At 58.7% G+C, this 57,671-nt stretch carries 49 protein-coding genes (2 of these 49 only partly in view); 19 read left to right on the top strand and 30 right to left on the bottom strand.

All coding sequences use genetic code 11. From position 1 onward, the window contains the following. The 11 genes from SFY93_RS14595 to SFY93_RS14545 all read right to left on the bottom strand — a co-directional run. Positions 1-53, bottom strand: the 5' end (the start) of a protein-coding gene (locus SFY93_RS14595) for a nucleotidyltransferase family protein (protein WP_320447630.1). It extends 655 nt beyond the left edge of the window; only the first 53 of its 708 coding nucleotides appear in the window; it begins with the start codon at positions 51-53; the stop codon falls past the left edge of the window. Then, on the bottom strand, positions 50-1,030 hold the full coding sequence (locus SFY93_RS14590) for a GHMP family kinase ATP-binding protein (RefSeq protein WP_320447629.1): 981 nt from the start codon (positions 1,028-1,030) through the stop codon (positions 50-52). The genes SFY93_RS14595 and SFY93_RS14590 overlap by 4 nt, the downstream gene beginning before the upstream one ends. Beyond that, complete coding sequence (locus SFY93_RS14585) at positions 1,014-2,024, bottom strand: Gfo/Idh/MocA family protein (protein ID WP_320447628.1); 1,011 nt, start codon at positions 2,022-2,024, stop codon at positions 1,014-1,016. Before SFY93_RS14585 ends, SFY93_RS14590 begins: the two co-directional genes overlap by 17 nt. Further along, positions 2,021-2,890 carry an SDR family NAD(P)-dependent oxidoreductase gene (locus SFY93_RS14580; protein ID WP_320447627.1) on the bottom strand — a complete coding sequence of 290 codons (870 nt, stop codon included), beginning with the start codon at positions 2,888-2,890 and terminating at the stop codon, positions 2,021-2,023. The genes SFY93_RS14585 and SFY93_RS14580 overlap by 4 nt, the downstream gene beginning before the upstream one ends. Next, positions 2,887-4,182: a nucleotide sugar dehydrogenase gene (locus SFY93_RS14575; RefSeq protein WP_320447626.1), complete on the bottom strand. Its 1,296-nt coding sequence runs from the start codon at positions 4,180-4,182 to the stop codon at positions 2,887-2,889. Before SFY93_RS14575 ends, SFY93_RS14580 begins: the two co-directional genes overlap by 4 nt. Next, positions 4,179-5,135 (bottom strand): NAD-dependent epimerase/dehydratase family protein, encoded by a 957-nt coding sequence (locus SFY93_RS14570; RefSeq protein ID WP_320447625.1) that lies wholly within the window; start codon positions 5,133-5,135, stop codon positions 4,179-4,181. Before SFY93_RS14570 ends, SFY93_RS14575 begins: the two co-directional genes overlap by 4 nt. A 1-nt stretch (position 5,136) precedes the next feature. After that, positions 5,137-5,559: a GtrA family protein gene (locus SFY93_RS14565; protein ID WP_320447624.1), complete on the bottom strand. Its 423-nt coding sequence runs from the start codon at positions 5,557-5,559 to the stop codon at positions 5,137-5,139. Next, entirely contained in the window at positions 5,525-6,259 is a 735-nt protein-coding gene (locus SFY93_RS14560) for a class I SAM-dependent methyltransferase (protein ID WP_320447623.1), read from the bottom strand. The genes SFY93_RS14565 and SFY93_RS14560 overlap by 35 nt, the downstream gene beginning before the upstream one ends. A 186-nt stretch (positions 6,260-6,445) precedes the next feature. Continuing rightward, positions 6,446-7,333 (bottom strand): class I SAM-dependent methyltransferase, encoded by an 888-nt coding sequence (locus SFY93_RS14555; protein WP_320447622.1) that lies wholly within the window; start codon positions 7,331-7,333, stop codon positions 6,446-6,448. 2 nt (positions 7,334-7,335) lie between these two features. Further along, positions 7,336-8,361 (bottom strand): glycosyltransferase family 2 protein, encoded by a 1,026-nt coding sequence (locus SFY93_RS14550; RefSeq protein WP_320447621.1) that lies wholly within the window; start codon positions 8,359-8,361, stop codon positions 7,336-7,338. 188 nt (positions 8,362-8,549) lie between these two features. Continuing rightward, entirely contained in the window at positions 8,550-10,886 is a 2,337-nt protein-coding gene (locus tag SFY93_RS14545) for a putative glycosyltransferase family protein (RefSeq protein WP_320447620.1), read from the bottom strand. 264 nt (positions 10,887-11,150) lie between these two features. On the opposite strand from SFY93_RS14545, the gene SFY93_RS14540 reads away from it, so the two are divergent. The 7 genes from SFY93_RS14540 (at position 11,151) to SFY93_RS14510 (ending at position 20,170) form a co-directional block, all read left to right on the top strand. After that, positions 11,151-13,391: a hypothetical protein gene (locus SFY93_RS14540; RefSeq protein WP_320447619.1), complete on the top strand. Its 2,241-nt coding sequence runs from the start codon at positions 11,151-11,153 to the stop codon at positions 13,389-13,391. Positions 13,392-13,549: 158 nt separating this feature from the next. Next, on the top strand, positions 13,550-14,392 hold the full coding sequence (locus tag SFY93_RS14535) for an FkbM family methyltransferase (protein ID WP_320447618.1): 843 nt from the start codon (positions 13,550-13,552) through the stop codon (positions 14,390-14,392). 8 nt (positions 14,393-14,400) lie between these two features. After that, a complete protein-coding gene (locus tag SFY93_RS14530; protein ID WP_320447617.1) occupies positions 14,401-16,089 on the top strand; it encodes a glycosyltransferase family 4 protein in 1,689 nt (562 codons plus the stop codon). Next, entirely contained in the window at positions 16,086-16,955 is an 870-nt protein-coding gene (locus SFY93_RS14525; protein WP_320447616.1) for a glycosyltransferase family 2 protein, read from the top strand. The genes SFY93_RS14530 and SFY93_RS14525 overlap by 4 nt, the downstream gene beginning before the upstream one ends. Positions 16,956-17,092: 137 nt before the next feature. Continuing rightward, positions 17,093-18,184: a GDP-mannose 4,6-dehydratase gene (gmd, locus tag SFY93_RS14520; RefSeq protein WP_320447615.1), complete on the top strand. Its 1,092-nt coding sequence runs from the start codon at positions 17,093-17,095 to the stop codon at positions 18,182-18,184. 109 nt (positions 18,185-18,293) lie between these two features. Then, positions 18,294-19,427, top strand: a complete 1,134-nt coding sequence (locus SFY93_RS14515) for a glycosyltransferase (protein WP_320447614.1) — start codon at positions 18,294-18,296, stop codon at positions 19,425-19,427. A 41-nt stretch (positions 19,428-19,468) separates the two neighbouring features. Then, complete coding sequence (locus tag SFY93_RS14510; protein ID WP_320447613.1) at positions 19,469-20,170, top strand: NUDIX hydrolase; 702 nt, start codon at positions 19,469-19,471, stop codon at positions 20,168-20,170. Here the strand turns inward: SFY93_RS14510 and SFY93_RS14505 are convergent. From SFY93_RS14505 to SFY93_RS14495, 3 genes are all read right to left on the bottom strand, one after another. Further along, the gene (locus SFY93_RS14505) at positions 20,167-22,905 is read right to left on the bottom strand and encodes a hypothetical protein (RefSeq protein ID WP_320447612.1); all 2,739 of its coding nucleotides are present in this window, start codon (positions 22,903-22,905) and stop codon (positions 20,167-20,169) included. The two genes, SFY93_RS14510 and SFY93_RS14505, sit on opposite strands and share 4 nt — an antisense overlap. A 194-nt stretch (positions 22,906-23,099) precedes the next feature. After that, on the bottom strand, positions 23,100-24,134 hold the full coding sequence (locus tag SFY93_RS14500; RefSeq protein ID WP_320447611.1) for an alpha-ketoacid dehydrogenase subunit beta: 1,035 nt from the start codon (positions 24,132-24,134) through the stop codon (positions 23,100-23,102). 28 nt (positions 24,135-24,162) lie between these two features. Further along, entirely contained in the window at positions 24,163-25,185 is a 1,023-nt protein-coding gene (locus SFY93_RS14495) for a thiamine pyrophosphate-dependent dehydrogenase E1 component subunit alpha (protein ID WP_320447610.1), read from the bottom strand. Between the two features lie 325 nt (positions 25,186-25,510). Between SFY93_RS14495 and SFY93_RS14490 the strand changes: the two genes are divergently transcribed. Both SFY93_RS14490 and SFY93_RS14485 read left to right on the top strand, forming a co-directional pair. Continuing rightward, on the top strand, positions 25,511-26,482 hold the full coding sequence (locus tag SFY93_RS14490) for a lysylphosphatidylglycerol synthase transmembrane domain-containing protein (RefSeq protein WP_320447609.1): 972 nt from the start codon (positions 25,511-25,513) through the stop codon (positions 26,480-26,482). A 190-nt stretch (positions 26,483-26,672) separates the two neighbouring features. Beyond that, positions 26,673-27,530 (top strand): glycosyltransferase family 2 protein, encoded by an 858-nt coding sequence (locus SFY93_RS14485; protein WP_320447608.1) that lies wholly within the window; start codon positions 26,673-26,675, stop codon positions 27,528-27,530. 53 nt (positions 27,531-27,583) lie between these two features. Here SFY93_RS14485 and SFY93_RS14480 read toward each other — a convergent pair whose 3' ends face one another. The 11 genes from SFY93_RS14480 to SFY93_RS14430 form a co-directional block, all read right to left on the bottom strand. Then, positions 27,584-29,317 carry a hypothetical protein gene (locus tag SFY93_RS14480; protein WP_320447607.1) on the bottom strand — a complete coding sequence of 578 codons (1,734 nt, stop codon included), beginning with the start codon at positions 29,315-29,317 and terminating at the stop codon, positions 27,584-27,586. Positions 29,318-29,521: 204 nt separating this feature from the next. Then, a complete protein-coding gene (locus SFY93_RS14475; protein WP_320447606.1) occupies positions 29,522-30,280 on the bottom strand; it encodes an FkbM family methyltransferase in 759 nt (252 codons plus the stop codon). Positions 30,281-30,304: 24 nt separating this feature from the next. Beyond that, positions 30,305-31,009 (bottom strand): class I SAM-dependent methyltransferase, encoded by a 705-nt coding sequence (locus tag SFY93_RS14470; protein ID WP_320447605.1) that lies wholly within the window; start codon positions 31,007-31,009, stop codon positions 30,305-30,307. Positions 31,010-31,171: 162 nt separating this feature from the next. Continuing rightward, positions 31,172-34,450 (bottom strand): hypothetical protein, encoded by a 3,279-nt coding sequence (locus SFY93_RS14465; protein WP_320447604.1) that lies wholly within the window; start codon positions 34,448-34,450, stop codon positions 31,172-31,174. Between the two features lie 66 nt (positions 34,451-34,516). Next, entirely contained in the window at positions 34,517-35,170 is a 654-nt protein-coding gene (locus SFY93_RS14460) for a class I SAM-dependent methyltransferase (RefSeq protein ID WP_320447603.1), read from the bottom strand. Then, positions 35,163-36,056, bottom strand: a complete 894-nt coding sequence (locus SFY93_RS14455) for an NAD-dependent epimerase/dehydratase family protein (RefSeq protein WP_320447602.1) — start codon at positions 36,054-36,056, stop codon at positions 35,163-35,165. The genes SFY93_RS14460 and SFY93_RS14455 overlap by 8 nt, the downstream gene beginning before the upstream one ends. Before the next feature lie 38 nt (positions 36,057-36,094). Continuing rightward, the gene (locus SFY93_RS14450) at positions 36,095-37,363 is read right to left on the bottom strand and encodes a nucleotide sugar dehydrogenase (RefSeq protein WP_320447601.1); all 1,269 of its coding nucleotides are present in this window, start codon (positions 37,361-37,363) and stop codon (positions 36,095-36,097) included. After that, positions 37,360-38,286: a Gfo/Idh/MocA family protein gene (locus SFY93_RS14445; protein WP_320447600.1), complete on the bottom strand. Its 927-nt coding sequence runs from the start codon at positions 38,284-38,286 to the stop codon at positions 37,360-37,362. Before SFY93_RS14445 ends, SFY93_RS14450 begins: the two co-directional genes overlap by 4 nt. 74 nt (positions 38,287-38,360) lie before the next feature. Next, entirely contained in the window at positions 38,361-39,917 is a 1,557-nt protein-coding gene (locus SFY93_RS14440; protein WP_320447599.1) for a PfkB family carbohydrate kinase, read from the bottom strand. Continuing rightward, on the bottom strand, positions 39,910-40,920 hold the full coding sequence (locus SFY93_RS14435; RefSeq protein ID WP_320447598.1) for an NAD-dependent epimerase/dehydratase family protein: 1,011 nt from the start codon (positions 40,918-40,920) through the stop codon (positions 39,910-39,912). Before SFY93_RS14435 ends, SFY93_RS14440 begins: the two co-directional genes overlap by 8 nt. Beyond that, entirely contained in the window at positions 40,917-41,918 is a 1,002-nt protein-coding gene (locus SFY93_RS14430; RefSeq protein WP_244499890.1) for an NAD-dependent epimerase/dehydratase family protein, read from the bottom strand. The genes SFY93_RS14435 and SFY93_RS14430 overlap by 4 nt, the downstream gene beginning before the upstream one ends. A 318-nt stretch (positions 41,919-42,236) precedes the next feature. Here SFY93_RS14430 and SFY93_RS14425 point away from each other — a divergent pair, with 318 nt between their 5' ends. From SFY93_RS14425 to SFY93_RS14410, 4 genes are all read left to right on the top strand, one after another. Beyond that, positions 42,237-43,112 carry an NAD-dependent epimerase/dehydratase family protein gene (locus SFY93_RS14425; protein ID WP_320447597.1) on the top strand — a complete coding sequence of 292 codons (876 nt, stop codon included), beginning with the start codon at positions 42,237-42,239 and terminating at the stop codon, positions 43,110-43,112. A 41-nt stretch (positions 43,113-43,153) separates the two neighbouring features. Beyond that, positions 43,154-43,990, top strand: coding sequence for an EamA family transporter (locus SFY93_RS14420; RefSeq protein ID WP_320447596.1), 837 nt, complete (start codon positions 43,154-43,156; stop codon positions 43,988-43,990). A gap of 156 nt (positions 43,991-44,146) precedes the next feature. Next, positions 44,147-45,004 carry an ABC transporter permease gene (locus tag SFY93_RS14415; RefSeq protein ID WP_320447595.1) on the top strand — a complete coding sequence of 286 codons (858 nt, stop codon included), beginning with the start codon at positions 44,147-44,149 and terminating at the stop codon, positions 45,002-45,004. 5 nt (positions 45,005-45,009) lie between these two features. Beyond that, complete coding sequence (locus SFY93_RS14410; protein WP_320447594.1) at positions 45,010-45,792, top strand: ABC transporter ATP-binding protein; 783 nt, start codon at positions 45,010-45,012, stop codon at positions 45,790-45,792. A gap of 20 nt (positions 45,793-45,812) precedes the next feature. On the opposite strand, the gene SFY93_RS14405 is transcribed toward SFY93_RS14410, so the two are convergent. Beyond that, a complete protein-coding gene (locus tag SFY93_RS14405; RefSeq protein ID WP_320447593.1) occupies positions 45,813-46,361 on the bottom strand; it encodes an NUDIX hydrolase in 549 nt (182 codons plus the stop codon). Between the two features lie 25 nt (positions 46,362-46,386). Then, complete coding sequence (locus SFY93_RS14400; protein WP_320447592.1) at positions 46,387-47,226, bottom strand: SDR family oxidoreductase; 840 nt, start codon at positions 47,224-47,226, stop codon at positions 46,387-46,389. A gap of 127 nt (positions 47,227-47,353) precedes the next feature. Between SFY93_RS14400 and SFY93_RS14395 the strand changes: the two genes are divergently transcribed. The 5 genes from SFY93_RS14395 to SFY93_RS14375 all read left to right on the top strand — a co-directional run bounded on the left by SFY93_RS14395 (position 47,354) and on the right by SFY93_RS14375 (position 53,176). Then, entirely contained in the window at positions 47,354-48,277 is a 924-nt protein-coding gene (locus SFY93_RS14395; RefSeq protein ID WP_320447591.1) for a glycosyltransferase family 2 protein, read from the top strand. 112 nt (positions 48,278-48,389) lie between these two features. Continuing rightward, on the top strand, positions 48,390-50,117 hold the full coding sequence (locus tag SFY93_RS14390; RefSeq protein ID WP_320447590.1) for a hypothetical protein: 1,728 nt from the start codon (positions 48,390-48,392) through the stop codon (positions 50,115-50,117). 96 nt (positions 50,118-50,213) lie between these two features. Then, positions 50,214-50,453 carry a hypothetical protein gene (locus SFY93_RS14385; protein WP_139069959.1) on the top strand — a complete coding sequence of 80 codons (240 nt, stop codon included), beginning with the start codon at positions 50,214-50,216 and terminating at the stop codon, positions 50,451-50,453. A 477-nt stretch (positions 50,454-50,930) separates the two neighbouring features. Next, a complete protein-coding gene (locus SFY93_RS14380) occupies positions 50,931-52,124 on the top strand; it encodes a CaiB/BaiF CoA transferase family protein (protein WP_320447589.1) in 1,194 nt (397 codons plus the stop codon). Positions 52,125-52,246: 122 nt separating this feature from the next. After that, positions 52,247-53,176 (top strand): glycosyltransferase family 2 protein, encoded by a 930-nt coding sequence (locus tag SFY93_RS14375; protein WP_320447588.1) that lies wholly within the window; start codon positions 52,247-52,249, stop codon positions 53,174-53,176. A 29-nt stretch (positions 53,177-53,205) separates the two neighbouring features. Here the strand turns inward: SFY93_RS14375 and SFY93_RS14370 are convergent, their stop codons facing one another. The 3 genes from SFY93_RS14370 to SFY93_RS14360 form a co-directional block, all read right to left on the bottom strand. Beyond that, positions 53,206-54,723, bottom strand: a complete 1,518-nt coding sequence (locus SFY93_RS14370) for a tripartite tricarboxylate transporter permease (protein WP_089267956.1) — start codon at positions 54,721-54,723, stop codon at positions 53,206-53,208. Between the two features lie 10 nt (positions 54,724-54,733). Next, positions 54,734-55,276 (bottom strand): tripartite tricarboxylate transporter TctB family protein, encoded by a 543-nt coding sequence (locus SFY93_RS14365; RefSeq protein WP_231077510.1) that lies wholly within the window; start codon positions 55,274-55,276, stop codon positions 54,734-54,736. A 163-nt stretch (positions 55,277-55,439) separates the two neighbouring features. Beyond that, a complete protein-coding gene (locus tag SFY93_RS14360; protein ID WP_320447587.1) occupies positions 55,440-56,447 on the bottom strand; it encodes a Bug family tripartite tricarboxylate transporter substrate binding protein in 1,008 nt (335 codons plus the stop codon). A 382-nt stretch (positions 56,448-56,829) separates the two neighbouring features. On the opposite strand from SFY93_RS14360, the gene SFY93_RS14355 reads away from it, so the two are divergent. Continuing rightward, a protein-coding gene (locus SFY93_RS14355) for an MBOAT family O-acyltransferase (protein WP_320447586.1) crosses the window boundary here: on the top strand, positions 56,830-57,671 show its 5' portion. The gene runs 556 nt beyond the window's last position; 842 of the gene's 1,398 nt are visible here — the first part of the coding sequence; its start codon is at positions 56,830-56,832; its stop codon lies off the right edge, out of view.

Raw genomic sequence — 57,671 nt, 5'->3', positions numbered from 1 at the left:
GGCTTCAGCCGCGTCGCCAAGCCCCCGGCGAGGATCGCAACTGGCAGCTTCACGAGAACAGTACTTTCGTGCCTTCAAAGTCGAACGAGAAACGCACTTCTTCCAAGCCGGCTTTCGCCATGGCATGTCGCAGCTTGTTGCGATCGCTGGCGTAGAACAACAGAAAGCCGCCGCCGCCTGCGCCGACCAGCTTGCCGCCCGCGGCGCCGTTCTTCATGCCGATGTCGTACCACTCGTCAATGTGGGAATTGCTCATGCCGCCGGAACGCCGCTTCTTGTGCTCCCAGTGTTCATGCATGAGAGCGCCGAAATCCTCGGTCTTGCCGGCCTCCAGCATCGTCTTGCTCTTCAGGCCCAGTTCCTTGACGAAATGCAGGTTGGCGATCATGTCCTTGTCGCTACTCTTCGTCCTGGTGTTCTGGTCCTTCAGGATCGACCCAGCGCTGCGCGAGAAACCGGTGAAGAACAGCAGCAGATTGTCCTCCAGATCGAACTTCGTATCCATCGAGATGTTCAGCGGGACGACATCAACGCTGTTGTCCGGATTGAACGTGAAGCAGGTCAAGCCGCCACAGGCCGCGATGTATTGATCCTGCTTGCCGATTGGCTCGCCCAGGCGGTCGATCTCGATCTCGCAGGCGAGTTCGGCGAGATCCTTCGGCTCAATCTGACGCATCCGATGGACGTAGAGCGCTTTCAAAAGTGCCGTGGTGAAGCTGCCCGACGATCCCAGCCCGGTGCCCGAGGGAATGTCCGCCAGCGTGGTAATCTCGACCTGCGGGGTTTTGAAGCCGAGCATCTTGATCGCTTCGCGGATGATCGGATGCTGAACTTCGTCCGTCGCCTGCACGTGTTCAAGCTGCGAGTACTTGAGATAGATTCCTTCGGTGAACGGCCGCATCACATTGATGTAGACGTATTTGTTGATCGCTCCTGCGATCAGGAAACCGCCATGCTCGCGATAATACGATGGCAGATCCGTGCCGCCGCCGCCGAGGCTGATTCTCAGTGGGCTACGCGTTGTGATCATAACCGGACATCCTGTAAATCTTTTCAATGATGTGAAGTGCTTCGACGGCGTCGCGGATGCCGGCCGCCGGCTGACGCTTCAGCCGGATATCTTCCAGAAACTCGTCGAATTCAACGTCCCAGGAGTTATCCGCCATCGGATATTCCCAGCTCGTCGTTTCCGGCGGCCCCATTTCCGGCAGCATCTTGTAGAACGTCAGACGTTCGGTGCCATAGCTGCCGCCGAGGCCGTTGATATCGATCTTGCCGTCGCGCCCGTAAATCTCGAACGAAAACGTATTCTTCCATTCAGTGCAGCTGGCATGCAGGAAGGCCACCTTCCGCTCCACCGTCTTGAGGAGCAGGAAGCCGTTGTCGTCGACCGGCATGTCCCAGTAATAGGTCGCTGCAAAACCGTCCACTTCGGCGAAATCGCCGAGAAACCAGCGTGCCAGATCGACCAGATGCGGCCCCTGATCGATCAGCTCGCCGCCGCCGGACTTCTTCGGATCGGAGCGCCATTCGCGATCGTAACCGACACGGCCGCCATGGCCGTAGCGCGCACGCAGGAACATCAGCGGACCAAGCTCGCCCGAGGTGACGAGCTGATACGCCTTCTGCAGCGCGCGGTGATAACGGTGATTGAAGCCGACGCGAACCAGGCAACCCTTGGCGGCCGCTGCCTCGGCGAGCCCTGCGAGCTCTGCGGCATTGCGCGCTGCCGGCTTCTCGATCAGCACATGCTTGCCTGCGGCCACGGCGCCGTGGGCGATCTCCGCCAGCGTGTCGTGCAGGGTCGCGATCATGACGATGGAGACCTCCGGGTCGGCCACCGCCTGCTGCCAGTCGGTCACCGCACGGCAGCCCGGCGCAGTCGCCGCCAGCCGATCGGCGCGGTCCTGTGCGATGTCGGCGCAGACCACCAGACGCGCATTGCCGAGCGCCTTGGCGCGCTTGTGGCCGATCAGCCCGCAGCCGATGATGGCAACGCCCGGTGCACTCGCGATTCCGCTCACTTGTCGCCCCATTCCATCTTGCGGTCACGCCCGGTGATCCGCCGCAGCGTATATGCATCGCTGCTGTTGAGTTCATCGAGATGCTGCGGCCAGTCTTCCCAACGGTCCCACTGCGCGGCGATCAGCTTGCCGGTAATGCCATCGCTGTCAGCCGAGCCGAGGAACACACACAGCGCTGCACCCACATCAAGCGGCGTGCCGCCCTCGCCCGCGATCTTCTTCATCCTATCGTAGAACTGGTGGCCGACCTTTTCCGGGCCAGCCTCGAGTAGTTGCTCCATCATCCGCGTGACCAGCGCACCCGGCGCTATCGCGTTGACGTCAATGTGGTCATCCTTGCATTCCAGCGCCAACGACTCCGTGAACCGCACGACACCGGCTTTCGATGCCGCATAGGCCGTGATCGCCGGCATCGGGTTTGCCGCTCCGCCCCCGGAGATGTTGACGATCTTGCCGTAACGCTGCGCGCGAAACATCGGCATCGCGGCACGCGAGACGTAAACGAGTCCGAGCAGATTGATGCGAATGGCATCGACCCATTCATCCAGGTCGATATCCTCGATATTGCCCATCGGGCCATAGATGCCGGCATTGTTGACGAGAATATCGAGCCGCGGAAATTCGGAACGCACCGTTGCGAACAACGCATCGACGTCAGCGCGTTCGCCGACATCACCAACGACGGCGACGATGCGCGCGCCCGTCGCAAGCAGCGGTTCAAGCGCCTGCCGTTGCGCAGCGAGCTTGTCTGCACTGCGCGCGCACAGCACGACACTGGCGCCGTTGACAACATACTGACGTGCGATTTCGGCGCCGAGCCCCTGGCTGGCGCCGGTGATGACGGCAGTGCGCCCCTGAAGCTTCATTGCACCTTACCTGCAATAATATAATCGAGCCCCGCGAGACCCGACAGCTGCTTCGATGCAAATGCGTTTTGATCAATCAGCAACGAACGTTGCATGGATGGAACGAGCCTTGCGAAATCGAGTTCGCGAAACTCGGGCCACTCGGTGAGCAGCACCACAGCCTCGTTATCGGCGAACACAGCATCCACCGATGGCGCGATGGTAACGGCCGAACCCAACGGCTCGGGCAAGATCGCCACCTTCGGATCGAACACGGTCACCTGGGCGCCGTCGGCTATCAATTCTTGGATCACCTCGATCGCCACGGAGCGCCTGATCGCGTCGGTCCCGGCTTTGTAGGCGAGCCCGAGAACGCCAATTCTCTTGCCCTGGAGCCTTCCGAGTCGGCCGCGCACATGCCTGACAACCCACCCCTTGTGATGATCGTTGCTTTCCAGCACTGCGGTCAACACGGAAACCCGCACGTCGACATCCTTCGCAATGGCCTTCAGAAATTGAACGTCGCGCGCCAGTGTACCGCCGCCGAAAGCAGATCCTGCCCGCACATAGGCTTTCTTGCCGATCCGCGGGTCAAGCCGCAGCGCGCCTTCTACTTCACTCATATCGGCGCCGACGCCCTCGCAGACCGAGGCAATCTCGTTTGTAAAAGTCACGCAGGTCGCGAGATACGCATTGAGCGCGTGCTTGACCATTTCGGCGGACTCGACACGCGTCCATAGCAGTGTATCGCAGAACGGCGTCAGTATCGGTTCGATGACCCGGCGCGCAGCATCGTCGCGAATGCCGATGACGATACGTTCCGACTGCGTAAAAACCCGGATCGCGTCGCCGAGGCGAAGGTTTTCTGGCGAATAGGCGAACGAAACCTGGCGGCCGTTCGCAACCTCCGCGAAATCTTTCTCCAGCAACGCCGTACTGCCGACAGGGACTTGCGACGAGATCAGAACGACGGCGCCGTCCTTCAGATGAACGAATGCGCCGCGAATACGGTCGAGGACATAATCAACATCGGCAACGTCGTCGTCATCAACGGGCGTGTCGAAATTCACCCACAGCAAATCGGCAGACGCGACTGCCGACCCGACATCGCTGGTGAAGCTCAGCTTGCCGTCCTGCAATCCCTGCGACAGCATTGCATCGAGTCCGGGCTCGAACAGAGGTGCCTTGCCGATGCTCAGCTCTGCAGCCGCCTGCGGTGTCTCGGCGAGGCCAATGGTCGCGATCCCGCGCGAGGCGAGGCACGCCGCCGTCACCGAGCCAAGATGCCATAGACCGTAGATGCAAACCGTCATGGTCGCGCCTCGACGACCCACGGATTGGCAATGAGATATTCCAGCGTCATAACGACTCCCTGCCGGATTGAGACCTTGGGAGTCCAGCCCAGCGCGCGCATCCGGCTGCAATCGAGGAAGATAAACGGGTTATCGCCGATCCAGCCTCGTTCACCACCGGTGTATTCAAGTTTCGGCTTCAGTTGCAGACGTTCGGAAATCCAGCCGATCGACTGATTGACCTCGCAATACTCGTCTTGTCCGAGATTGAAGATATTGACGCGATCATTCGCACGTTCGACGGCGATGAGGATCGCGTCGATACAATCCTGGACGTAGAGGTAGGATTTGCGCTGCTTGCCATTGCCAAGCACTTCGAGCTTCGACGGATCGGCCAGCAATTTCTGGTAGAAATCGAACACATGGCCGTGGGTGTAGCGTTCGCCGAGGATGGAAACGAAACGGAAGATGAACCCCTGAAAGCCGAAGCCTTCGCAATACGATGAGATCAACCCCTCTGCCGCAATCTTGGAGTTGCCATAGAGCGATGTTTGCACCGGAAATGGCGCATCTTCCGGCGTCGGGAACACCTTGGCTTCGCCGTAGACCGAGCCTGTCGATGAGAACGCGATCTTCTTGATGCCGTTGGCGCGCATCGCCTCCAGCACGTTGTAGGTCGCGATCAGGTTCTGCTCAATATCCTTGAAAGGGTGATGCGTACCAAAACGAACGTCTGCATTCGCAGCCAGGTGAAACACCATATCACAGCCGGCTATCGCCGATCGCAACGCATCGCTATTCAGCAGATCCGCCTCAACCAATTTGAAGTTGGCAGACTTCAACGCGGCCTCGATAAAGCGCCGCTGACCGGTGACGAAATTGTCGTAGCCCACGACGCTGTGCCCGTCCGCCAGCAGGCGATCCACGAGCGTGCTGCCGATGAAGCCCGCGGCTCCGGTTACGAAACATTTCATGTCATTTTCCCGCAAAAACCCACATTCGCATCGCGATAAAGCTCAGCGCCGAAGATGCCAGGATACCCATAAAGAGTGCGATGGAGACATCCAATGAAAAAAACCGTCGGCAGCAGTAGAAGGCGAGCCAATTGACCGTCGTGGTCGCACAGAGCAGCAACATGAACTTACCGATTTCGACGTACAGATTATCGCGCGACGGAGACGTGAACGCAAAATACTTCGCAATCACGAAGTACAGCACCGCGGCGGTGGTATAGGCAATGACCAGCGCGGAGAGTTCGCCAATGCCGAAAGTCAGCAGATAGAATACGCAGATGTAGACTAGATAGGTCGATCCGCCAGTCGCAACAAATCTCAATCCCTCGGAAATCAGCTTCCGGTCGAGCCTAGGCGTTTGCACGAGGATTCGCTGTGATCCCAATGCACAGGTTCATGGAGATCGATGGAACCCGGAGCGGAAAATAGGTCGCCGAGGTGATCTCGAATTTCCGCAGGATCTCATCCTGAATCTCGGTCGGGAAATTGATGTGCTCGCGCTTGTAGAACCACTCGTAGGATTGCTTGTAGCGCTTCTCGAAAATGCGTTGCGCCGATACTCGGCGCGCAAGAGTGTACGCCATGCCACCCTCGCACGGTATCACGGCGGAGAACGTCCCGGACGTCTTGTTGCAGAGACGATAGATTTCGTCGATCGCCGCCGGAAGATTGGGCAGATGCTCGAGCACGTGGATTGCGAGCACACGATCGAAATAGCCGTCATCGAATGGCATCCGCGCCTGACAATCCGCGCAAATGGTTTGCACATCGGGATGGGCCTGCCGGATACCTTCGGCCATGTTCTCGCGCAGTTCGAGCGCGTAATAGGATGACTTCTGCTCGGGCGTCAGGACTTCGTAGTTGAGATGCTCGCCGAGGCCCGCGCCGATCTCCAGCGTGGTCCGGAATGATTTCGGAGCATTCTTGACAGCGTATTCGTGATTGAAGGCTTCGACGATGCCGTATTTTCGGGGTAGCACTTCATGCCAGTACTTCATGAAGTCGTCGTTGATCCGGACCTGCTCCTCCGTCATCGGTGGAATGACCTTTGGCCACTTGGACGCAGTATTGGAACCGATCGTCATTTTCCCATCCTCAAGCTCGCCAGATGCGGACGGAATGCGTCCGTCGCCCTCGCCGCCAGCAGAAATTCCCCTTCGAAACCAACTCGACAGCCCCATATCCCGTTACTGAGACCAGATCAACTACGGACAAGGTGAGCGAAGCCGAGAGCAATGGCTTGCTCGGGCGTTCGCCGCCAATCCGACCGATCAGAGTGGCTTCCTGGCAGTCATCACGCAACGGATGCCGCGCGGATATTGGACGACTGTGCCCACTGCTCGTTCGAGCGCCATGATGGCATGCCCGACGGGGTTGAGCTTGGACGTCGTGCCGATCGCCTTGGTGACATGCGCCTCGCGTTCCGCGGCCGGCTTCGGATTGCTCTGCGAACGCTTCTTGGCCAAGTAGAAAGCCGGATAGATCAACGCACCAAGATAGTTCCGACGTTCGATCTGAAGACCTGCTGCTTCCACCACTTTGGACAGGCCCGGCAATGTGTAGCGGCGGAAATGCTTCAATTCGCGGTCATAGTCATCAAACAATTCAGGCCCTGCGGGAACCTCGATCACGGCAACGCCATCGGGCTTCAGCATGCGCGCGATATGTTGCACGGCCGCAACATCGTCCTCGATATGCTCGAGAACGTTGAGCAACACCATTGCGTCGTACGTATTCGATGGCAGCGGGCTATCGGCGAGATTGAAACGCACCAGCGGAATGTCCGGCATCTTGGCGCCGAGCTTCACGAGCGTGCCCAGCGTGTAATCGCCACCAGTCAGCCTGGCATTTGGCAATGCCACCCGCATGTCTGCCAGTAGATGGCCCGCCGAACATCCGACTTCCATGACTGACGCCGGCTGCGAACCAAGTGCACGCTTCAGCTCGTTGACGGCATGCCGTCGCGACGCCACGTCAATGAAATGGGTGCCGGATTCGGTAGCACTTTCATGAAGCTCGGTGAGTTCGTCGGACCAGCCGGAATCGCCGACCTCGTAGGCGAGGACGCGCGTCGTCTGACCACCGCACTCGAAGCCGCTTCCACTCCAAACAGGAGATTCTTCACCGGCGGAAACAGGCGGAAACGTGACTTGGTTCATCGTCAATACAGCTGCTCTGTGTGAACATGACGGCCAGGACCCGCCGGATCGGCGAATGGCCCGGAGCCCGAAAAATTGATCTTCTTATCAAGGATATACATCGGCCGGCGCTTGGTTTCATCATAAATGCGGCCGATATACTCGCCGACGAGGCCCAGCGCCAGCAATTGCACACCCGAGAAAAACGACACCACCAGCACGGTCGTCGGCAAACCGGGAGTCAAGTCCACCCCCACGATTTTCTGTAGCAGATACCAGAACCCAATCAGGAAGCTGATCGCGGCAACGACGAAGCCGGCCATCGACATCATCTGCAGCGGCCGACTGCTGAATCCAACCAGGCCATTGATCCCGATTTTGAGCGAACCGACCAAACGATTGTAATTTCCAGTTCCTGTGAGACGAGCATCCCGGCTGTAAAGCACAGCGGCTTGCTTGAACCCGACAAACGCCACCATGCCGCGGAGGAAGCCATGAGTTTCCGATAGCCGGCGAAGCTCCTCGATCACCCGGCGCGACATGATGCGGAAATCGCCAGTATTGCGCGGGATCTGGACGTCGCTCAACCGATTGATGACGGAATAGCCGAAATAAGAGACAGCCTTCTTGACCAGCGTCTCCCCCTCACGCGAGGAACGCATGGCATAGACGACCTCGAAGCCTTCCGCCATTTTGGCGTGAAGCTTTTCGATCATCTCAGGCTGGTCCTGCAGATCGACATCAATCACGACGCACTTCTCGCCAGTACAGTTCAGGATGCCCGCCATGGTCGCCGCCGGCTGGCCGAAACGACGCGAAAACAGAAGCAGCTTGACGGCAGGATTGCGCTCGATCTCGCGCAGGATCACCAACTCAGTGTCGTCTGGCGACGGGTCGAGCGAGAATATGATCTCATAGCTGACACCCATGCGGGCCATCACCGCTTCGGTGCGCTCCAGGAAAGGTTTGATGTTGCCAGCTTCCTTATAGACCGGAACCACGATCGATAGGTCGACGGGAGAAGGTATGTCGGGCTTCAGCGACGGCATCGTCATTAAGCATCCTCTGATTGCGCAACACGCACCGTCAACCGGGCTGTCCCCTGCAATCCTCAAAAAACGGATTTTCGCGCCGCACCCTACGCAGTCACGCCACGTGAGTGAACCCTATAGTGAACAAGGAGACCGCATTAAACGCAAAAATGGACCGGACCAGCGGCCTCGCCCAGACTTAAGTGTCAATTCGGCGACACATCCCGGATTACGCCCGGAAAGCTCTCGGCCAGCGGGTATTTGCCCTCAAGAGACGAAATGCCGGCATTCCAGCCCAAGCGTCCACCTTCCGAATTTCTCAAGCGGGACGAAGGCAACGGGATATCGACCTCCACCACATTGCCGTTGCACGTCAGCCGCAACCGCTTGTCATGCAGCATCAGTTCAAATTTTAGGTTTATCGTCTTGCCCCGGCAGTTACCCTCCGGCTTCAGACGTACCGCCGGGTAGCCCCAGTGGTCATATCGGAATTCATTGAACTCGCCAAACTTCATGGTCAGCAGCGACGCATTGCCGGACTCGCCTGCCACCCAGAGCGGGTACCAGTTGGCGAGATCAATTTCCTTGTCCACCGAGAGTACGAAAGTGCGCGATACGGTGATCCGGGCTTGATCGAGAATATGCTTCATATCCTCTTGCGAGTTCGTCTCGTAAATAAATGCCAGTGAGTTGGCGAAGATCAACCGCTTTTCCATGCCATCGATCTTTTTCCAGCTGACGATGGCAGCCGACGAGATCGGCACGAGATCAGCGTCTGTCAGCTGCTCCTTGTGGCGCGTGCTACCCACTGTGGGGACTAGGGACCGAACGCGATTATCACGCGCAAAGTAATTGAACCAAGACGTCCGGAACTCCCCTCCGCCGACGTCGTCATCGGACCACAGCACCAGCACGTCGCGTCCGTGAAGCGCTTCCAGGTATCGCCTGACGCTCTGAAAATCCGGATCCATCAGGAGATGAGCGCCGCCACGATGCGTAGACGCAACGGTCGATGCTTTGGCGGACGCATTGGTGAGACTGATGACCAGGTACCCGCAGAGCACGACCATCGTCGCACCAAGCGCAGAAGCATTATGCCTCAAACTGGCATGGTACTCGTTGAACAACTTCGTTCCTATCACAAGCCAGAACACGTGTAGAGGCCACACGATGAGCAACAGCTTGTAGAACTGATATGGATATCCCGAACCTTTTCCGAGAATGAAAGGGCCAAGCGGCACGCACATCAACATCGCCAAAGCCAATGTCAGCGCCGAAAACGATCTGAAGCCGTAACTGATGAGCCCGATCGCGTTGCAGGCGATCATCAAAAACATCGCCCACATGATTGTCTGGACAATCCACTTGGATGGCAATGCGACCTGATTGCCGAGCCAAAGCCGGACAAGCCCCTCAGGTTTGTATGCCCATGGATAGATCTCACCGAAGACAGATCCAGATGCAATACGGGTAAAAATGCCCGGCCGAATCAAAAGCTCGAAGTTGACAGTGAAGGCAATCAGAACAGCGGCGGCAATCCAAATGAACAGTATCGCGCGAGACGAGCCGGTTGGGGCCGAGATGAAGTTGGCTGGCAGCCAAGCGCGGATAAATGTGAGGCTGAGAACGCCCTTCACCACGGCGCAGATAATCGCAATCGCAATCGCGATCGACATCAACTCCGTATAAACGGCCGCAATCACCGACAGCAGCGCGCCGGCGATCAGCGCCGATCGCCAGTCCGGCCGCTCGATCAGTCGATCGACCGCGACAGGCCATAGCAATATGAACGGCACGCTCAGCGCCTGCGAAAGGAAGCCTTCAAGATGGATGGTTGCAATGGCGGGGCTGAGCGCACCGGCCAAGGCAGCAAGACAGGAGACGGGAGAGAGCGCGACAAACCGGCTGGCCAACGCGAGAAAGCTGAAGAACATCAGAAATGGCGCCAGCAGGATCGTCGGCCCGAAGCTCTGCTGGGCATCGACACCAGAGGACACCATCAGGAACGCATGCAGAAGCGATTGGCCGATCCTGTCGTTCTTGAAATACTGCGCCACCTGGAGAAATCCCTGGTCGGCGGCGGTCGAATGGAATTGAAAATCGCCGAGAAATTGTGCCAGAGACGTGTAATTGAATTGGTCGACCCAGCCGTAACCGAAATAGCTGCTTGCTCCGAGCTGGACCAACCCGACGCCGTGAGTGAAATAGACAATCAGGCTCAGGCCAAGAGTGACATGTGGCAACGGAAACAGCATAACCCGCATTGTTTTCCGTGACAGCACGTAAATCCAAGCCGCCGCCGCCACCAGCCAGATCAGGACGGCGGAAATGGCAACCGTGACGTCGAGGTACACGAGATTTTGGCTGATTAGAACGATGAGCCCCGCACCAGCCAGTGGCGCGTAAATCCAAACATCCCGAGCACCAGCCTTCAGCCGGAAATACGAAGTCGTCAGGATGACGAATGGTACGCCAACCGCAAAGCAACTGACCAGGGCAACGAAAACGACACGGCCGGTCAGGGCAAATTGCACGATCGACATGCTAGTTCCGCTTAGCTCGATCACCTCAAAATCCGTTTTGGATGGTCCGGCGCAGGCGACTTCGTGTTGAAATTGCCTTGATGCACTGCCTGTCCACTATTCCGGGTCGTTTGTCCAACGCAACTGTCTGAAGCAAAAGGCTATACACAGGCTTCTGATCAGTCGAAAAACAGGCTTGGAAGCATGTAGCGAGACGTCCCGGCCCTTACCAACCGCGGCGATGTGATCTAAGACCGCCTACCCGTAGCCGGACCCCGATACTTCATGCTCAGTGCCGCATTACTAAAACCATTCCCCTCTGCGATCATCGCGTTGACGGCTTTCGTGCTGATGCCCTGGCCCGGCTACGCGCTTCTGCATCTGCTGGGATTCGGTCGGCACCGCTGGTCCGCTGCTGTTTTCGCCGGACCGGCCGTCACGCTTGCGCTGTGGATCATCGCACTATCGGGCGCCGCATGGGCCTCAATTTCGCTGCGGACCATCTTCGGTCCGATCTGGATCGCGACGCTAGTTCTGGCTGCGCTGGGTATGACACTGCGATGGGCCGTCAATAGTAAAATCGCTGCCGCAGGCGAAGCAAAGCGCGACGCGATCCTTCTTTGGATCACCGCAGTTGTCCTGCCCTTCGTTATCATGCCCGCGACCTTGCGTTTCGGCCTCGCCGACTTCGTCAATTCGACCTATGCGGACCCGTGGTCCTACGTCATGGTCTCCGACTATCTATCCACCGTTGCCCGAGGCGCCGAAGGCGGACTGTCGGCGCTGCATCAGTATGCTTCCCATTTGATGAATACCCGCAACGCATCATCCGCCATTCTGGCGCATTTTGCTTATGGCTTCGGAGGCATCAAGGCAGATCAGACAATGACTCTGTTCTGTCTGTTGTTGCTGTTCACCAACGCGACTGCCTTGATCGCCTTTGCCCGCAGCGTTTTCGAACGGACGGAAGCTGCACTGTGCCTCGCCCTGTTGGCAGGCCTGGGCTGGCCTGCCAACATCGTCTTTGCCGGAAACTTCGATCAACTCCTGCTACTGCCGCTGTTGCCAATGATTGCAACCTTCGCGCTCCGCGCAGGTGACAAAATCAACCTGGTCGCGGCGAGCATCATGATCGGGCTGCTCAGTGCCGCGGCCCTGTTTGCTTATGTGGAGCTTGCATTCATCGGCATCGTGGTTGCGATGACGTTTGTCATCTCGCCCCGGCTTCGCCCTGGGCCGGCGATCGGCCGGGCGGTTCTGGTGACATGTATCGCCGTGCCTGTTCTGATCGTTCTGGCGTGGCCCGGACTGAGCGCTTTGATGACAATGCTCAAGGGTCAGTATGCCCTGACCACAGCTGCGACAGCGCGACCGGGGGACGGCTATTTTATCGGTCTGCTGACCGCGTCGCGACTTCCAGACACCCTATGGGCAATGGGCGGCGAATTTCCACAGACCCGCTTGATCGCTCTTCCATGGCTGCTGGGAACCCTGCTCAGCGCCCTGGCGCTGCTCGGCGCCTGGTTGGAACGGCGGCGCTGGGCGGTCATTATCGGGCTCCTGGCCGTGGCCGCGGCGCTGTTTCATTTCAATTTTCGCGAGCATTACAGTTATGCGACCTATAAAATTGTCAGTATCGATGCCTGGATGCTCGGCTTCCTCGCGGTCTCCGGTGGGGTCTGGCTCGCGCGCTGGTTGAAACCCCGCTTACCCCGGCAACTGTCGTTAACCGCTGTTGTCGCGATCCTGACACTAGCCATTGCGATCGATCGCACCGTCGTCCAGGCCAATGTCATCCGGTTCAAGGACAACGCGTTGCAGCAGCAAGCCTATCGTGAGGCCCAGCAGATCAATGCCATCGTTCAGCATGCGCCGACCCTGCTCGCATCCCGCGACGATCTCGCCAATGAATGGGCCGTATTTTATCTGTCGGACCCGCCGGTGCTGATTGCGCCCTATCGCCTCTATATGGCGCAGGCCCACGTTATTCCGTTCATGGAGCGTGCCAAGCCAATCGATATCGCCTCAATCCGCTACATCGTAACGGACCGCAATGACGCGATCCGTGCATCAGTCTGGGGTGCCAAGCGGATCTGGGACGGCAACGCTTACAGCCTGTGGGAGATCAATGACGCCAACTGGGTCGTCCTAGCCGACGTCATCAATCCCAATGGCTTTGAACCCGGTGGAATTTGGCTCGGCGGCGGCAAAACAACAGAGTTGCTGGTCGTGACGGCACAGCCGGGCCCGGCAACTCTCAACGCCAGCTTGCAGCCTGGGTCACGGGCTCCCATAGGCGCGGAACTGTTTCATGCTACCATCAAAGACCACGCAGGTTCCCGCGCCATCGAGGTGACGGCAGGCGAGAATCGGCTTCCGATCAATGTGACCGCCGGCAGGAGCTTCATCAGCATCGGCATCGACGACGCCCCCACTACGCCACCGCCGGGTACCGCGGATTCTCGTCCGATGATCCTGCGGATGGTGGATTACGGAATCCAGCGAAACTCCCAGCCTTTACGCTGACGTCGGCAATCGCTCCAGAACTGCCCGCAAGGACCCCTCCCAGCATCCACAACGACCCATCATCGGTTTCGTGGAGGCTCTATGCTTTTAGAATGGATTTAGGCTAAGACCCACGAATGTGGGCGGTCTCAATCTCACTTTCCACCCGAGGAACGCGCTTGATCTCCTATGCCCAGAATTTTGAAGACGTGATGCTCGCGCGCCTCTTTGCTGGCCGCCAAACCGGCTTCTATGTCGATGTCGGCGCTGCCGATCCGATCAATCTCAGCGTCACCAAGTGGTTCTACGATCTCGGCTGGAGCGGCCTGAATATCGAGCCCAACAAACAGCTGTTCGATCGCTTGGTGGCTAATCGGCCACGTGATATCAATCTGGATTGCGGCGTCGGCGCAATGGCCTCGGAAGCAGAGTTCCTCGAGCTCGATGTTGGCGAGCTGTCCTCGTTCGACCCTCGTGTCCATGAGAACGCGAACAAACAAGGCACGACCGTTGCATCGCGCGTCGTCAAGGTTGTGCCGTTAACCGATCTGCTGGCAGAGCATTGCGATGCGCGGACGATCGATTTTCTCAAGATCGACGTGGAAGGCTGGGAACTTGAAGTCCTCAAGGGCCTCGATCTTCGGCGATTTCGGCCTACTGTTATTCTGGCCGAGGCGACGGTGCCGCAAACCCGCGTGGAATCCCACGCCGAATGGGAGCCACTGCTTCTTTCGGCCGACTATGTGTTTGTGTATTTCGACGGCGTCAACCGCTTCTACCTGGCAAACGAACATGTTGGTTTAAGGCATCATTTTTCGATTCCGCCCAATACGTTTGATGATTTTGAAGTGTTTCCGCTTGTTCGTGCCCAGAATGATGCCGAAGCGCGGCTCAATGCCATGCATGAGTTGGAACGCAATTTAATTGCATGCAAGCGCGACAGCGCCGCCCGGCTGGCAATAATCCAAAAAATGCAACGTCATTGGACTTGGCGTTTGACCCATCCTTCATGGCTTAAGTGACTTGTACGGTGAAGCAGATTTCAAGAACTCAACAGGTAGCTTTGCAGGCTGACAATACCAAACAGCTCCGCACGATCGTGGTCGACCTGACACCGGTTCTTCCCGGCGGCGAGAACGGCGGCGCAAAGGTATTCGTGCTGGAACTCCTACGCCGACTGGCGGAGCGCGCGCCGCAGACGCAGTTTGTCTTGCTGACGCAAGCTGCGGCTCATGAGGAACTCGCCGCGCTTGACCGCGAGAACGTCCGGCGCCTGATGGTTCTCGACCTCAACAATCCACCCGCCCTGCGTTCACTCGCAAACCGCATATCCTCCCGCCTTTTTCGTTACTTGCCGGAACGGCCGAGGCGAATTGCGCAAAGATCTTTCAATCGTCTGAAGCCCATGTTGCGGCGAAACACACAGTCCGCGATCGTTCGCGAGCTGAGCGCTGATCTGCTGTTCTGTCCCTTCACCGCGCCGACTTACTTCGAAATGACCATTCCGACAGTCAGCGTCATCTACGATCTGCAGTACAAGACGTACCCGGAGTTCTTTCCCGCAGCCGACGTTGCGCAGCGCGACCGCACCTTCATCGACGCTGCGCGACGTTCCACCATGCTTGTTTCAATCTCGGAATATTCACGGCAGGTAGCGATCAAATATGGAAAGCTGGATCCCGCCCAAATCCGAACAGTGCATCTCCATATTTCGCAACATAGTCTGCGAAATGCGGCACGAGACGAGGCAGTCCTCGATCGGCTCCAGCTTACGCCCGGACAGTATCTAATCTACCCCGCGAATTTCTGGAAGCACAAGAATCACGAGATGCTGCTGACGGCATTCGGCATCGCGCGCAGCAACGGACTTGATAACAACATCCGCCTGGTGTGTACGGGCGCACCGGGCGCGCGGCAGCAGTGGCTGAAGGAGGCCGCGGAAGGCCTCGGACTGGGCAACCATGTCCTCTTCCCCGGTTATCTCGCCAATGCTGAACTCCTCGCACTGATTACTAACAGCGTCGGTGTGATTTTTCCCTCCCTATATGAAGGCTTTGGCCTGCCCGTTATCGAGGCAATGGCCACCGGCGTGCCTGTCGCCTGCAGCAACGTGACGTCACTGCCGGAAGTCGCCGGTGACGCCGCCATTCTATTCGACCCGCGGATGCCCGACGACATCGCCCGCGCGCTGACTGCACTCGCCCATGACAAGGAGCTCACCTCACGATTGGTGCGTGCCGGCGAGCTGCGCGCGACGCAATTCTCGGATTCTAAACTGATGGCTGAACAGTATTGGGAAGCGTTCCAGCATGCAGCGGGGCTCGAATTCAAACCGAACCTGCTGGTCGGTGTTTATCCGGATGGCTGGGTCGGCCCGAATCCGAAAGTTCAGGTGTCCAGCTCAACTCAGAACAGAACGTTGAATCTCGAAATTCTAGTTCCGGATTGGGCGCCGGTATCAAAAGTAACGATGAGAATTTGTCAGGAGGGTAATATCAAATCGGAAATCACAGTCCCGCGCGGTAAGGATGGAAGGCTATCAGTACCGATGTCGGTGACAGGCGGCTCTTTTGACATCGAACTTGCACCCGCGTTCATTCCGGCGCTTACGGGAGCTGGCGACGATCAGCGCGAACTGGCCGCCATTCTAAAGAAGTGCGAGATCGTTGGCAGCGATGGTTCATTCGTTTCGCTGTTTCCGGAAAGCACTTCCACATGAGAGTTAGCGTTGTTACGCCGTCGTACAATCAGGGGCAATTCATCCAGCGTACGCTGGAGAGTGTCGCATCGCAGGACGGCGCGGATATCGACCATGTGATCTTCGACGGCGGCAGCACCGACGATACTGTCGGAGTGCTTAAACGCTTCGGCGATGACATTAAATGGATATCGGAGAAGGACAAGGGGCAGACCGACGCCGTCAACAAGGGCATTCGCGCGACCGATGGTGAAATCATCGGCTGGCTCAATTCCGATGATATCTACTATCCGAATGCCATCGCCCGCGTCACCGCCTATTTCGAGGCTCATCCCGAAGTCGACGTGATCTACGGCATGGCCGATCATATCGATCTCGTGGACTATGCTTTTGAGCCGTATCCAACCGAACCGTGGAATTTCGAACGGCTGCGAGATACGTGTTTCATATGCCAGCCAGCGGCGTTCTTTCGCCGACGCGTTGTTGAAAAACATGGCCTGCTCGACGAGCAACTCAACTATTGCATGGACTATGAATTCTGGCTGCGCTTGGGCAAGGCCGGCGTGCGCTTCGCCTATCTGGAAGAGAAACTCGCAGGCTCTCGGCTCTATGCCGAGAACAAGACACTGGGCGCACGGCTCAAGGTGCATGGCGAGATCAATGATATGCAGAAGACGCTGTTCGGCACGGTTCCTGATCGCTGGTTATGGAACTATGCACATGCCGTGATCGATGAGCGCATCGATCGTCACAAGTCCCCTCGCTGGTTCGCCCTACGGATGATTATCGTCATGCTCAAGGCCGCCAGGCGCTGGAACGGACATATCTCGCCAGAGATGAGAATTGGTCTGCGGGACCTGTGGCGCCGGTTCCGAAATCGAAGCTAGACGCATTGATTCCACATATGATCTGCCTTAAAAGGCTGGAAATCCGGCCTCATCGCTCCGTCCATTTGAGCGAAAATCGACAGTTTCCGCTTGTTGAGAGATAAAGTCTGGCCGATGCATCACGAGATCATCTCTTCATGACCAAAAAGACCGCATTGATTACGGGCGTTACCGGCCAAGACGGCGCCTATCTCGCCGAGCTACTGTTGACCAAGGGCTATTCCGTCCACGGCATCAAGCGACGGACGTCATTGATCAACACCGATCGTATCGATCATCTCTATCACGATCCCCACGAACAGGGGCTCGACTTCACCCTGCATCACGGCGACCTGACCGATTCCTCAAGCCTGATCCGGATCGTCGAAGAAGTTCAGCCGGACGAGATTTACAATCTGGCGGCGCAGAGCCATGTTGCTGTCTCGTTCGAAGAGCCGGAATACACAGCAAATTCCGACGCGCTCGGCCCGCTGCGCATACTTGAAGCCCTGCGCATCCTGGGACTTGAGAAGAAGTCGCGCTTCTATCAAGCCTCGACGTCAGAGCTCTACGGCCTCGTCCAGGAAATTCCGCAGAAGGAAAGCACGCCGTTCTACCCGCGGTCGCCTTATGCGGTCGCCAAACTCTACGCATACTGGATCACAGTTAATTATCGTGAGTCCTACGGGATCTATGCCTGCAACGGCATCCTGTTCAATCACGAGTCGCCGCTGCGTGGCGAAACCTTCGTGACGCGCAAGATCACTCGCGCGCTGGCGCGTATCAAGCTTGGACTTCAGGACCGTGTGCACTTGGGCAATCTCGATGCCAAGCGCGACTGGGGTCACGCCCGCGATTACGTCGAAATGCAGTGGCTGATGCTGCAGCAAGAGAAACCAGAAGACTATGTCATCGCCACCGGCGAACAACATTCGGTGCGCGACTTCGTCAGGTATGCTGCCGAGGAAGTCGGTATCAACGTTCGCTGGGAAGGCGAAGGCGTCGACGAGAAGGGTTATAATGTCGAGACCGGTAAGTGCATCGTCGCCATCGATCCGCGTTATTTCCGCCCGGCAGAAGTCGAAACTCTGCTCGGTGACGCCTCCAAGGCGAAGCGTCAGCTCGGCTGGTCGCCCCGAACGTCATTCCGCGATCTGGTCAGCGAGATGATGCGCGAAGATCTAAAGCTCGCCGAACGCGACGAGCTGGTGAAGAAGCACGGCTTCCGGTTTTTCAATCATCACGAGTGAAGCGGTCTGGCCGCCTCACCAGCGCCGCAATCGCTCATTGCCAACGGCATCACGGGGGCCAATAGCATCTATTGGCGCCGGGGCTACGAGGAAGATTCGGGGCGACGACTTGCGTATCCTCCATGCGTATAAAATTTACCGACCTGATATCGAGGGCGGCATTCCCGCCGTCATGTCGAGCCTTGCCGAAGCACCAGATCCCGCGATTAGCCAGTCGATCCTCTGCGCGCGACGCAAAGGCGCGGCGCGTCAGAGCACCATCGACGGCGTCCCCGTCGAAGCGGTCGGATCGCTCGGCACGCTGTTCTCCACGCCCTTGGCACCCGGTTACATCCCGGCTTTCTTGCGACGCGCACGCAGCGCCGATGTGGTCATTCATCACGCGCCGCTACCGCTGACCGACGCCGCAATCCTGTTGGGCCTGCCCGACCACGTCGGCCTGATTGTGTACTGGCATGCTGACATCGTCGGCTACGCCCTGCTGAAGCGACTGATCTCGCCGCTGATCCGCCGTGTACTGGCTCGCGCCGACCGTATCGTCGTGTCGGGGCAGGCGATGATCGCGCAGTCAGATTTTCTGCGTCCCTATGCCGCCAAATGCATCGTGATGCCTTACGGCATGAATCTGGAATATTGGTCGACACTTGGCGACAGCGATCGCAATCAGGTCGCGGACATCAAACGCACAACGCCGCGCCACATTGTGTCGCTGGGCCGTCTCGTCGGCTACAAGGGCTACGACGTACTGGTCCGCGCGATGCGTGATATCGATGCACAGGCCACGATCATTGGCGAAGGGCCACTGCTGACGGAACTGCGGCAGCTCGCCGGCGAATTCGGCGTCGCCGATCGCGTCCGTTTCGCGGGTCGCCTCGAGCGCAGCGAGATCCGGCGGCTTTTCCACGCCGCCAACGTCTTCGCATTTCCTTCGGTCACCGAAGCTGAAGCATTCGGAATCGCGCAGGTGGAGGCGATGACCGCGGGCCTGCCTATCGTCAATACGAGCCTGGCCACCACGGTGCCGCTGGTGGCCAGGCATAACCTGGAAGGACTGACAGTCCCTCCCGGCGACGCGGCTGCACTGGCAACCGCGGTGAATCGAATCCTCGATGATCCGGCATTGGCCACACGGCTGGGCGCCGCTAGCCGGGCCCGCGCGCTCGGCGAATTCGATCAATCTGTGTTCAGGAGGCGGATGGCTGCAGTCTATGCCGAGGCACTGCAGGCACGGCCGCAACGATAGCCGTCGCAGCGCGACGGAGATCCAATCGGGGCAAAGGCGTCATGAGCGACAAACTGGGATCAAGTGCAGCTAGCCTCGCACATTATCGCCTGTTGCAAAAGCAGCGCCCCGACTGTTTTCGCGATCCAGACGACAGCCCGGTTGCGATCCTCACCAATGATGATGATATCGCCGCAGCGCAGCACGAGGAAGACGCTCGCCGCAAGCAACATAACCTGTCATTCCCGGATCTTCGTGTCGGCGTGCTCGCAGCCGATCCTTATCTGGGGATACTGACGCGCGATGCCGTGCGCTTCGCCGACGGATCTCTTGGCGTCTACAATCGCCACATCGGTGAGGCCGGCTGTGTGATCATGCCGATGATCGCGGGCACCATCGTGTTGATCCGGATATTCCGTCATGCCACCCGCGAATGGGCGTGGGAGTTTCCGGGCGGGCGTATCTCGCCGGGTGAAGATCCAACGACCACCGCCCTCCACGAGATGGAGGAGGAAATCGGAGCAATTGATCCGGTTATTCAAACGCTCGGAAACGTATATCCCTACCCGGCTTTCTCCAGCGCCAGCATCCATTTGTTCGCAGCGACAATTGCACAGGTCGGCACACCGCAAATTGCCGAAGGCATTGCCGCGATCGAAACGGTATCGCCAGTCAGGCTGATCGAGATGGTGGACAACGGCGATATCAAAGATGCGGCCGCCCTCGCCTGCATCCTCAAAGCCCGCCTACGGGGCATCATCTAGTTCGTCGCGATCGGCTCAAGCACCAGGCTGCGTACGGAAAAACCGACCGGTCGCCAATCCCTGTTCAGTCCGAGGGCATATTGCGAGACGCTGTCGCTGATATCGAAGGTTAGGACAACGCCACGCGGATCGAGCCCAATGCCCGGCGGAAGATCGATCGACCGCTCATGATAGTCCTCGCCGAGCTTGAAGTTCCATGTCGCCACGTCAACCCCGTTGGCCTTCACACGGACCGTACGTGTAGGCAGGTGCGGTATCTGGAACGGCATCAGATCCATGGTCAGGCGCATCGGCCCCGCTTCCGGCTTGGCCAGAGGTAACGTCAGCACAGCGAAGGGCCCGACCGACCATGTCCCGATCGGATCGGCCGCATACCAACCGTGATCGGCATAGAGTGCGGACCATCCCTTGGAGCTGAAATCGAGCCGCGTGCCGAATTGATACTTCGGTCGGTCGGCACCGAGATTAGCCAAAATGCGCCATTGGCCAATAAACTCGTTTTGCCACATGAAGCCGGACTGCTGGATATTGAAGCGTCGCAAATCAGAGATTGCCGTCACCGCCTCAGCAGGAATGGGCTTACCACCTCCCCGCCAGGTCAAGACATAGAATGACGGGGTGTCAGCCAGCAGATCGAAGCGCCGCTCAAGCTCGCCGGGGCGGAACGGAGCAGCAAGGCCCGATGCCCAGAATTCAAAGTCCTGTTTGAGAAACAGGAAGTAATTGATGTTCAAGCGCCGCAGGCTGCGCTCGACGGTATCCGCATCAGCAAATGATGTTGTGGCGAGTTCGCGTGCAAAATCGGACTCGTGCGGCGTAACGATCATAGCACGCGGCAGCAGCACCGCGTTGTTGCAATAGGCCATCGCCGTATAGGCATTGAGATACAGAACACGCGCATCGGAGGGCACGCTGCGGGCGATTTCATGGCATCTTCCGAATTTGGCCATCGGGTGAGTGAGTCCATGCGCGCGTCCCTGCAGGCCTAGTGTACTTGCCAGCAGATGACGCGGCGGGTCCACAGCGGCAGTCGGGACGGCAGCACGCAACGAAAAGGCGATGCCGATAGCCAGCAGGACGGGCACGCCAGCGCTTGCATTCACTGAGGCCGACGGCAGGAAAAGGCCGGGCCTCGCCAGTCGGCCCATCACACAAACCATCGCCAGCAGCACCAACGAGACGCCGATCGCGTCCACATGACGCATCAGCCGCTCCATGCTGCCGGAATGGAATGCTAGAATGAACACTGTGCAAACCAGCCAATAGCCGAGCAAGCCCAGCAAATAGCTGCGGGATGCCGGACGCCCCAGAGCACGGATGGCCAACAGATAGATCACGGCCGCGACACCATAAAGCGCTGCACGATTGGCCGTGGGCGAGAGAGCAAGATCGCTCAGCGTGATATATGACGCCCCCCGATAGAGCCCATAGCCAAGGATCGCGCCCAACAGCAGAAAGAGACCATGCCGAAGCGACCGCCACCCGATCGGTACGCTAGCGATCATGACTGCAGCAACCACTCCTGCAAAGCCAAGCGAGATCGGAAGCCAATTGTTTCGAAGCTCGTTTATCAGTGTCCGCAGCTCGCGCAGCGTACTCACACCATCGTCGCTATTCAGCGTCAGTACGCCACCATTGACGTAGTTGATGTAGTGCTGCTGCAATCGACTGGTCCAGAGATCGAAGCGCGAGCCGTTGATAAATCGTTCGAATAGCGGAAACGGATTGAGATCGGGAATCCCTAGGAAGAGCCAGTTGCCAAACAGGGAGATGCCCGCTCCGACGCAACCCGCCAGCAAAATCGGCAACAACCGGCGCGCGGACAGCCAGGGATGCGGCGCAACCGCCACCGCGACGACGACGAGCAGCGCGATGAAAGCCTCGAATTGTGCAAGTCCGATTGGAATCGCAAAAGCCAGGGGCAACACCAGGAGACGCTCTCTGCGCGCAGAGTTGTCATCCCTGCTGGAGATGTGAAGGCAGACCAGCAGGAAGCCCAGCGCCCACGCCGCAAACTGCAAGTGATACTTGCCGAAAGCCACTGCCCCCGGCAGCATCCAGAGGGTCGTAAGACTGGCCACCTCGGCTACAAGGATAGACAATCGCCGGAATGGCTCGGGCACATCCGCTGCGATTTGCAGGATGAAGGCACGAAGCAGCATCGCAAACATGATGCAATATGCAGCCGACACCACATGACTCACCAATCCAGGCGCAACGCCTGCGGCCAACAGGTAAGTGCCGTTGCCACGCCCGGCGGTAAAATCCTGGATCAGCGGAAAGTCAGGCGAAAGCTTCACACCGCCCAAATGTCGCACTTCATTGAGCCAGCCCCAGTAGAACTGGACGACGTCGGTATCGTTGAGCTCACCTGCCGCTGCCCGCATGCCGATGAAGACAAGCGCGAGGACGATACCGAGACGAATCGCAGCAAATACAGATTTGTCGGCGCTGACATCCGCCAGCCTGGCCCAGCGTAACATGCGCTGGGCCGCATCGGTGACAGCGCCGGAGACAGCGGCATAGCCGGCGCCGAGAACCAGAATGGCACCACCGACCCAGGGATTAATGAGTCCGGCGACAGCAAGAACAACCCCGATCAGACTGAGCCAAGCGCTTCCGCACAGCCACAGGAACCAGAGCTCGGACGACTTCGCATCGTATCCCAAACGACGCGCCCAAGCGGTGCCGATTCCAATCTGGACGGTCAAGATGAGCGGCACCAGCGCGACCATGGCTAGTCCGAACAGACCGTTGCGCCAACCGGCATCGAACAGCAGAGCACGGGCGTCTGGCGGGTTCGCCAAAACGAGAATCACGATCAGCGCGAATACAGCTGCCGCGCCAGCCATGATCGCGGATTGCCTCACCAACCGTTGCTCCAACCTGAATTTAATCTCAATCCGATTCCGCAGCAGCGAACCTCTGCTCAGTAAGGTCCCTTGAAATCGTCCACCAAGTCGATCTCGCCCAGGCTGGATGAGGTCCGCCCCAACATTACCAACGCGGCTTTCGCGATGGTCGAGGCCTTGGGGTAGAACACGTCTTCCAAAGCCTGCGAAACCGGGGCCGGACAATTCGGCAGCGCTATACGGCGGACCGGGGCCTTCAGATCGTGAAAGCCCTTTTCTGCTGCCAACGCTGCAATCTCGCTGACGACACCACACATCTCCCAGCTGGTGTCGGTCACAATGAGGCGTCCGGTCTTCTTGAGCGACGCAAGGATAGTCTCTTCGTCGAGCGGACGAATTGAGCGCAGATCTATCACCTCGAGAGAGATACCATCTTTTGCCAGTTCGTCAGCCGCGCGAAGTGCTTCGACCGTCATGAACGAGGTCGCCACCACCGTGAGGTCGGTGCCGGGGCGTACCACTTCGGCGCTGCCGATAGGCACCACATAGGGCTCTTCCGGCACTTCACCCTTCAGGCCGAACAGTGAGCGATGTTCGAGAATGACCACCGGGCCGTCGTGCTGCAGCGCCGCCATCATCAACCCTTTGGCGTCGTGCGGCGTGGTCGGCATCAATACCGTCAATCCGGGAAAATGTGCCAGCGGCGCCTGCAAGCTCTGCGAATGGGTAGCGCCCTGCCCCCAACCACGACCGACCACGGCACGGACCACGATCGGAACGGTCCCGGCACGGCCGCCATACATGTACTTCCACTTCGCGGCGAGATTGATCAGTTGGTCGAACGCGAGAAACATGAAGTCGTTGCGCGGATGCACGATGACGGGGCGCTTGCCGACCGCCGCTGCTCCGATCGCGATGCCGGTTAGGGCATTTTCCATCGCCGGCGTATCAAACACACGGGCCTTGCCGAAGCGGCTATAGGCTTCCGTGGTCGTGCCGAAGATGCCCGACGGATAATCCACGGCGATGCCAGCGACGAAAACGGACGGATCGCACTCCATCGCTTGGACGGTGCCTTCGGAAATCGCCTCGGCGTAGCTAAGTGTGCGCATGAATTCGCTCAGGGTTGAATCAAAATTATCAGGCGTTTTCGAACAAGGTGTCGACTGCCGGCCACGGCGCCTGGCGGGCACGCTCTACGGTAGCCTCGATTTCAGCTTTGGTCTCCGCAGCCCAGACTTCGACCTCGGCAGCCGTTGCAACGCCCTGCTCGATCAGCCGGGTGGCCGAGCGCCGAACGGGGTCCCTGGCAACCCAGGCGTCGAATTCGGCCTTGTCGCGATAGCTGCGCTTTGCGTCGTGGTCGAACATCGGCCCGACGTGTTCGCGCCAACGATAGGTCATGCACTCCAGGAACACTGGACCGCCACCGGACCGTGCCTGCTGAACGGCGCGGACGGCTGCATCGTAGACCGCGGTTACGTCATTGCCGTCAACTCGCTCGCTGGTCACCTTGAACGCACGCAGACGGTCGCACAGGTCCGACCCCGGCGCCTGGCGAACTGACAGCGGACTCTCAGTCGCATAGAGGTTATTCTCACACGCGAAGACGACAGGCAGCTTGCGGATCGACGCAAAGTTGATCGCCTCGTAGAATGCGCCTTCATCGAGCGTGCCCTCACCGAAAAAGCACACCGCGACCTTTGCCTCACCATCCATAGCATAGGCCAGCGCAGTGCCCACGGCAGTCGCCACTGTTTCAGCGAGAATCGCCGATGAGACCATGAAACCTTTGTCGCGAGCCGTCAGATGAACCGAACCGCCGCGGCCGAGCGAACAGCCATCGATGCGGCCATAGAGTTCAGCAGCCAGCTCATAGACGCTACCGCCGCGGGCGATGAAATGATTGTGCGAGCGATGATGGGTATAGACCATGTCTCCGGCATCGAGTGCCGAACAGACGCCCACGGCTACGGCTTCCTGTCCGGTGCCGAAATGCGTCGGAGTGCGCATTTCCTGCTCGGTGTAACGGGTCGCCAGAGTCTCCTCGGTCATTCGTACGCGGAGCAGCGAACGATGCATCTCGATGGACTTTTCGGCGCTGGGAAGCACCAGAGAATTGCTGCGGGACACGATCTCGGTGCCAGAATGACTTTGGCTCAAAATTCCCCCCTTGGCGGACGATACGACCGGGCCCCATCGGGATTATCTGCGTCGACGACCCACTACCGACCAGCTAAAGTAGGTGGTTATGGTGCCCCCGATGGGGTGTCAATAGCGCGGACGAAATGCAACGGCACTCCTCAATGCTCTTTTTGGAACTATCAGCGGCGCCGAAGCATGCGGTCACATAACGGCAAATATTCCTATCTCTGAATGGAGTATTTCGATACTCGAATCCTCGAAATCGATTGCGCCGTGAAGCAATTGCTGATTGTTCCCTAGTCGTAGTGATAGCGGCCGACACACTCCCAAACCATGAGGAAAAATGAAGACGGTAGTTCTCGCGATCATCAAGCTTGGTTTGACTCTCGGCCTGTTTGCCCTCGTTCTGCGCTCGATCGACATTGCTGACGTCATCCTTCACATCAAGCGCCTGCCTGCCCTGACCGTGCTGGTGGTCGCGCTACTATTTATGGGTCAGTTGATCGTCTCAGCTATCCGGCTGTCAGCAATCACGGGCATCATCGCGCATCCCGTTCCGCTCGCGATGACGGTGAGAATCAACTGGATCGGCGCGTTCTTCTCCCAGGCACTGGTTACATTTGTCAGCGGCGACGTGGTTCGTGCCATGATTATGACCCGGCGATGCGCAATTCCGATGCGGAACAGCGCCCGCGGCGTGGCGCTCGACCGACTGATCGGCCTGCTATCGTCACTTCTGATCGTATCTCTCACCGCCCCCTGGGCGATCCAGCTGACGGGCGACGAAACGATGCGTCACAGCATTGTCGTAATGGCGATCGTCGGGATCGCGCTGATCGCGGCCTTCGCCTTCGTCGGCTATCTTGCGCGCCATCCCGCTCTCGTGCAGGTCGCGCGGGCAAAGATCAAGGAATATCGGGTGATTTACGCCATCCTCGACACCCTGTCGGTCATCCGCCATTTGTTCACCGGTTGGCGGCACATGCCGAAAATCCTGCTGACCAGCCTGATCATGCAGCTCATCAACGTCGCCATCATCTTCCATCTCATCAATGGAATGGGTGCCGAAGTCTCAATGTGGCAGTGCCTGCTCATCGTGCCGACGGTCATGCTGATATCGCTGCTGCCGTTCTCGATTGCTGGCTGGGGTCTTCGCGAAAGTGCGATGGCCACCGGTTTTTCGTTGATCCATGCACCGGCAGCCGCTGCCCTTGCCGCATCGGTCATGTTCGGCATTTTCACACTGTTGCTAGCTTTGCCCGGGGGCGTGATGTGGTGGTGGTCGGGCAGCAAGATCCCCCTGCCCGAACAATGACCGATGCACCGAAACGGGGCGCCATTCTGGACTTCTGCTGCAAAATCCGGTGGTTCCCACCCCAAATCAGCCGCCCCCATGTGTTGGCCAATTCCCGGATTGTGGCACGGTGTTGCCGAAAAGTGACTCATCGGGTGGCTAACCTGTCTATAGTTGTCCCTCTGTTTCACGAAATCTCCACGGGATGCACATGCTGGATCGCACCACGGCCTCGTCTCCGACCTCGCGACAGTCGCGACCCATCAGTGACAATGCCTCGGCCGTTGCGGGAAGCATCTCGATCGTCATTCCCGCGCTGAACGAGGAAGTTGTCCTTGAGGGCGTGGTGCGGGACATCGAGAAGCAGGTCACCGCGTTTTTCCGTGACTATGAGATTATTCTGATCAACGATGGCTCCGCCGACAAGACCGGCGAGATCATGGACCGGCTCGCGACCGAACTGCCGAATATCCGCGTGCTGCATAACCCCCGCAATATCGGACTTGGCGCAAGCTATAAGCGCGGCGTCGAAGAAGCGCGCTGCACCTATCTGATGATGCTGTGCGGCGATGGCGGCATGCCGGCTGCCAGCCTGCCTCCGATCTTCTCGGCCGTCGGCTCTGCCGATATCGTGGCGCCTTACGTCACCAATCTGCGCACGATCAAATCGCCTATGCGCTACTTCACCTCCCGGGTCTATACCAATCTGCTGAACATCCTGTTCGGCCAGAAGATCAAGTACTACAATGGTCTTCCCGTACATCGCGTCGACTTGCTGCGTCAGCTGCGCATCAACAGCACCGGCTTCGCGTTCCAGGGCGAGATCCTGACCAAGCTGCTGCGCAGCGGCTGCTCGATGACCGAAGTCGGCGTCGCCGGCGCCGAAATGACGCGCAACTCAAGTGCTCTGCGCCTCAAGGGCCTGATCAACATTGCCAAGGTACTGGCCCTGCTGGTTTGGGAAGTGCGGCGTTTCGATGGGCGCCAGATCAAGCGCGAGGCGCTTCCCCGCTCGGCAAGCGAAGAGAACGACATGCTGGAAGGCCACACGGCGACGGCGCAAGCCTGAGGCTCGCGACAACTCACTCAATCGATCGGAAAGACGATCTCGCGCATACGGCGTCATTGATCCTTGCGCTGCAGGATGACGTATCCGTTTGTCGAATTGTCGTACTCAACCACATCATACTTGCCAGCTGACGCCCGAATAATATCCGCTACGCTAGACTGCCTTGTGGCATTCGCCGGCAACGGCTGGTCGTAGATGCAGCTGACCCCCGCCTGCTGCGGCTTACGCCAGTTGGCAAGCTGACTTATCCAGTCGACCCAACGACACAACGGCACAGGGCTATCGAAATCGACGAAGCGGTCGCCAGGCTGATAGACCCAATAACGGGCGTCGGTCGGACCTTCGAGCATTTGCTCGGGTGTCCGGTAGACAGCCCTGCTTGCATCAATCCCGATATAGGAATCCGCCACCGGAATCAGCTTGTAGGTCGTTAGCGCAATCCGATCCTTGGAATGCTGGGCAAAGACTTTGCCCCAGTTATAATTCAGCACCGGTCCGTAGGTGCTGTTGTTCCAGTGCACCATCGCCATGTCGACGGCGAAGATGAGCACAACAGCCGAAGCCATCGCGATCTTCCAGACCGCCTGCGAGGCCAGAATGATCGATATGAAGAAATAGACCGCGACACCCTTTGCCAGGAGCAGCACGAAGGCAATCAGCGGAAACTCATGCTTGAAATACACATGCAACGAAAACGGGACGAATATGACGAGCCCGATCACCACCCCCAACGTCGCCGGCACGATCAAAATGCGGATGTAACGGGCCAGCGGTGATCGCCAGACGCTCGGTAGCACAACGACGGCCAGCACGCCCGCCAGCGTCAGGAGCGAAACAAGCCCCCATCTTGGAACGGTCACGGACTTGATCATGTGCTGGAACGTGAAAAATATCTGGGCTGCATTGTTCGATGGTTGGGCTGGCGGCCTCAGCACATGGCGATCGCGGTAATAGGCATCAATGACGTCCAGCGAGGGAATATCGATAAAATCGGTGGCATAGGGCACCTTGATGGCGACGCTGTAGACGAAGTCCTGCGCCCAATACGACAGGCTCATGGCCCAGATCACGTGAAGCTGCCGCAAAACGAACGGCAGCGCGAAGACAGCACCGAGCCCGAACGCCAGCACCACGGTCCTGCGCAGCGAATACGCGTTCAGATTGGCGAACCCAACCAGCAGCGCAACCGCAGCGCAAATGATCCAGAAGTCGTATCCGCAGCCGAATGCCGCAATGGTTCCAACACACAGGCCGGCGATCTCCTTCGAGGACCAGCCCAGACGCGCTACGCCGCAGCTATGATGGATGACCGCGAAGAACGCCAATAAGTGCCAGGATCGCAGCGCGTTCAACGCATAAGCCCCCAATCCCCAATAGGTCGCCGCGAATAGCACCAGCGTCACGAGTGCCAGCAGATCGTTGCCCGACATGCGGCGGACAGCGAGATACACATAAGCCAGACCGAGGCCGAAGGCCGCTAACGGCAGTAGAAACTTGTAGCTGTCAGCAACTCCCAGCGCTTCAAGCCCAACAAAGGTCAAAGTCCCAATATTGACGTTATGCGTGTAGATCGACGGCTCCTCATGGGTACCGAGGTTTTCCAGCAATCCGTAATCAATTCCGTAGTCGCGAAACTGATGTGCAGCGCGTAACGAGAGCAAGGCCTCACCGCACTCCATGTCGCAATTGAGGGGCAAGGTGGCCGGAGCCAAGGCTAAGAGCCCCAGCAGGCACAACACCACCACGACCGCTGCCGCGATCTCCGGCCGCACAAGCACCGACTTCATATGGCAGCCCCCCGGCGAATGGTTAGAACGGCCCTTCGGCGTTAAACGCCGGACGGCCACAACGTCGGAATGAAACCTTCTTACGGGGCTTCGTCTATGACCAAGCCCACTTATATGTATCGCGACCTCTGGCGGTCTTGGCCATAAGAGTCTGGCGAGAGGGCAGCAGCCTCGCCCGTATACACAATACATCGTGCGTCTGGTCTATCCTTGAACGAAGTACAGGTTCTTGTTACTCGCACCGAAAAACTCCCTAACATTTCGGAATCTTTGCAACTCGTCGCTCGTCACATCATAGACCATCGGCTTGTAACTAAGGGCGGCGAGAAATCCGAGCATCTCCTCGATTTCATCGGGCTCTACTTCAATCATCAGCGCCGGACGAGAGCGTTCAAGCGTTTGACGCAGCCCCCGGAGCACCGCGTTGCCCATACCTTCGACGTCGATCTTGACGAAGGCAGGGCTGATGTTGAGCTCGTCCAGCGGCTGAAGCACAGCGTTGTCCTCAAACATGACGCAGCGATCAGCAATCGTCTGACCGAATGCGACAATGAGTGCATGACGGACGTTGTCGCGATCACCCCCGGCGAAAGTATGCAACAGGATTCCACGATAGACCGGTGTGAACAGCCGAAGCGTATCGCGTTTCTCGCCCGCTCCCACCAAAACATAGTCGAACTTCGGCATACGCTGTTTCATGGCAAGCAGCCTCGGCTCATGCCGCGGGCTGATCTCGACAGACAAAACGGGATTGTCCGGCAGCAGCCGCCGAAACGACAGCGCCGAAATGCCGTCATTGGCACCGACGTCCAGTAGCAACCCATCTGCCGGCAAACCGAGGTGCCTGATCCCACGATAGGAAGCATCGTGAGGCAGCAGGAACGGCAGCTGGTGCACGAGGCTCCATGCCCCGCGCCAGGTCACAGGATGACGCTGCACCAGCGCGGCAATTTTCCGAAGCATTGTGATGATCCGACTGCTACAGACCTAGCGGGATTTCTTGTTGCAACACAGCGCGAACACGTAGTGTGCCATCTTGTGATAACCCACATGCAGCACTTCATCGTTCATACAGAACATATAAACGTTGTGGAAATGCCGCTGCATCGTCTCCTTGAGCGCCGGCTGGCTCTTGCAGTTGACGTGCCCTTCCTTGCTCAACTTTGATGCATAAGGTTGGCTCTCCAGCGACGGCATACCGATGATCATGGTGCCGTCGGGATCGAGCGATGCGGCCATGTTCGACAGGAACAGATCCTCGTTCTCCGGAACAATGTGCTCGAGGACGTCGAGCGCGTACATGCCATCATACTGGCCCTGCGGCGGGCCTGACAGCATGTCATGGACGAAAGCGCCTGCCAGCTCCCAGCCTGCAACGCTACGGCGCTGCGTTTCCTGGATGAAGATCGGGTCGAAGTCCGTCACGGTCAGCTTGCCGACCTCCTGCTGAACGATACGGCTCGGAAATGCGTCACCGCAGCCAACCTCCAGCACATTCTGGCAGCCGGTCAGCATCCGCGCCGCGAACTTGTAACGTGCAAAGGTGAAGGTCAGCCGCTTCGGGTCATCGTGCCAGGCTTGATTCATCATCAGGCCGAGTTCTGTGCGCCCATGATGCTCGGCAACCTCCAGCAACCGATTGTATTGCACTTCACGGGTCGAGGCATCGTCAGCACGCTCGGGAGATGACATGATTTCTTCCTTCAGATCGAACTCGGGCAACCTAACCCAACCATATATGACGATGCAGACAACCTGCTCGGATTTGTCAACAGCAGTGCACCTTGCAGACCACGACAGCGCGGATGATGTCAGCTCCGGGTATCGCCATCAGACTTCTTTTGACCAACGGCCTCAAGGTTGTATTTCCTTGATCGTCAATTGTTCCAGACCGATCCCGAGAGCACGGCTGTCTGCCGATGCACCCAGGCTTACCGGAGACGTAGGACTGGCGATCTCAAAAGACAGCTGAAGGCTCGGATGACCGGTCAGGACGGACCTGGGGATCCGAGCCGTAACGACGCGCGGGGAATTTGCTGCTGAAAAGACCCAATTTGCGATGGGCTCGCCATTGGCCAGTACACGGACACTTTGTTCTTTCCCGGCTCCCGGCAGAAAGCTGCGCACCACCGCTTCGAGCATAAAATCCGACCCCACAGCTTCACCTGACAGCGGCAGCGGTGGCAAGGTAGCACGTCGGCCGACGGTCCAGACCCCCCATGCTTCCCGCCCGCCCCACCCGGCTGTAATGCTCGACAGATTACTGTCCGTGAACGAACCGGCGGCCAGCACATTCGGACATCGCGTCAGCGCCTCTGTCGCGCTAGCACGACTGACCCAGACGTTGCCAAATTTGGGCTCGCTGACACCATCGGCGGATTCAACCCTGGCCCGAACCCGAACACCGCCGTGAAAACCTGACGGCAGTTTGAAAGGGACATCGCCGTTGGAGGTCTGAACGACTTTCATCTCCGGCACTGCCACGCTGCAACTCGCTTGCGTCCCGACAAGAAGCTCGAATGTTCTCGAGGTGATCGGCGCCTCCGGACGATGGCGCACGATAGACTGCCCCTGAATGAGCCAGCCATCGTCGCGCAACTGAACCTGGGTCTCAATCCCCTCGATCCGTGGGCGCGGTTTGCCAAGCTCCACGATCGACCAGTACCGCGCGGGCGTCGTATCTGCCGCCACCACCTTGTCGTTGAATGGCGACTCTCTCCATTTTTCTGTCTCGCTGTCGCAAAACAGAAAGCGGCCGGCAGATCGCGAAGGATCGCGCAAGGCCAGCGCCGTATCAAAAGACTGCATCTTCATGCAGGCGTAGTATTGCGGATACCGATAGTCGCTGTTGGAGCTCCAATCAGCGAACCAATGATACGATCGGTCTGTCAGACGTTGCTCCGTATCACTTTTTGGGTCGATCGACGGCTTCTGCATGGCATCGATGTAAGCCCAGTTGCGGGTGTAATAGGCCACGACCGCGGCATAGTTATTGACGGCAAAGGAAGCTCCCTTGAAGGGAGGCTGCGTCAATGTCCGGGCGAATATGAGATAGTTCGATGGAAGCAGCTTGGCATAATAAACTTGGACCTTGATCCAGAGCAGCGAAGTCGTCGCGATGGCAAATACAACACATACTGGCACCCAGATGCGGCTGGCTTTGAGGCTCCACTGAAAATCAAGTGCTGTGAAGGCTCTGGAATATCTGCAGCCGGCAACGGCGATCGCGCAGATGGCAATGGCAGGAATAAACATCAGAAAGAATATTGCGAAGGGCGCCAGTCGCTCCACATACCCGCTGAAAACGTATCCCGGCGAAAGAACGTAGATGGTCGCATAGCCTGCAAAGCTGAGTGTAAACAGTACCAACGAACGACCAATGAAGGTCTTCCACGCCCCACCAAACGACTGGCGTGCTCCCATGACCGCAAAGGCTATCCCGGCGGCGGCGGCCAATAGAATGGCTACCCTGACCAGCATTCGCATCTCCGCGTTCTGATAAACCATCAGCCAGACGTCGCTATAGTTCTGATCGAACATCCGATAGCTTCTGGCGATCAGGATAGCGATCAAGACCGACGTCATTGCTCCGCGCACGACCGGCAGCAGAGACGGAGAAGCTAAATGGCCAAGCGCGAGCCCCGCCCCCATCAGAACGAGCACAAGGATGAGATCGAAAGAACGTGAGGCCGTCAGGTCAGCGAGCCCTTGCGCCATCGGCACTTCAAAGATGATGACTGCCAGCGCTGCTACCATCATCGCAAGCAGCGAAAAGGTCGCAGACTGACCGACAACCTTGACCGCCGGAGGATACAAATGGCCGACAAACATAACTAACAGCAATGCGACCATCGCGACCAACAACACAAATCTCATGCCGGGATACGGCGAGCTTGGCACCATTCCGAACACAAGACCGACCGTCAACAATTCGTGCAGGACAAGGGCCGCACCAGCCACGAGCGTAGCGAGACCGGCGTAACGCACCAGCTGAACGTGGCGATCAGGACTGAGGCCCACGGCGCTCCCGAAGCCAAACATTGCGTCACCTTGCCCGACGCCTCCAGCAGACAAACCGGCGACACAAGGGCGTGGCCTTCTCTCGAGGAATGAGACGATGACGCCGATCAGCGGTGTACAGACGAGTATGAAGAATGCCGGCGTCCAGACCTGAAACACGCCGACGCCAATGGACCTGGCAAATGCCACCATAGAGCGAAGCACCGCGCCGTCCCTGAAATTCATCCAGAACACGATGTTGTGGTTGCGAAAGAATTCGCCGATCGACTCGATCGAGGCGCCATTTGCGGCCGCATTGCGGGCCAGGAACGTCGTGGTGAAGTCCGCCTTGACCACATCGAGACCCATTGCCAGGACGAGTTGCCCGAACAGCAATCCGATGCCAGCGACGAGGCCAGCGGCCTGCACGGCATAGAGAGCCACAATCCGTTTTGGCTTTCCCCAATGCAGCCAGAGACCCAGAAAACCTGCAATGACCGATACGTAAGCGGCGAATATCAATTCGAAGTAGAACAGCAGAAAGAACAACGTGCCAAGAAGCAGGTAAGGCCACACCTTGCGTTCCTCGGACGCGCCGACGATGGCGAACCAGGTTCCGAAGAACAGGAATCCGTACCAGACGCGATAGGTGACGACGTGCCACTGCGCATAAAGCAGATAATCGGAGAACAGCAGCACGCAGAAAACAAACGCGATCGCAGGACGCGTTATTTTCGCAATCGATGCGTAACAGAAGTACAGCGTCAGATTGCCGATGATCAGCGTCGTCACCACGACCTGCGCTTCAACCGTTCGTGCGCCAAGCGCGTAGATCAGAAAGCCGAACAGACGCGGCATGTTGCCTTGATGAGTATGGAAGAACGGATGGGATCCCTCGGTCACACCATAGGATTCGTCAGTCAATCCGAACGATTTCCAGAATGAGAAGCTGTAGAGGTTATGCGCATGCCACCAGACCGAGAACGTCTCGTTGCCATCCATAACATAGGGCACGAAAGACGATCGTATCAAAAACCAGCCGTAATATAGCTGATGCAGGCAAACCAGAATCCAGAACAACGTCCAAAAAGGAGAGAGAGTGTCGCGTCCTCGCATGGAAAAGGCGCGGAGCATGTCAGCATCCGCCTTGCTGGAGTGGGCGGTACAGAACAGTTCCGGCCGATGCTCCCATTGCACACGTCATTGAAGCACCGTCCAATAGTAATCTCCGGTGTAACCGCAGGATGCGAATAGCGCTTCCCAAGCCTCCGGCATGTAATAGCTCTTGGCCGTCAGCATCCAGTCTTCGAACAACTGCCGTTCCGCGGCGCTGCGGTAAGCATCGACCTGGATGAATCCCTGCCCCTTCGACACCCGCTGCAGCTCGCGGATGGCTATGGCACAGTGCTTGGGATCAAGGTTATGGATGGTGTTAATGCAGATCACCGCATCAAAGCTCCGATCGGAAAAAGGCAGCGCATCGCAGGAACCCCGCACGGTTCGCCCCGCGACATCCGCATGTGCGTGCGTCAGTGCATATTCCGATATATCCAGGCCATAGACCTCGAGGCCGGGACAAACATCGGTGAGATCCTTGACCAAAAATCCCTTGGCGCAGCCGACATCGAGCACGCGGTCGCCAGGCTTTAGACCGAAATGTGCGACGAAAGTCTGCGCGATCGACACCCAGCGCCCATCGTAGCGATAGCCGCCATAACCCTGCTCGCGTGGCCCGTCGAAATACTCGAAGCCGAATTTTAGCGCCAGGTCACGATTGGCTTCCTTGCCCTGAACACGCTGCGCGATGTCACGCACCGCCTTGGGATAGGTCTTGAGCAGATTGACCTCAGCCATCGCTCCTGCCCTCGCCGCGCCGATGCACCTCTGCCACGACAGCGTCCAGCGACTGGAAGTGGAAGTTCGGAAACGCCTGATGCAGCGCTGTGACGTCGAAGTGCCGATGCGTCACCGCACCACCGCCGCCCGAAAAACTGACTTCGGCGGGTGGAGCGAATGTCGCGGCGACAAGACGAGCAACCTCGGCAAATGCATAGGACCGACCGGAGACCGCATTTAGCAGGCCCGCGGACCGGTGCACCAGCACGAGCCGGATCAGTTCAGCCACATCATCGGCGAAGACGTGGTCGCGGGTTTCTTTGCCTTCGCCGCCGAGTGTGATCTTGCCGTCCTTGGCTGCCTGCCGCCGAAACCGGTTCGGCCCATAGGAATTGTGCGTATCGTCGGCAGCGCAAACCAGCGTGCATCGCAGGATCGTCAACGCATCGGCTGGCACCGCGCTCATCATGATGACCTCGCGGGCCTTGTGCATGACACCGTAGAGATCGAGTGGATCGGCCGGCGTCGTCTCATCAACCGTCCCGTTGCCAAAAGGATAGACGGCATCCGAACTCATATAGATGACCTGCCGACATTTGACGCTGGATACGGCACTGGCGACCGCCTCGGCCATCCGCAGGTTTTTCATCAAGGTAGCAACGTCACGCCCCTTGTCTGGTGTCAGCGCCGACAGGAACACCACGGCATCGTCAGCCTTGAACAGGCGCTGCAATTTATCGGAAGCGTCCGCAGCCTGCAGGTCGATATCCGCTGATCCGACACCGAGCGTCATGATCCCGTCCGCCTTGAGACACTCCAAGAGCGACTTGCCTAACACGCCGCCAGCGCCCAACACGACAACCCGTGCGGGTTTTTCGGGGTGAGCATTTTGATGGGCCAGCATCTCGTTGTCTCCAGATCGGCTTCGAACAAGCGGCGCGGTCAGGAGACCCCGAGCTTGTGAATTTCAAGTCCGGCAGCCATCGCGGCGCGGCGATCGAGCATGCCATATGGATCAATCACGACCTTGCCACGGAGGCTTTTGGCAAGACTGCCGATGTCGATCGTGCGAAATTCGGGCCAGGGCGTCATGATGAGCACCACGTCGGCGCCAGCGCAGGCCGCAATCGGATCGGCGCTGGCGGTCAGCGCCGGGTGCCATTGTGCGCGGGGCGCCACGACGGGATCGTAGGCCTGGATGCTGAACGGCTGCAGCGCCTCGATCAGGGCGACGGCCGGCGAGTTCTTCACCGAATCTGTATTCTCTTTATAGGCAAGCCCCAGCACGGCAATCACCGGATCCGTGGCATGGCCCAGCACGGCGGTATGGAGCGTGCGAAGCGCCCAGTTGCGACGATAGCCGCTGTTGTGCTGCCAGGCGCGCACGACGCCGGTCGATGTGCCCAGCGCATCGCCGAAATTATTGAACGTCGCCAGATCGCGTTCGAGATTGCCCCCTGAAATACCCATTCCAGGGCTGATATAGGCATAGGCACCGATGCGCCGGTCGAGTCTGAGCGCGGGAACGATCTCGCCGTAGTCGGCCCCGATATTCTCGCACAGCTCGGCGATGGTGTTGGCGCAGCTGACCTGCGCCACCAGCACCATATTGATCGAGATCTTGCATAGTTCCGCGCTCTCGTAGCGCATCGGAAGAATCGGACACTCGAACGCAGCAAGGTAGGTCGCCAGCGACGGCGGCAACGGCACCGCCGGATCCGCGCAGCCAACGATGAAGCGTTCGGGATACATGGCACGCTCGATAGCGCGCCCGAAGATCAACGTCTCGACCTGATAGTACCGTGTCGCCAATGACCGGCGCAGACCGCGGGTGAAGCCCGGCGGCACCTGACTGAGGATGACCAGGATCGCGGCCGGCGCCATCGCCTCATCGACGAGATCGATCAGTCCGCGGATCGGACCGAGGTCGCTGGTGCCCTTGTCGTCAGTCGGCACGTCAGGCGCGACATAGATCACATCGCAAGCGTTGAGCATGCCCGGATCGCTCGTGAACGTCAGTTGCGCGCGTCGGCGTGCAAACATGTCCGGGAGATCCGGTTCGACCACGGGAAGCTCGCCGGCATTCAGCGCACCGATACGCATAGCATCGGGATCGAAGCAGATGACGTCAAAGCCGCGCTCTGCCGATGCTACGGCGGAATTCAAGCCGAGATGCGTCATCCCGACAAAGCCAATCACGGGTTTGGTCATTGTCCCTCGCCCGACAGAGCTGCTGCCCCGAGTGAGTTCAACGTTCGGCTGATCCACATGTCCGTCTCGAGCGTGGAACCGCCGTTCGAACACAACGACTTAAAATGATCATACTCCAGCGCCCAGGTCGGATCGGCCTGCACCAGCGTCACCGCTTCCTCATCGGGGCGCCCTGACGGCAGCACGCGACCACGCTGGATGAACGTGCTCGGTCCCCACTTGCAAAGCGAAGTGATGTGAGCGCTCCCCTTCTCGGCGTGGATATCGGCATAGAAGTGATTGCGCCAGCTAAGCAACGACGTTTCGAGCTGCAGCAGAGGCTTGCCCGCGGCGCCAAACGTAACGTGATCGAATGATAGATTTTCGAAACGCGACGCAGAGATCACCTTGAAAGATTGCGCAATCGGCCCGAGCCAGAAAGCCAACGTGTCGAGCAGATGCGATCCCAGATCGAACAGCACCCCGGTGCCGGTATCGCGCCATGGCGATGCTCTGACCTGTGCCGCAGTTCCATTGCCGTAATACATCCGGACCGTATAGATTTCGCCCAGCTTACCGGATTGAATGAGATCGCGCATACGCATGAAATGCGGCTCGAACCGATGATTGTAGGCGGTGTAGCAGACCGTGCCCGTTTTCGCCGCCAGAGCTGCCAGCGCCGTCAGATCTTCGTCATGCTCGGACAGCAGCGGCTTTTCGACCAGCGCATGCTTGCCATTCCCGAGCAAATAGGTGAGCAGCTCGACCTTCGGGGCATCCGGCACGCACAAGAGAGCTGCGTCATACGAACTGAGCGGAACGTCCTCAATCCGGCGATAGCCAGCCTCGGATAACACGGGATCAACGGTTGCGACGACCTCCGGTCCTGCGATCGCGGTCCGCTTCCGACCCTGAACGCCCAAACCGACAACGACGACGCGCATACCCGTTCACCCCATGAGACCCGCAGGGGCGAATTTCGCTCTGCGGAATTTACCCTCGATTGATCGCGAGCGACCTAGCTCAGAACCGCGACACGTTCGATCGCATCGATCTTCTTGCGCATCGCATCCAGCGTCACCGGGATATTGCCGTCATGCTCGCATTCGATACCCGCGGCGATCGAGCCGAGGATCGAGGCAATGATGTCGTTGCCCGTCAGCTTAAGTGCCAATGACGAATAGGCGAGCAGCGCGTCGCCGGCGCCCACCGCATCCACCACGCGATCGACAAAACTGTCGATCACGGCGAAGGTCCGCGGATCTTCCGGCGGCCGCGTGCGGTAAGTCAGGATGCCGCGATCACCCAGCTTGAGGATCAGCGTCTTGCAGTTGGCCTGGCCGAACAGACTGGTCGCCAGCGGACGGACATGAGAATCCTGATCGCCAAGCGCAAAGCGCGCTTCGCGCTCGTTCGGCGTGAGAAGGTCGAAGCCCTGGAACTCCAGAATATTGCCCCAGCGGCTGGCAACCTGACTATCCGCCACCTTGAATACGCCCTGCGGAATCGCGCCCGTCAGGATCGGAACCGTGGAGCGATTGAAGACGCCATGCCGGAAGTCGCTGAACACCAGAACGTCAGTCTCGATTTCGGCAATCTGGCTGCAGAACTTCGCGCAGATCTTGTCCGAAATGGTGCGGTTGTCGAGGGTATCGACCTTCAGCATGCGATAACCTTCGGTGATGATCGCATTCTTGTTGGTCGTGGGGCGGGTCGAGTCAGGGATATCCTTCATGACGACACCGGCCGCACGCAAATCCTCGCGCACGAAGGCTGCGTCAGCGTCATCCCCGAGAACGGTCGAGAATGTCACTTCAGCGCCTGCCGCCTTGAGATGCTTGGCAACGATGCCCGCACCGCCCACATAGCTATCCTTGCGCTCGAAGCGAACGCTGATCGTCGGGGTCTTCGACTGACCGCCAATCATGGCGCAATAGGTATAGCTGTCGACGATGGTGTCGCCGACGACGTGGGCGCGCATGCCCTTGAACTTGTCGAGAATGGAGCGAAGGTCATTGAACGTGACCCCTCCCTCCTCCATCATCAGCATGTTGAGCTTCTCGAGCGAAATGTCTGGCGGCTGCATCTCGATCAAGGCCGACGATGAATAGACGACGTCACCGGGCGTGAAGATCACTTCACCGCCGTAGCCGTCGAGGATGTTGATTTCATCCTGCGTCTTCGGGTGGATCTCGTTGTCTTTGCCGTACTCGTAACCCTTGGCGAAATAATCGGGTTGAATTGCGGAGATATTGTCGAGTGGCGTCGAATTGCGATCGATGATGACGTAATCGACCATTTCCAGCGCGGCCAGATTGAGCGCACGAATGTCTTCCGGAATGTAAGGCCGCATATTGGCCTTCATGATGTGGCGATCCGCGGTCAGGCTTGCGACCAGCACGTCACCCTTGCTCTTGGCATAGATCAGATGTCGGATGTGACCAGGGTGCACGACGTCGAACACGCCGTGGCACATGATGACCTTCTTGGCCCGCGGACGCGGCCCGACCAGCCCGACTATTTCGTCAAGGGTCTTGACCTTGTGGCTGAGTAACTTGCGGCTTGCCTCATCCATTGCCGTCAGCCTTTGTCATATACTGGAACCAGACCTTGCTTGCCTGCGCGATTGACTGCGGGTCCCACAACGGGGCTTCACGCCAGTAATCGATCTGTTCGAGAATCGTGCCCACACCCTCTTCGAAGCTGACGCGGGGGCGCCAGTCCAGATCACGCGTAATAGCGGTGATATCCGCATAGGTCACGTCGGGTTCGCCTGGTCGCTTTGGAATGTAGACGACCTCGCCACCCAGCAGAGAGACAAGTTTGTTGACCGGCTGCGGATTGCCGGCGCCGAGATTCCAGATACGGCCCGTCAGATTGGTTTCACAGGCTGCGACGAAAGCTGCGGCCACATCAGTCACGTAAAGGAAGTCGCGCGACTGGGTGCCGTCGCCGACAACGGTGAACGGCTTGCCTGCGATCTTCTGTCGCAAGAACACACCGAACACGGCACCATAGGCGCCCGAGGTCCGCGACCGCGTGCCATAGGCATTAAAGATACGGACGGAATTGACCGGAAGGCCGTACACGTCGTGCCAGTGAAGCGCGGCCTGTTCGCCGTGATACTTGCTTAGCGCATAGGGGTATTTCGGACGGATCGGATGATCCTCCCGCGTCGGCGTATCGGCAAGACCGTAGCAGGATGACGAAGCGGCATACACGAACTTGGAAACGCCTGCCTCGCGGGCACATTCAAGAACCTGCACGGTGCCCTGCGCATTGACGGACATGTATTCGAGCGGCTGCTCGATCGACGGCACGATGTCACCGATGCCGGCGAAGTGAAACACCCGATGAGCCCCCTTGAAGATCGAGGCTCCCGTCTCAAGTGCACGAATGTCGGACTTCAGAAAATGCAGTTTCGAATTACCGGCGTGGTGCGCGAGATTGATTTCGCGACCGCCGACCAGATTATCGATCACCCGAACTTCATAGCCACGATCGAGCAACAGATCGACAACATGGCTTCCGATGAAGCCGGCGCCGCCGGTGACGACGGCAACCTGTTCGTCGCTCATGCCACTTCGACCGTCTTCATGTTCTGCACATTGAAATACAGCGGATCGTCGAAACTGTTGGGCAGGTCGCCGCGCGCAAAGGCCTTGCATAGATCGCGCACAGCATCTTCCACCGTATGCCTCGGGCGATAACCCAGAACCCGGAAGATTTTGTCCGAGTTGATGTGATAGGACCGATTGTCGTTGGTCTCGGTGCGAACGATTTCGATCGGCGGCTTGTTAGGGAACTGCTCCTGGACGACATTCCGCACGATCTCTGCAATCTCCATGACCTTCAGGTTCTGGTAACCGATATTGAAGGTCTCTCCGTCAATCTTCTCCGCGGGCGCTTCGATCATCAGTTTGTAGGCCTCGACCATGTCCTGGATATGCAGATTCGGACGACGCTGGTCGCCACCGAACACAGTGATCTTGCCACGATTGACGGCATGGTTGGTCAGGATGTTCACAGTGAGATCGAGGCGCGTACGCGTGCTGTAACCGCAAACCGTCGCCGGCCGAATTGTGACGCAGGTGAAGCCCGGGCCGCGATGTTTCCAGAGCAGCGGCTCGCAGAGCCCCTTGAACTTGTTGTACAGCGTCAACGGAACCAGCGGATGATCTTCCGTCACGTCTGGCGCATCACTGACACCATAAACGGAGCTCGACGAGCAATAGACAAAGCGGGACACGCCGGCCTTCTTGGCGGCGATCACCATCGGCTCGAAACAATCGTAGTTGATCGATTCGGACAGGCCCGAATCGAGCTCGAAGCTAGGATCGTTAGAAATGCAGGCGAGATGAAGGACCGTATCGACGCCCTCGAAGTGCTTGGCGAGCTTCGCGGTATCCCGGATGTCGCCTTCGACCAGCGTGAGGCTCGGGTTGTCCTTCGGCATCTTGCTGTTGCCGTACCACATCATGTCGTAAACGACGACAGAGTAACCAGCATCAAGCAATTGAGGCGTCAGCATATGGCCGACATAACCCGCACCGCCTGTGATCAGAATCTTTTTCATCGCCATCCCCCTAAGCACTTAAGCTCTGAACTCTCAACGACTGATTGAGCTGACCGCCAGTTTCGGTAGATCACCATCCACGAACCGCGAGCACGTTCCTTGGGGGTTCTCAGGACTCTTGTCAAGATTGCGGCAGTTTTCGCAACTAAATAATGCCGACGCATCAGTCCGCTCAAAACGGTTTCGGAACGCTGCTGCCTCAAGTCGCACATTGACCGAAAACGTGGCATGGATTGCCCCTGCTTTCAACCGGAACGCGGATTGGAACATCGTCCTCATCCGCCCTCATCCGGGACAAAAAAGTGCCATGGAGCCAGTATGATCAGCCATCTCAATTCGACGCCACAGCCACCAAAGCGAGCCGTCATCATTGGCTCCGCGGGATTCATTGGCAGCGCCATCGTGAAGCGCCTTCAAGGAGATAACATTCCCACATTGTCCCTAAGCCGCGCGGAGCTCGACCTTCTCTCATCTGAAGCATCAAATATCCTCGCCGGCCTGCTGAAGCCAACTGACGCCGTTGTTGCCGTCGCCGCCATCGCACCGGTCAAGAGCGCCCGTATGCTATCCGATAACATGCGGCTGGTCGCCAACGTCGTTGAGGCGCTCGGCAAGGCGAAAGTTGCACATGTGATCAACATCAGTTCCGACGCTGTTTACGCAGACGGGCCACTGCCGCTCACCGAACAGTCGCCGATGACGCCCGGCAGCCTGCACGGCGCGATGCATCTTGCCCGCGAACTGGCGTTCGGCGCCGAAGCGAACGTGCCGCTTATCCATCTACGTCCGACGTTGATCTATGGATCTTCGGATCCGCATAACGGCTACGGCCCCAATCGCTTTCGTCGACTGGCCGACGCCGGGGAGGATATCGTCCTGTTCGGTGAGGGTGAGGAACGTCGCGATCATGTCCATGTCGATGACGTCGCCGAACTGATCTTCCAGACCCTCCTTCACAAGAGCGTCGGCGCACTCAACCTAGTCACGGGACAAGTCCACTCGTTTGCGGACATCGCCAAGGCGGTGGTCGCAATATCTGGCAAACAAATCCCGATCAGGATATCTCCGCGCATTGGCGCCATGCCGCATAATGGCTATCGACCCTTCGACAACACAGCGTGCAAATCGGCATATCCGCAGTTCAGCTTTACGCCGTTGCAGGATGGCCTGAGACGCGCGGCGCTCCGGCTGTGATCCCGCGCTGCGCGACAACGTCCGATTGAGGCGGTGCCGCATTGGACATTCTGACCATCGGCCTAATGCTTGCCGCCGGCCTGCTCCACGCCAGCTGGCACAGCCTCGTGAAATCCGGGCAGAACCAGATTACGGTGCTGGCCGGCATGGGCGCTGTTGCGGGACTATGCGCCTGCGCCGCGCTGCCACTGGTGCCGACGCCTCCTCCCGCAGTGTGGCCGGTATTGTTGCTCTCTGTGACACTACATATCGGCTACAAGCTCTGCCTCGCGGGCGCCTATATGCGGGGCGATTTCGGACAGGCATTTCCCCTTGCGCGCGGAATGGTGCCGTTGTTTGCGACGCTGATCGCATTCGTCAGTCTCGGCCAGATGCCATCCATCACCCAATGTGTTGGCATCGCTCTTGTCTCATCGGGCCTGCTGCTACTCGCCTTCGACAAGCTGAACGGACTGGCGCCCTGGCCACTGTTGACGACGGCCACGGCAGCCGGCGCAGCGGTTGCCGCCTACTCGACGGTGGATGCCTATGGCACACGGCTATTCGGCGATTGGCTTGGTTTCACCGCATGGCTGATCGCTCTCGACAGTCTCACATTTTTCCTGGTGAGTTGGACGCTGCGTGGCGGCAATCTTTGGGTGGAACTACACGCTACGCGCTGGCGCATACTCGTTTCCGGGCTGTTGGGCCTGCTTTCCTTCTGCGTGTTTCTCTGGGCCCTCAGTCGCAATGCTGTCGGTGCAGTTACGACCGTTCGCGAAACCAGCGTCTTGTTTGCCATGGCAATAGGTGTCGTGCTGCATCACGAAGCACTGTCCTGGCGCCGGATCTGCGGAGCGGTTCTGATTTTCGCCGCGATCGTCGTGATTGCGATATGAACGCGGAAAAAGCCACTTTGAGGGCCCGCGGTCACCCCTGTGTCAAGCCGTCAAAGTGCCATCAAGTCTACGTCCAACAGCCGTTTCTTTCGCCTGACAGATGGGCTAGTTAGAGGCCGCCGTAGACACATCACAGACGGCCGGATTGATCTTTAAATGACAACGATTCTAAACCACCAACCTGGGAAGGGCACGCATTCCCAATTCGTGACACGTGGCGGTAGTGGCTTCGCCGTCCGCGCCGCACTGGCCGACTTTGGTACCGGCGTTTCGCTGTGGCCGCTGTGGATACGCCTCGGCTGGAATGATATCCTGCAGCGTTACCGCCGCTCGATGCTGGGGCCCTTCTGGCTGACGGCAAGCATGGCGATCATGGTGATAGCGCTCGGCGTCCTCTACGCTGAACTTTTCAACACTCCGATCCACGATTTCCTGCCCTATTTGTGCGTGGGACTTCTGGTCTGGAATCTGATCTCCAGCTTCCTGATCGAGGGCGGCACCCTTTTTACCGGCGCAGAGTCCTACATCAAGCAGATCAGGCTGCCTTACTCAGTCTACGTCTTCCGCTCGAGCTGGAGCAAGCTGGCGATCTTCGCGCATAACTTTGTCATCTATTTCGGCGTGCTGATCTATTTCCAGATATGGCCCGGCGCGGTCGCCTTGCTGGCCATTCCCGGACTGCTTCTGGTACTGATCAATGGCGCTGCCACGACGCTCCTGATCGGCATGATCTCCGCGCGTTTTCGCGACGTTCCGCAGCTCATCAGCTCGCTGGTGCAAATCGTTTTCTTTATCACGCCGATCATGTGGAAGCCCGAACTGCTGCGTACACGAACCTATATCGCGGAATTCAACCCCTTCTATCATCTGGTCGAAGTGGTCCGCGGACCGCTGCTTGGTAGCGTGCCGTCCAGCCAGACCTATCTCGCGGTCTTGCTGTTGACCCTGATCAACCTGATCGTCGTCGGGACGTTTTTTGCACGCTTCCGTTCGCGCATTTCCTACTGGGTCTGAGATCGATGACAATCGGCACCGTCAACGCGGTCGAACACAGCGAGCTCTCGCTCAAGAACGTGAGCGTTTCCTTTCCGATCTATCACGGCGGCTCGCGCTCGCTGAAGAAGAGCCTTCTGTTCCGCAGCTCCGGCGGACAGCTGGCGAGCGACGCCAGCCAGCGGATCACGGTCGAAGCACTGCGCAACGTCTCGCTGGGATTTCGCACCGGCGATCGCGTGGCCCTGATCGGCAACAACGGCGCCGGAAAGACCACTCTGCTGCGGGTAATGGCCGGTATCTACGAGCCGGTCTCCGGCGAAGTGAGAAGCCGCGGCCGGATCTCGCCGATGTTCGACATCAGCCTGGGCATCGACGGCGATATCTCCGGCTATGACAATATTCGCCTGCGCGGATTGATCCTGGGCCTGTCGGCGAATGAAATCGAAGAGCGCATGGAGGATATCACTGCGTTCACCGAACTCGGTGACTACCTCGACATCCCCGTTCGCACCTATTCCTCTGGCATGATGACGCGCCTGACCTTCGCGGTCGCCACCTGCTTCGAGCCGGAAATCCTGCTGATGGATGAGTGGATTGTCGCGGGTGACGCAGGCTTTCTCGTTAAGGCGCAACACCGTATCGAAAATTTCGTGGAGAAGGCGGGTATCCTCGTACTCGCATCCCATAGCACCGAAATCTGCAAGCGCTGGTGCAATAAGGCGGTGTGGATGGAGCGTGGCGAAGTGAAGCTGACGGGCGACATCGACATGGTGCTCGACAGCTATAACGCCGTCGCAGCAGCCTGAGGCGCGGCACGATTGCTTCGTCAGATCAGGTCCAGTGCCTGGCAGACGGCGCCGACGTGAAGCAGGTGGCTGAATTCGCCGCGATTGATCGCCACTTTCAAGTCCTGCAACGTCAGGAAAGCGCAGCGGATGTCTTCCTGGTCATCGAGCTGCGTCGCTGCAATCGACACAGCCCGACAGGCGAAGATGTGGACGCTGTTGGCGTGGGTCGCCGGATTTGTGGCATAGCTGCCGCAGGCACGCCACTGATCGGCGGTAATACCGGTCTCTTCGCGAAGTTCACGCTTGGCCGCAGCAAGCGGATCCTCGCCCGCTTCGATGACGCCGCCGGGGAGCTCCATCACCGTCCTCGCTACGGCGTGACGATACTGCGAAACCACGCAGATGCGATCGTCCCGATCGAGGCAGACGATATGCGCCCAGTCCGGATAGTGCAGAACATAATAAGGCGCAATATTGATGCCCGCCGCCGTCGTGCAATCTTCGGCACGAAGGTCGATCCAGCGATCCTTGATCACCGTCGCCGAACTGTTCACGATCCATGTTGCCATCGGGACTGACTTCGTCATGAGCTGCTCAGGTCTGTTCGGGACGCTATTTAAAGACAGGGTGAAACGGCCTCGGATTCCAGTTGAAGTCCTCGATCGCCGCGGTCGGATCGAAAGTCATGTCCTTTGACATGCGACTGCCCATGGCCACGTTGGCATTTGCCACAAACGGCTTCGCCATCGCAAACGCAGCACGCCACAGCACCGGCGGAACCGGGAGTATACGGCGTGGCTTGTGCAAGCCATCGAAGATGCGGCCGATCATCTCGCGATAGCTGACGGTGTCGGTGCCGGGCAGCGCGTAGATCTTGTTGGCAGCTGCGGGACTATGCGCGGCGGCGATGGCACCAATGGCAAGATCCTCCGCATGCACCGGCTGGCGCAGGCCGGAACCGGCGCCGGCCAGCGGCATGAAGCCGGCTTTCTGGATCAGCCGCGCCAGCCGCGTGATATTGGCATCGCGTCCCTCGGCATAGATGATCGTCGGCCGTAGCACCGTCCATTCGACGCCGAGCTTTTCGCAAGTGGCTATCAGCCGCGCTTCAGCCTCGGCCCAGTGACGGACATGCTCGCGCTCCTCGGCAATCTCCGAGTCCTGCTTCGTCACGAGGCTCGTGGATGTGAAGGCCACGACCCGCTTCAGATCCGGCAGTGCGAAATGCGGCAATGCGTCGGCAAGCAGGCCCGCATGGGCCGTGCAATACAGCGTCGCGACGCCAAGCAAATTCAGCGACGTGGGTGCAGCGAGATCCGCCACGAGCCAATCGACACCATCCGACTGGCGCTGCGTACGCGACAGCGCAAGTGGTCGCTCACCGGCGGCCGCGAGGCAATCGACGATATAGTGGCCGACGATACCGCTCGCCCCCAAGACGATGCTTCTCATCCCATAGTCCCACAGTCTGGCATTCCGATCGCGAAGTCGGTAACAGTAGCCGCGCGAAACGAAAAGGGGCCAGCCCCGTTTCGATGGCAATGACCGGGAAATTTGTAAATCGGCCCGAAAGGGGTCCATGGGGTCCAGTGACGTGACGACCGATGCACGCCCTTTGTGGCGTCGATTGCTGCCGCGGCCGCCGCTCTGGGCATTCGACCAGTATCCGCCGCGCCCCGTGACACCGAACCGTGCGCAGCCGTCCATGCCGCCGCATGATCCGCTGCCACGCATTGCCATCGTGACACCGAGCTTCAATCATCGCCAATATCTGCAGGCCACGATCGACAGCGTGCTCGGCCAGAACTATCCGGCGCTCGCCTATCACGTGCAGGATGGTGGCTCGCAGGATGGCACCACCGACCTGCTCGCGAGCTATGACGACCGGCTGAGCTGGCGCAGCCTGCGCGACAGCGGACAGGGCCATGCCATCAATGCCGGCTTTGCGTTTCTCGGCGCCGGGTGCGATGTCATGGCCTATCTCAACAGCGACGACACGCTGATGCCGGGCACGCTGGCCTATGTCGCGTACATCTTCCAGACCCGCCCCGAGATCGACATCGTCTATGGCCACCGCATCATCATCGATGGCGAGGGCCTGGAGACCGCACGCGCAGTGCTGCCGCCCCATGACGCCAAGGCCCTCACCTATCTCGGCTACATCCCCCAGGAGACAATGTTCTGGCGGCGGCGCGTCTGGGACAAGATCGGCCCTATCGACGAGAGCTTTCGTTTCGCGATGGACTGGGACTTCATGCTGCGCGCGCAGAATGCCGGCTTTCGATATCTCAGGCTGCCGCGTTTTCTCGGCTGCTTCCGCGTCCATGCCGAACAGAAGACTTCCGCGATGATGAATGTCGGATTCGCGGAGATGCAGCGTATCCGGAAGCGCCAGCACGGCCGCGAATTGACACGAGCAGAAATCAATCTGCCCGTCCTGCCATTCGTGACGCGCCAGTTTATGTATCACTGGCTCTACCGCTTAAACATCCTGAAATATTGAGCCGACATGCACGGCGACAGGGTGACGCGCCGTTATAGCCAGACATTGTTGGCCCCGGCGCATGAGGTCGCTATAGTGCGCTCCTTATCACACCAGCCACGGCGGATTGTATTTGAACGATTGTCCTGAATCCGCTCGAATCCCCGCGCGACATTTCCATGCCATTCTCCTGATCGCACTGTTTGTCCTCGAGGCAGCGATCTTCTATGTCCATATTGCGCGCAGCGTCGCGCCGTTTTATCCGCCGACCTATGATCAGCTGTCCTACTATCTGTCGACCTACGATCTGATCCACGCTGCGCATGTCCGGGGCATGCAGGCATTCATTGAGGAACTATTCCAGCCTCTTAGCGCAACGGGATCGACCTTTGTCTTGCAAGGGGGCCTGCTGTCGTTGCTCGGCGGAGCCAATCGGACGACGATACTCAGCATCAATCTCATATATCTGATTGCGCTTCAGGCGGTGCTGTTCGGCGTCATCCGGTCCGTGAGCAGTGCGGCCTTTGCCTGGACAGGAATGGCACTCCTGCTTTGCACGACGACTATCTTCAACGCTGCGGGCGGTATCTACGATTACCGCATCGATTTCTCGGCGCTCTGCCTCTACGGCATCTGGTGTTGCCTGGTTGTTTGGTCCCGCGCGTTTCAGAATACTGGCAAGGTCGTTCTGGTGGCGCTGGCCGGCATCCTGCTGGTTTACAGCCGCTTCTTCACCATCATCTATATCGCCGGCGTTCTCGGCGCGCTGCTGCTCATCAACATCGTTGCCATCTGGCGGTCCCTGGCGCTCGATCGGAAAGAGCTCGCCAAACAACGCGCACGCAACATCGTACTGTGCGGCGTGATCGTCGCCGCCGCTTGCCTGCCCCGGCTGTATCTCTCGCGAGACGCGATCTACGGCTACTACATGATCGGCCACGTGCTCGGAGAGGAGAAGTTCATTCGTGCAAACGAGCTCGGCATCGGCAGTCTCGCGGAGCACCTCCTCTACTACCCAAAGTCCATCTTGAAGGCTCATATTGGTCCTCTGACATGGATACTGGCACTTGCACTTGCGTGGTGGTCATTCGCGCGTGATCGTGTGACCATTCGTGAAGTGCTCGGACGACTACCGACCTTCGGACAGGAATTTGTGGCGCTCGGCCTCGCAGTGCTGATCCCCCTCGCCATTTTGACCGTCAATATCTCCAAGTCGCCGGTCGTCGGCGGCATCGCAACTGTTCCTGTCATCCTCATGATGGTTCTATTCGGCGCAACGATCTGGCCGCGCGGCGTAACGATCCGGCTGCCGTCGCTGGGGATGTTCAACGTTGCCATACTCGCGATGACGGTAGGGCTTTTTGCCTTCGGCATCCGGGGATTATCGACGAAAAATCTAGCCTCACGTGCGGATCTCGATCGCATTGCGCTCATGGCCACTACAATCGCGCGCTATGCTGCCGACAATCATCTTGATCACATCTCGATGTCGGTTGATCGTGTCGTCGACTATCAGAACGCCTCGGTTCCCAAGCTCTACAGCATCGAGCAGCTTCACAGAAATCTGGAGGTCAGCGGTCTGTTGGGCCACGGCGCCTACGGTATTTTCGCCACTTCGCGTGACGATGCACGCCGACTGCTGGCAGAAAGTGATGTCATAGTGCTAACCGATCCATACATCGACCGTTCACACCCCTACCCCATAAACACCAAAATCAAGGAGTATTGGGGTGAGCTCGCGCAATGGACCAACGAGCATTGCAGCTTGATTTACTCCACGGAAATTCTCGGAATCCCCTACCGTGTCTATGTTCGACCGCGGGCTCAGACGCCGGCGAAACAGGGATCCATCGCAAACTGAGACCACAACGCTTGTAGCGCAGGACGGCACTTTGGCTGGATTCGATCTTGCTTCCCTGCTAACGTGACGCAGGTAGGAACCGTTAGCGACACGCGCATGAAATTTGTCAATCGACCCAAGAAGACCACCGCGGAGCTGATCGCACTCATCAATCAGCGTCAGGCTGATTGGTGGCCAGCCGATTTCGATATCAACATTGATCGATCCGCTGAACACGACTGGATTGCGATCGTCGATTCCGACGTCGAACGTATGGATCGCGGAGCTGATTTTACTCGCAGTCTCGGACAGGTCGTCGCCGACCTGCGGCTCCGCAACGCCTGGACAGGCTATTGACTGAATTGATTGATCCAACCGTCCCGCATTCAGCAAACCCGCATGAATCGATGATGCGCTAGCGCTGCGTCGGTGTCAGTGCGTTGTGGACGTAACGTTGGATGTTTACCAGCCGGCACAGCGTTGCCTCCTGCTAGCGCGCTCCGTCGCACTGAATAATTCTCCATGCAGCACATCGCCCGGCAGGCCATCACCCGCAGCGCCAGCGTATAGCGGACCGCGAAAACGATAAGTGCCAAAAGAATACTTTCAAAGGCACGAAATTCAAATAATTCCTTATAATTCAAATGGTTAGATCAAAGTCCCAGCTGTTGCGCGAGTTCGGCACCCAATTGCAACCAGATGCGGCACCCCGGTTATTTGGATTTTTGCGCGGGATGCACGCCCCGCCGGCGACGGCAGGGGCATGACAAGCCCGCCGGTTTGCGCGAAAGGGTAGTGTCTCGGCCCATCTTGCGTCATCCCGGAGCCCTCTGAATGCCCTTCCCGCGCGCCTCGCAGGCCCTCTCCCGCTTTACCGTGCTCGACCTGACCCGGATCCGCTCGGGTCCGACGGCGGTGCGGCAATTCGCGGATTGGGGGGCCAATGTCATCAAGATCGATGCGCTGAGCGACGACGCCGCGGGAGAACAGCCCGGCGGCCCGCGGCAGGGCTCGGACTTCCAGAATTTGCATCGCAACAAGCGGGCCATGACCCTGAACCTGAAGGACCCGCGCGGTCTCGCGGTGTTCAAGCGACTGGTCGAGAAGGCCGACGTGGTGGTCGAGAATTTTCGCCCGGATGTAAAAGCCCGACTCGGCATCGATTATGAGAGCCTGAAGGCGATCAATCCCGGTATCGTCTATGGCAGCATTTCCGGCTTCGGCCAGGACGGCCCCTATCACAAGCGGCCGGGCTTCGATCAGATCGCCCAGGGCATGGGCGGGTTGATGTCGATCACAGGCGCCCCCGGCGAAGGCCCGATGCGGGTCGGCATTCCCGTGGCTGATCTCACCGCCGGGCTGTTCTGCGCGCTCGGCGTCCTTACGGCCCTGCTGGAACGCGATGTGTCCGGCCAGGGCCAGTGGGTCCAGACCTCGCTGTTGCAGGCCCAGATCTTCATGCTGGATTTCCAGGCCGCGCGCTGGCTGATGGAACAGGACGTGCCCAAGCAGGCCGGCAACAACCACCCGACCAGCATCCCGACCGGCGTGTTCAAGACGTCCGACGGCTACATCAATATTGCCACCACCGGCGGCAAGATCTGGGAGCGCTGCGCCCAGGCGATCGGCGCCCCCGAACTGGTCACCCATCCCGATTACGCCACCGGCCCTGCCCGCTCGAAGAACCGCGACGCGCTCAACGCCGCAATCAGCGCCTGCACCGAGAAGCGGTCGACCGAGGAATGGGTCAACGACCTCAATGCCGCCGGCGTGCCCTGCGGGCCCATCTACTCCGTCGACCAGATGTTCGCAGATGCACAGGTCAAGCATCTGGGCCTAGCGCAAGACGTTCCCAACGACCAGAACCGCAAGATCACGCTGGTCGGTCAGCCCTTCACGCTGTCACGCACGCCGAGCCACATGGCCGCTCGGCCGCCAGAAGTCGGCGAGCAGACGGAGGAGCTACTTGCCGAATTTGGCTTTGATACCGAAGAGATCGCCGAATTGCGACGTGGCAAGGTGGTCTGAGGTGGCGAGCTGCCAAATACTGTGAAAATTAACGCCATGGGCTGCATTAATCGGGAGCACATCTTCGTCCAGGCGCAGTCGATCGGAGATCGTGCTGCCCGTCGAACCTGCAGGAAGGCTCCATGACCGCACCGCCCCGCGTGGCTATCCTGATCCCCTGCTTCAATGAAGAGGTCGCAGTCGCAACAGTCGTGAACGATTTCCGCAGGGCGCTGCCGGCCGCCACGATTTATGTCTACGACAACAACTCGACAGATCACACGCGCGAAGTAGCCTCGCAGGCGGGTGCGATTGTTCGCAGCGAGCCGCGTCAAGGCAAGGGTCATGTCGTCCGCCGCATGTTCGGTGACGTCGATACCGATGTCTATGTTCTTGTAGATGGCGATGCGACCTACGACGCGACATCCGCACCAACAATGATCGAAGCGCTGTTAAACGATCGCCTCGACATGGTGGTGGGCCGCCGCATCGAACAGCAGGTTGCCGCCTATCGCCTTGGCCACCGTACCGGCAACTCACTGCTCACCGGCTTTCTGTCAATGACGTTCGGTCAGAACTTCAAGGATGTGCTGTCAGGCTATCGCGTATTCTCGAGACGATTCGTCAAATCCTTCCCGGTGCTGTCCGATGGTTTCGAGATCGAGACCGAACTGAGCGTTCATGCGCTGCAGCTCGCACTCCCGGTCGCTGAAATCGAGACGCCGTATTTCGCGCGACCGCAGGGCTCCATCAGCAAGCTCAGCACGTGGAAGGACGGCTTCCGGATCCTCGGCACCATCATGAAGCTCTATCGTTCGGAAAAGCCGCTGCGCTTCTTCGGCACAATTGGCCTGTTTTTCGGCATCGTCTCCATCGGCCTCGCGATTCCCGTCACCGTCACCTATCTGGAAACAGGTTTGGTGCCTCGGCTGCCCACCGCCGTGCTCTCGACCGGCCTGATGATCGTCGGCGTGCTCTCATTTTCGTCGGGCCTCGTGCTCGACACTGTCACCCGCGGACGCCGCGAGATAAAGCTGCTGGCATATCTCGCGCAGCCGTCATTGCCGGACTAGGCCTCCATCCAGCCAGGCGCGAGCCCGACTTACGTCGTCACCGGCGTCGGCCGCCAGATGCGTGCAACGGCCGTAAAGGCACGATCGATCAGTGGCCAGAACAACAGCGTGATCGCGAGCGTGGTAATGGTGCCGACCAGGCCGTTGGACCAGAACACACCGACACTACCGCCGGAGCCGATCATTGCGAGGCGGAACGCATCCTCAGCGCGGCTGCCGAGCACCAGCGCCAGCGTGAACGGCGCGAGCGGAATGCCGATCTTCTTGAAGACATAGCCGACCACGCCGAAGCCGAGCATCAGCCAGATGTCGAACATCGCATTCTGGATCGCATAGGCGCCGATGGCACAGGACACCACGATCATCGGGGCCACGGCCGCAAACGGCACGCGCAGGATCGAGGCGAAGACTGGAACGGTCGTCAGCACGATGACGAGACCGACCACATTGCCGAGATACATCGAGGCGATCAGGCCCCAGACAAAGTCCTTGTGCTCGACGAACAGCAGCGGGCCTGGGTTGAGGCCCCACACCATCAGGCCGCCGAGCAGGATCGCCGCGGTGCCGGAACCTGGAATGCCGAGCGCGAGCATCGGCAGCAGCGCTGCGGTGCCGGAGGCGTGGGCGGCCGTTTCCGGCGCGAACACGCCCTCGATGCGTCCCTTGCCGAAGCTTTCGGGATCCTTGGAGAAGCGCTTGGCGAGGTTGTAGCCCATGAAGGATGCCGCAATGGCGCCGCCCGGCGTGATGCCAAGCCAGCAGCCGATCACCGACGAGCGCAGCAGCGTCACCCAGTATTTCGGCAGGTCCATCCAGACCTTGAGCACCGTGCGCAGGCTGATCTTGGCGGCGTGGCCGCGCAGCGCGAGGCGCTCTTCCATGGTGAGCAGGATTTCGCTGATGCCGAACAGGCCGATCACCGCGACGAGGAAGTTGATGCCGCGCAGGAGATTGTCCGAGCCGAAGGTCATGCGCAGATTGCCCGACACCGTGTCCATGCCGATGCCGGCGATCAGCAGCCCCAGCGCCATCGAGATGACGGTCTTGTGCTTGGCCTCGCGGCCGAGACCGACGAAGGAGCAGAAGGTCAGCAGATAGACCGCAAAGAATTCCGGCGGGCCGAATTTCAGCGCGAAGGATGAAATCATCGGCGCCAGGAATGTGATCAGCATCACCGCCACCAGCGACCCGATGAAGGACGAGGTAAACGCCGCCGTCAGCGCCTCCGCAGCCTTGCCCTGCTGCGCCATCGGATAGCCGTCGAAGGTCGTGGCCACCGACCACGCCTCGCCGGGGATATTGAACAGGATCGAGGTGATGGCGCCGCCGAACAGCGCGCCCCAATAAATGCAGGACAGCATCACGATGGCCGAGGTCGGATCCATGGTGAAGGTCAGCGGCAACAGAATGGCGACGCCGTTGGGGCCGCCGAGGCCCGGCAGCACGCCGACAAAGATGCCGAGCACGAGACCCACGACCATCAGCGAGATGATCTTCCAGGTCATCAGCACGGCGAAGCCGTGCATCAACAGTCCGAACGCTTCCATTTCAGTAGTCCTAGCGACCGAGAGCCGATTCGATCGGCCCCTTCGGCATGATGACGTCGAACGCGACATCGAAGGTGACGAACATGATCGCGGTGAACACGAAGGCGGTGAGCAGCGACTTCCACAGCGCGATCTTGCCGACCATGCGCATGAAGCCGGCGATCAGCACGAAACTCGCGACATAGATGCCGAGAAACTGCGTGGCGAGACAAAACAATGCGGTGGGAATGAACACCAGCGCCACGCGCCGCAATTGTGCGCGGGTGACGAAAGTGTCGGAACCGCCACTGCGGGCGAAGAATGTCGCGATCAGTCCATAGAGGCTGGCACCACCGAGAATGACCGAGAGATAGAACGGGAAATAGCCGGGCTGAGGCCCCGTGGAATCCCAGGCGATGCCGGTGCGCCAGTTGTCGAAGCCAAGCACGATGGCCAGTGCCAGCAGGACCAGCGAGACGATGATCTCGATGGTGCGTGTGCTGACGACGGAGGGTGAGTCGTCCTCCGGGGCGGTGGGGTCTTCGACGATGATTTCGAGGTCGGTGTTGGACATGGGCAAGGTTTCTGAGGATGGAGAAAGGATGCACACTCGTACATCAAAGAAACTTGTCATCACCCGCGAAAGCGGGTGATCCAGTATGCGGAGCCGTCAGTGGCTTTCTCGCTGTCGATGTTTACTGGATGCCCCGCTTTCGCGGGGCATGACAGTCATTGGCTTACTTCGCCACGAATCCCGCTTCGGTCATCAGCGACTTGTTGAGCGCATCGTCCTCTTCGAGGAACTTGAGCATCTCCGCCCCCTTCAGGAAGATCGGCTTCAGCGCCTGCTTCTCTATGTAGTCCTTGTATTCGGCCGTCTTGGTCACCTTCTCGAACAGGTCGACATAGAAAGCCTGCTGCTCGGGCGTCACCTTGCCGGGCAGGAACATGGCGCGCAGCATCAGATACTGCACGTCGAGGCCCTCTTCCTTGCAGGTCGGGATGTCGTTCCACGATTGCGTCTCGGTGACCTTGGTCTTGTAGGAGATGCGTTCCTTGTCGAACACGCAGAGCGCGCGCACCTGACCGGCGCGCCAGACTTCGAGATTCTCGCTGGGGTTATTGACGTTGGCTTCGGTGTGATTGCCGACCAGCTGCGTCGCCGCCTCGCCGCCCGACTTGTAGGGCAGATAGGAAAACTTGGCGCCGGTCTGCTTTTCCATGAACACCGTCAGCACATGGTCTTCACGCTTGGATCCGGTGCCGCCCATCTTGAACGGCGACGACGCAGCCTTGGCCGCCGCAATGAATTCCTTCACCGTCTTGGCGCCACCCGCATTGTCCCACAGCACGAACTGGTCCATCGCGACGACGGACACCGGTGTGAGGTCGCGCCAGTTGAACGGAATCTTGGCGGACAGCGGCAGCATGTAGATCAGCGAATAGGCGATCAGCACCTTATTGGCGTCGCCGTCGCTGGACTTCATGTAGATCAGCGCTTCCGCACCGGATGCGCCACCCTTGAGCGACACCACCACCGGCGCCTTCATCAGATTGTTCTTCTGGATCGCGGCCTGCATCATGCGCGCCATCTGGTCGGAGGCACCGCCGGCGCCCGCTGCAACGACGATTTCGACGGGCTTCGTGGGCTCCCAGGCCATGGCCGGCGATGTGGCCGATGAGAGGATGGGCGCGCTGGCGAGCACGGCTGCAAGCGCAGCTTTGGCCCTGATCGACTTCGACATTGGTTTCTTCCCTGTAGACCTGAAGCGAGCATTAGGCGCCCGCTATTCTTCATTGATTCTATTGTGCGGGGTATCGGGCGCGACTTCAAGCATGCCGCGCTGCGGCCCCGCTGAACTTTGGTCAGGGGTGATAAATTTTGGGCGCCGCAGGGCAGCCTCCCGCAGATATTTTCGCAATTCGAGGCGCCGAAGAAAAGATAATGAAAACAGCATATTGAATGGAATATACGCGTACAGGCGGGACAATGGCGGCCAAGGCCGTCTAAGTGCCCGCAATTGATAGACTTTTCGATCCATTGCTTGTAATGGGCAGAAACATTGCGGTGCGGCCTTCGGTCGTCATGCAGCGCAATGGCAACCTCGGACCCCGGCCGATCGACCGATGCCCTTCAATTCAGTCATCTTCATTTTCATCTTTGCGCCGGTCGTCATTGGCCTGTCGTTACTATTCCGTTCGTTCGCGAACAGGATCATTCTGACGGCTAGCGCAATGTTCTATGCGTGGGGCGAGCCAAAATTTGTCGGAGTCGTTATTGTTTCGGCAATGCTGGACTACCTGCTCGCAGCGGGCATCGCGCGTACTCCAAACGTCTCCATACAGAAGCTGCTGCTTACAGCCGGCATTGCAGCCAATCTGACCCTGTTGGTTTACTGCAAGTATGCCGCCTTTTTCGTAGAAACACTGGGTGCGCTCTTCGGCGCCAGCAGCCTTCCTATCATGCAGATACTGCTGCCGCTTGGCATCTCATTTATCGTCTTCGAAAAGATTACTTATCTGGTCGATGTCTATCGGCGCACCACGTCGCCGGCGCAATCCATCTTCGATTATCTATTCTTTGTCTTCTTCTTTCCGAAGATGCTTGCAGGACCGATCATTCAGTACCACGATATTCGCGCCCAGATCGAACAGCGCAGGGTGTCGCTTGACGATGTCGAGGCCGGCGCGACGCGGTTTCTGCTCGGCCTCGCCAAGAAGGTGTTGATCGCGGATACGATGGCCCCGCTTGTCGACAAGCTGTTCTCGGCACCGGTTGCGCAGCTCGGCTTCGCCGATGCTTGGCTTGGCGCAGTGTGCTTCACAGTTCAGATCTATTTTGATTTTTCGGGCTATTCAGACATGGCCGTCGGCTTGTCGCGCGTCCTCGGCTTTCGCCTGAAGGAGAATTTCAATCAGCCTTATCTGGCGATAGGATTTAGCGATTTTTGGCAGCGCTGGCATATTTC

The sequence above is a fragment of the Tardiphaga sp. 42S5 genome (assembly GCF_034044155.1).
GTDB lineage: Bacteria > Pseudomonadota > Alphaproteobacteria > Rhizobiales > Xanthobacteraceae > Tardiphaga > Tardiphaga robiniae.
This window is presented reverse-complemented; position numbering and strand designations above follow the sequence as displayed.

Excerpts from the sequence above, each read along its gene's own strand:
- gmd (WP_320447615.1), top strand. The coding sequence starts at position 17,093 with ATGACCAAAAAGACCGCATTGATTACGGGCGTTACCGGCCAAGACGGC.
- SFY93_RS14540 (WP_320447619.1), top strand. The coding sequence starts at position 11,151 with ATGCTCAGTGCCGCATTACTAAAACCATTCCCCTCTGCGATCATCGCG.
- SFY93_RS14385 (WP_139069959.1), top strand. The coding sequence starts at position 50,214 with ATGAAATTTGTCAATCGACCCAAGAAGACCACCGCGGAGCTGATCGCA.
- SFY93_RS14415 (WP_320447595.1), top strand. The coding sequence starts at position 44,147 with ATGACAACGATTCTAAACCACCAACCTGGGAAGGGCACGCATTCCCAA.
- SFY93_RS14465 (WP_320447604.1), bottom strand. The coding sequence starts at position 34,450 with ATGCTCCGCGCCTTTTCCATGCGAGGACGCGACACTCTCTCTCCTTTT.
- SFY93_RS14410 (WP_320447594.1), top strand. The coding sequence starts at position 45,010 with ATGACAATCGGCACCGTCAACGCGGTCGAACACAGCGAGCTCTCGCTC.
- SFY93_RS14555 (WP_320447622.1), bottom strand. The coding sequence starts at position 7,333 with ATGAACCAAGTCACGTTTCCGCCTGTTTCCGCCGGTGAAGAATCTCCT.
- SFY93_RS14365 (WP_231077510.1), bottom strand. The coding sequence starts at position 55,276 with ATGTCCAACACCGACCTCGAAATCATCGTCGAAGACCCCACCGCCCCG.
- SFY93_RS14430 (WP_244499890.1), bottom strand. The coding sequence starts at position 41,918 with ATGAAAAAGATTCTGATCACAGGCGGTGCGGGTTATGTCGGCCATATG.
- SFY93_RS14450 (WP_320447601.1), bottom strand. The coding sequence starts at position 37,363 with ATGACCAAACCCGTGATTGGCTTTGTCGGGATGACGCATCTCGGCTTG.
- SFY93_RS14405 (WP_320447593.1), bottom strand. The coding sequence starts at position 46,361 with ATGACGAAGTCAGTCCCGATGGCAACATGGATCGTGAACAGTTCGGCG.
- SFY93_RS14380 (WP_320447589.1), top strand. The coding sequence starts at position 50,931 with ATGCCCTTCCCGCGCGCCTCGCAGGCCCTCTCCCGCTTTACCGTGCTC.
- SFY93_RS14475 (WP_320447606.1), bottom strand. The coding sequence starts at position 30,280 with ATGCTTCGGAAAATTGCCGCGCTGGTGCAGCGTCATCCTGTGACCTGG.
- SFY93_RS14560 (WP_320447623.1), bottom strand. The coding sequence starts at position 6,259 with ATGACGATCGGTTCCAATACTGCGTCCAAGTGGCCAAAGGTCATTCCA.
- SFY93_RS14550 (WP_320447621.1), bottom strand. The coding sequence starts at position 8,361 with ATGCCGTCGCTGAAGCCCGACATACCTTCTCCCGTCGACCTATCGATC.
- SFY93_RS14545 (WP_320447620.1), bottom strand. The coding sequence starts at position 10,886 with ATGTCGATCGTGCAATTTGCCCTGACCGGCCGTGTCGTTTTCGTTGCC.
- SFY93_RS14580 (WP_320447627.1), bottom strand. The coding sequence starts at position 2,890 with ATGAAGCTTCAGGGGCGCACTGCCGTCATCACCGGCGCCAGCCAGGGG.
- SFY93_RS14455 (WP_320447602.1), bottom strand. The coding sequence starts at position 36,056 with ATGCTGGCCCATCAAAATGCTCACCCCGAAAAACCCGCACGGGTTGTC.
- SFY93_RS14485 (WP_320447608.1), top strand. The coding sequence starts at position 26,673 with ATGCTGGATCGCACCACGGCCTCGTCTCCGACCTCGCGACAGTCGCGA.
- SFY93_RS14445 (WP_320447600.1), bottom strand. The coding sequence starts at position 38,286 with ATGCGCGTCGTCGTTGTCGGTTTGGGCGTTCAGGGTCGGAAGCGGACC.
- SFY93_RS14440 (WP_320447599.1), bottom strand. The coding sequence starts at position 39,917 with ATGGATGAGGCAAGCCGCAAGTTACTCAGCCACAAGGTCAAGACCCTT.
- SFY93_RS14525 (WP_320447616.1), top strand. The coding sequence starts at position 16,086 with ATGAGAGTTAGCGTTGTTACGCCGTCGTACAATCAGGGGCAATTCATC.
- SFY93_RS14575 (WP_320447626.1), bottom strand. The coding sequence starts at position 4,182 with ATGACGGTTTGCATCTACGGTCTATGGCATCTTGGCTCGGTGACGGCG.
- SFY93_RS14400 (WP_320447592.1), bottom strand. The coding sequence starts at position 47,226 with ATGAGAAGCATCGTCTTGGGGGCGAGCGGTATCGTCGGCCACTATATC.
- SFY93_RS14425 (WP_320447597.1), top strand. The coding sequence starts at position 42,237 with ATGATCAGCCATCTCAATTCGACGCCACAGCCACCAAAGCGAGCCGTC.
- SFY93_RS14395 (WP_320447591.1), top strand. The coding sequence starts at position 47,354 with ATGGGGTCCAGTGACGTGACGACCGATGCACGCCCTTTGTGGCGTCGA.
- SFY93_RS14510 (WP_320447613.1), top strand. The coding sequence starts at position 19,469 with ATGAGCGACAAACTGGGATCAAGTGCAGCTAGCCTCGCACATTATCGC.
- SFY93_RS14470 (WP_320447605.1), bottom strand. The coding sequence starts at position 31,009 with ATGTCATCTCCCGAGCGTGCTGACGATGCCTCGACCCGTGAAGTGCAA.
- SFY93_RS14480 (WP_320447607.1), bottom strand. The coding sequence starts at position 29,317 with ATGAAGTCGGTGCTTGTGCGGCCGGAGATCGCGGCAGCGGTCGTGGTG.
- SFY93_RS14490 (WP_320447609.1), top strand. The coding sequence starts at position 25,511 with ATGAAGACGGTAGTTCTCGCGATCATCAAGCTTGGTTTGACTCTCGGC.
- SFY93_RS14375 (WP_320447588.1), top strand. The coding sequence starts at position 52,247 with ATGACCGCACCGCCCCGCGTGGCTATCCTGATCCCCTGCTTCAATGAA.
- SFY93_RS14460 (WP_320447603.1), bottom strand. The coding sequence starts at position 35,170 with ATGGCTGAGGTCAATCTGCTCAAGACCTATCCCAAGGCGGTGCGTGAC.
- SFY93_RS14500 (WP_320447611.1), bottom strand. The coding sequence starts at position 24,134 with ATGCGCACACTTAGCTACGCCGAGGCGATTTCCGAAGGCACCGTCCAA.
- SFY93_RS14590 (WP_320447629.1), bottom strand. The coding sequence starts at position 1,030 with ATGATCACAACGCGTAGCCCACTGAGAATCAGCCTCGGCGGCGGCGGC.
- SFY93_RS14370 (WP_089267956.1), bottom strand. The coding sequence starts at position 54,723 with ATGGAAGCGTTCGGACTGTTGATGCACGGCTTCGCCGTGCTGATGACC.
- SFY93_RS14435 (WP_320447598.1), bottom strand. The coding sequence starts at position 40,920 with ATGAGCGACGAACAGGTTGCCGTCGTCACCGGCGGCGCCGGCTTCATC.
- SFY93_RS14505 (WP_320447612.1), bottom strand. The coding sequence starts at position 22,905 with ATGGTCGCGCTGGTGCCGCTCATCTTGACCGTCCAGATTGGAATCGGC.
- SFY93_RS14360 (WP_320447587.1), bottom strand. The coding sequence starts at position 56,447 with ATGTCGAAGTCGATCAGGGCCAAAGCTGCGCTTGCAGCCGTGCTCGCC.
- SFY93_RS14570 (WP_320447625.1), bottom strand. The coding sequence starts at position 5,135 with ATGAAATGTTTCGTAACCGGAGCCGCGGGCTTCATCGGCAGCACGCTC.